Annotated in this window: 35 protein-coding genes; 10 read left to right on the plus strand and 25 right to left on the minus strand. The window is 39.8% G+C overall.

The window, feature by feature from the left end; all coding sequences use genetic code 11:
• The coding region (locus ABYD77_RS04750; protein WP_372767508.1) for a tRNA guanosine transglycosylase at positions 1 to 501 on the minus strand (501 nt) is incomplete at its 3' end.
• Positions 502 to 703: 202 nt separating this feature from the next.
• A complete protein-coding gene (queA, locus tag ABYD77_RS04755; RefSeq protein ID WP_372767510.1) occupies positions 704 to 1,741 on the minus strand; it encodes a tRNA preQ1(34) S-adenosylmethionine ribosyltransferase-isomerase QueA in 1,038 nt (345 codons plus the stop codon).
• A 253-nt stretch (positions 1,742 to 1,994) separates the two neighbouring features.
• On the opposite strand from queA, the gene ABYD77_RS04760 reads away from it, so the two are divergent.
• Together ABYD77_RS04760 and ABYD77_RS04765 are read left to right on the plus strand one after the other, a co-directional pair.
• The gene (locus tag ABYD77_RS04760; protein ID WP_372767512.1) at positions 1,995 to 4,514 is read left to right on the plus strand and encodes an EAL domain-containing protein; all 2,520 of its coding nucleotides are present in this window, start codon (positions 1,995 to 1,997) and stop codon (positions 4,512 to 4,514) included.
• A 107-nt stretch (positions 4,515 to 4,621) separates the two neighbouring features.
• The gene (locus tag ABYD77_RS04765) at positions 4,622 to 4,828 is read left to right on the plus strand and encodes a hypothetical protein (RefSeq protein ID WP_372767514.1); all 207 of its coding nucleotides are present in this window, start codon (positions 4,622 to 4,624) and stop codon (positions 4,826 to 4,828) included.
• A 53-nt stretch (positions 4,829 to 4,881) separates the two neighbouring features.
• On the opposite strand, the gene ABYD77_RS04770 is transcribed toward ABYD77_RS04765, so the two are convergent.
• From ABYD77_RS04770 to ABYD77_RS04820, 11 genes are all read right to left on the minus strand, one after another.
• The gene (locus ABYD77_RS04770) at positions 4,882 to 5,340 is read right to left on the minus strand and encodes a YccF domain-containing protein (protein ID WP_372767516.1); all 459 of its coding nucleotides are present in this window, start codon (positions 5,338 to 5,340) and stop codon (positions 4,882 to 4,884) included.
• A gap of 32 nt (positions 5,341 to 5,372) precedes the next feature.
• A complete protein-coding gene (locus tag ABYD77_RS04775) occupies positions 5,373 to 6,248 on the minus strand; it encodes a hypothetical protein (RefSeq protein ID WP_372767518.1) in 876 nt (291 codons plus the stop codon).
• Between the two features lie 15 nt (positions 6,249 to 6,263).
• Entirely contained in the window at positions 6,264 to 6,863 is a 600-nt protein-coding gene (locus tag ABYD77_RS04780; protein ID WP_372767520.1) for a hypothetical protein, read from the minus strand.
• Positions 6,856 to 7,404 carry an RNA polymerase sigma factor gene (locus tag ABYD77_RS04785; RefSeq protein WP_372767522.1) on the minus strand — a complete coding sequence of 183 codons (549 nt, stop codon included), beginning with the start codon at positions 7,402 to 7,404 and terminating at the stop codon, positions 6,856 to 6,858. Before ABYD77_RS04785 ends, ABYD77_RS04780 begins: the two co-directional genes overlap by 8 nt.
• A gap of 79 nt (positions 7,405 to 7,483) precedes the next feature.
• Positions 7,484 to 8,392, minus strand: a complete 909-nt coding sequence (locus ABYD77_RS04790; protein WP_372767524.1) for a hydrogen peroxide-inducible genes activator — start codon at positions 8,390 to 8,392, stop codon at positions 7,484 to 7,486.
• 166 nt (positions 8,393 to 8,558) lie between these two features.
• Entirely contained in the window at positions 8,559 to 9,833 is a 1,275-nt protein-coding gene (locus ABYD77_RS04795; RefSeq protein ID WP_372767526.1) for an inorganic phosphate transporter, read from the minus strand.
• 38 nt (positions 9,834 to 9,871) lie between these two features.
• A complete protein-coding gene (locus tag ABYD77_RS04800; RefSeq protein ID WP_372767528.1) occupies positions 9,872 to 10,549 on the minus strand; it encodes a TIGR00153 family protein in 678 nt (225 codons plus the stop codon).
• Between the two features lie 244 nt (positions 10,550 to 10,793).
• A complete protein-coding gene (gene phoU, locus ABYD77_RS04805) occupies positions 10,794 to 11,504 on the minus strand; it encodes a phosphate signaling complex protein PhoU (protein WP_372767530.1) in 711 nt (236 codons plus the stop codon).
• An 11-nt stretch (positions 11,505 to 11,515) separates the two neighbouring features.
• Positions 11,516 to 12,343: a phosphate ABC transporter ATP-binding protein PstB gene (gene pstB, locus ABYD77_RS04810; protein WP_372767532.1), complete on the minus strand. Its 828-nt coding sequence runs from the start codon at positions 12,341 to 12,343 to the stop codon at positions 11,516 to 11,518.
• A 39-nt stretch (positions 12,344 to 12,382) separates the two neighbouring features.
• Positions 12,383 to 14,032, minus strand: coding sequence for a phosphate ABC transporter permease PstA (gene pstA / locus ABYD77_RS04815; RefSeq protein WP_372767534.1), 1,650 nt, complete (start codon positions 14,030 to 14,032; stop codon positions 12,383 to 12,385).
• An 18-nt stretch (positions 14,033 to 14,050) separates the two neighbouring features.
• Positions 14,051 to 16,291, minus strand: coding sequence for an ABC transporter permease subunit (locus ABYD77_RS04820; protein ID WP_372767536.1), 2,241 nt, complete (start codon positions 16,289 to 16,291; stop codon positions 14,051 to 14,053).
• A gap of 277 nt (positions 16,292 to 16,568) precedes the next feature.
• Here ABYD77_RS04820 and ABYD77_RS04825 point away from each other — a divergent pair, with 277 nt between their 5' ends.
• On the plus strand, positions 16,569 to 17,075 hold the full coding sequence (locus ABYD77_RS04825) for a glycine cleavage system protein R (RefSeq protein ID WP_372767538.1): 507 nt from the start codon (positions 16,569 to 16,571) through the stop codon (positions 17,073 to 17,075).
• Between the two features lie 48 nt (positions 17,076 to 17,123).
• On the opposite strand, the gene panP is transcribed toward ABYD77_RS04825, so the two are convergent.
• Positions 17,124 to 18,764, minus strand: a complete 1,641-nt coding sequence (panP, locus tag ABYD77_RS04830) for a pyridoxal-dependent aspartate 1-decarboxylase PanP (RefSeq protein WP_372767540.1) — start codon at positions 18,762 to 18,764, stop codon at positions 17,124 to 17,126.
• A gap of 230 nt (positions 18,765 to 18,994) precedes the next feature.
• Between panP and ABYD77_RS04835 the strand changes: the two genes are divergently transcribed.
• Positions 18,995 to 20,875 carry an EAL domain-containing protein gene (locus ABYD77_RS04835; RefSeq protein WP_372767542.1) on the plus strand — a complete coding sequence of 627 codons (1,881 nt, stop codon included), beginning with the start codon at positions 18,995 to 18,997 and terminating at the stop codon, positions 20,873 to 20,875.
• On the opposite strand, the gene ABYD77_RS04840 is transcribed toward ABYD77_RS04835, so the two are convergent.
• The 6 genes from ABYD77_RS04840 to ABYD77_RS04865 all read right to left on the minus strand — a co-directional run bounded on the left by ABYD77_RS04840 (position 20,862) and on the right by ABYD77_RS04865 (position 27,762).
• Positions 20,862 to 21,536: a tRNA (guanosine(46)-N(7))-methyltransferase TrmB gene (locus ABYD77_RS04840; RefSeq protein ID WP_372767544.1), complete on the minus strand. Its 675-nt coding sequence runs from the start codon at positions 21,534 to 21,536 to the stop codon at positions 20,862 to 20,864. The two genes, ABYD77_RS04835 and ABYD77_RS04840, sit on opposite strands and share 14 nt — an antisense overlap.
• 7 nt (positions 21,537 to 21,543) lie before the next feature.
• Positions 21,544 to 22,311, minus strand: coding sequence for an ABC transporter permease (locus ABYD77_RS04845; protein WP_372767546.1), 768 nt, complete (start codon positions 22,309 to 22,311; stop codon positions 21,544 to 21,546).
• Complete coding sequence (locus ABYD77_RS04850; protein WP_372767548.1) at positions 22,311 to 23,231, minus strand: ABC transporter ATP-binding protein; 921 nt, start codon at positions 23,229 to 23,231, stop codon at positions 22,311 to 22,313. Before ABYD77_RS04850 ends, ABYD77_RS04845 begins: the two co-directional genes overlap by 1 nt.
• A gap of 32 nt (positions 23,232 to 23,263) precedes the next feature.
• Positions 23,264 to 23,890, minus strand: a complete 627-nt coding sequence (locus ABYD77_RS04855; RefSeq protein WP_372767550.1) for a flavin prenyltransferase UbiX — start codon at positions 23,888 to 23,890, stop codon at positions 23,264 to 23,266.
• A gap of 7 nt (positions 23,891 to 23,897) precedes the next feature.
• A complete protein-coding gene (mpl, locus tag ABYD77_RS04860; RefSeq protein ID WP_372767552.1) occupies positions 23,898 to 25,241 on the minus strand; it encodes a UDP-N-acetylmuramate:L-alanyl-gamma-D-glutamyl-meso-diaminopimelate ligase in 1,344 nt (447 codons plus the stop codon).
• A 118-nt stretch (positions 25,242 to 25,359) separates the two neighbouring features.
• Complete coding sequence (locus tag ABYD77_RS04865) at positions 25,360 to 27,762, minus strand: zinc-dependent metalloprotease (RefSeq protein ID WP_372767554.1); 2,403 nt, start codon at positions 27,760 to 27,762, stop codon at positions 25,360 to 25,362.
• A 156-nt stretch (positions 27,763 to 27,918) separates the two neighbouring features.
• On the opposite strand from ABYD77_RS04865, the gene ABYD77_RS04870 reads away from it, so the two are divergent.
• Positions 27,919 to 28,887: a class 1 fructose-bisphosphatase gene (locus ABYD77_RS04870; protein WP_372767556.1), complete on the plus strand. Its 969-nt coding sequence runs from the start codon at positions 27,919 to 27,921 to the stop codon at positions 28,885 to 28,887.
• Positions 28,888 to 28,959: 72 nt separating this feature from the next.
• On the opposite strand, the gene ABYD77_RS04875 is transcribed toward ABYD77_RS04870, so the two are convergent.
• The gene (locus ABYD77_RS04875; protein ID WP_372767558.1) at positions 28,960 to 29,175 is read right to left on the minus strand and encodes a bacterioferritin-associated ferredoxin; all 216 of its coding nucleotides are present in this window, start codon (positions 29,173 to 29,175) and stop codon (positions 28,960 to 28,962) included.
• Positions 29,176 to 29,304: 129 nt separating this feature from the next.
• The gene (gene radC, locus ABYD77_RS04880; RefSeq protein ID WP_372767560.1) at positions 29,305 to 29,979 is read right to left on the minus strand and encodes a DNA repair protein RadC; all 675 of its coding nucleotides are present in this window, start codon (positions 29,977 to 29,979) and stop codon (positions 29,305 to 29,307) included.
• A gap of 95 nt (positions 29,980 to 30,074) precedes the next feature.
• On the opposite strand from radC, the gene coaBC reads away from it, so the two are divergent.
• The 3 genes from coaBC (at position 30,075) to ABYD77_RS04895 (ending at position 34,855) form a co-directional block, all read left to right on the plus strand.
• Positions 30,075 to 31,283 carry a bifunctional phosphopantothenoylcysteine decarboxylase/phosphopantothenate--cysteine ligase CoaBC gene (coaBC, locus tag ABYD77_RS04885; RefSeq protein ID WP_372767562.1) on the plus strand — a complete coding sequence of 403 codons (1,209 nt, stop codon included), beginning with the start codon at positions 30,075 to 30,077 and terminating at the stop codon, positions 31,281 to 31,283.
• Positions 31,284 to 31,365: 82 nt separating this feature from the next.
• Entirely contained in the window at positions 31,366 to 31,953 is a 588-nt protein-coding gene (gene slmA / locus ABYD77_RS04890; RefSeq protein ID WP_372767564.1) for a nucleoid occlusion factor SlmA, read from the plus strand.
• Between the two features lie 121 nt (positions 31,954 to 32,074).
• Positions 32,075 to 34,855, plus strand: a complete 2,781-nt coding sequence (locus tag ABYD77_RS04895; protein WP_372767566.1) for a prolyl oligopeptidase family serine peptidase — start codon at positions 32,075 to 32,077, stop codon at positions 34,853 to 34,855.
• Between the two features lie 172 nt (positions 34,856 to 35,027).
• Here ABYD77_RS04895 and ABYD77_RS04900 read toward each other — a convergent pair whose 3' ends face one another.
• Together ABYD77_RS04900 and ABYD77_RS04905 are read right to left on the minus strand one after the other, a co-directional pair.
• Positions 35,028 to 37,244, minus strand: a complete 2,217-nt coding sequence (locus ABYD77_RS04900) for a YgiQ family radical SAM protein (RefSeq protein WP_372767568.1) — start codon at positions 37,242 to 37,244, stop codon at positions 35,028 to 35,030.
• 62 nt (positions 37,245 to 37,306) lie between these two features.
• Positions 37,307 to 39,493, minus strand: coding sequence for an EAL domain-containing protein (locus ABYD77_RS04905; protein ID WP_372767570.1), 2,187 nt, complete (start codon positions 39,491 to 39,493; stop codon positions 37,307 to 37,309).
• A 208-nt stretch (positions 39,494 to 39,701) separates the two neighbouring features.
• Between ABYD77_RS04905 and ABYD77_RS04910 the strand changes: the two genes are divergently transcribed.
• Both ABYD77_RS04910 and ABYD77_RS04915 read left to right on the plus strand, forming a co-directional pair.
• Positions 39,702 to 40,274: a hypothetical protein gene (locus tag ABYD77_RS04910; RefSeq protein WP_372767572.1), complete on the plus strand. Its 573-nt coding sequence runs from the start codon at positions 39,702 to 39,704 to the stop codon at positions 40,272 to 40,274.
• Positions 40,225 to 41,106, plus strand: a complete 882-nt coding sequence (locus ABYD77_RS04915; RefSeq protein ID WP_372767574.1) for a TIGR03899 family protein — start codon at positions 40,225 to 40,227, stop codon at positions 41,104 to 41,106. Before ABYD77_RS04910 ends, ABYD77_RS04915 begins: the two co-directional genes overlap by 50 nt.
• Before the next feature lie 27 nt (positions 41,107 to 41,133).
• Here ABYD77_RS04915 and ABYD77_RS04920 read toward each other — a convergent pair.
• The coding region (locus ABYD77_RS04920) for a TIGR04219 family outer membrane beta-barrel protein (protein ID WP_372767576.1) at positions 41,134 to 41,506 on the minus strand (373 nt) is incomplete at its 5' end.

Below are 41,506 nucleotides of genomic sequence, written 5' to 3' on the forward strand. Positions count from 1 at the left end.
CTTTGCCCAGCGCAGCGATAATTCCATTGAATCACGTGCTTCTTTTTCAGTTGCTGGGTACGGCGTACATTCGTCAAAAATCATCACGATATCTGAACCTAAATCACGCTGTACTTGCATTGCTTTTTCTGGTGAAAGCATAATTTTTTCACCGTTTACTGGTGAACGGAACATTACGCCTTCTTCAGAAATTTTGCGCATTTCACCTAAACTAAATACTTGGAAACCGCCTGAATCGGTAAGAATTGGTTTATCCCAGCCCATAAAATCATGTAAATCACCATGTTGTTTAATGATTTCAGTACCTGGACGAAGCATTAAGTGAAAGGTATTACCCAAGCAGATTTCAGCACCTGTGCCTTTTAGCTCTTCAGGTGTCATGCCCTTAACGGTACCGTAAGTACCCACAGGCATAAATGCAGGTGTTTCAACAACACCGCGTTCAAAAATCAAACGGCCGCGACGCGCCTTGCCATCTGTATTGTCTAATTCAAATTTCATAAAAACCTCAAATGCCGGAAAAACAGTCCAACTTTTACTCAACTTCATCAATTGAGCGTAAAATAATCGGTCGATTTTACCTGCTTTGACAGCACAATACTATGGATATAGGGATGAGATAACAGAAATAAAAGTGGAAAGTGAGATTTACGTGTAAAGCGATGTAACTGAGTTACATCGCCAGTATTTTTTAAACCAAGTGTTAAAGGTCTTTTTTCGTTAAGAACATCGCGTCACCGTATGAGAAAAAGCGGTATTTTTCTGCAATTGCGGTGTTATAGGCGTTCATAATATTCTCTTGTCCTGCAAAGGCACTTACCAACATAATCAGCGTAGATTCTGGTAAGTGGAAGTTTGTGATCATTGCATCAACCACCTGAAACTCGTAACCTGGATAAATGAAAATATCAGTATCGCCGTAGAATGGCGCAAGTTCACCTTCAGATTTCATCGCTGCTGACTCAAGTGAGCGCATTGACGTTGTACCAACGGCAACAACGTGGCCACCACGTTCACGACACGCTATAATTTGCGCAACGACTTGCTCTGGCACTTCAATGTATTCTGAGTGCATATGGTGATCTTCAATTTTATCAACGCGAACAGGCTGGAACGTCCCTGCACCCACATGTAACGTTACAAACCCTAAATCAACACCCTTTGCCTTTAATTTTTCAAGCAGGGCATCGTCAAAGTGAAGGCCTGCTGTTGGTGCGGCAACTGCGCCTGGTTTTTCACCATAAACAGTTTGATAGCGATTGCGGTCTTTTTCATTATCAGGGCGGTCAATATAAGGCGGTAACGGCATATGACCAATGCGCTCTAAAATATTAAGCACGCCCTCTTCACCTTCAAACTTGAGCTCAAACAATTCACCCTGACGGCCTTGCATTACAGCGGTTGCGCTCCCTTCTAAAATAAGTTCATTACCTATTTTAGGTGATTTATTTGCACGCACATGAGCAAGTACCGTGTGTTTGTCGACGACACGTTCAACTAACACTTCAACCTTACCCCCTGATGTTTTTTGGCCAAACATACGTGCTGGAATAACCTTCGTATTATTAAAGATAACCAGGTCGTTAGGCTTCACAAATTCAAGCACATCAGCAAACGTATGATGCGTAATTTCACCGCTATTACCTTCCAGCTTTAACAAGCGACTCGCAGTACGTTCTTCCATTGGATAACGGGCAATTAGTTCATCGGGTAATTCAAAGTTAAAATCAGCAACACGCATTTCGTATTCTCACTTGGTTGTCAGTACTCAGGGTGTACTTGGTTAAAGTGGCGCAGATTCTAGTGTTAGTACTGATTTAAATCAAGGAAAACAGCCCGAGCAAGACATAACCTACTGTATTAGAAGAGATAGATTTTTGACCAGATTGAAATTACCATTTTTACTTGAGTTAACATCTTAAACTAGGTATCTTTTTGCATTTGAAAATCAACGTTACCAAGGAGTGGTAGACTGATTTAGAGGTACAGTTTCAATGTCGAATAAGCTTAAATTACTGGTGGTTACACCAGACGTTAAGCTATCAACTCAACTTGTTGATGCGTTAAAAAATGTCGATGTATTTGATATTGAGCTTAAAAGTAATAGCTTAGAAGCCCTCGATTTACTTAAGAAACAATCTGTAAAATTAATTATCACAGATCTTGCGATTGGTGAAATTGACGGTTGGCGTTTTTCGCGTATGGTTCGCTCCGGTTTGCTCGCCACAGCTAAAAACACCCCAATCGTATTAATCCCACCAACTTACTGTGAACGTATCGCAGAGACCACAGCCCGCGCTTATGGTATTGATGCTATTTTACAACACGATAATATCTCAACACTACCGCATTTGCTCGCCAATATTTTATCAGAACATATGGTCAAAAGTAGTCGCTTACCGTTATTGCTAGTTGAATCAAATGAAGAGCGTGCGACACAGATTAGACAAGATCTAGAGTTAGGCTTCGCAATTACTAACATTGATAACTCAGCCGCTGCACAGACCCTGATTCAGCAATACAAGTATGCCATCGTATTAATAGATGCCACCCACGGCAGTTTTGAGCGCGTGAATAACTTTTTAAAACAGTTAAGAATTCACCGCCCAAATCAAGCCGTCGTGACGATAATCGATAGCCAAGATGCTAACTTTGCGGAAAAATTACTTTTACTTGGCGTAACTGACTTTATTCGCCTGCCATTTAATCACAACATCATCAACAAAGTATGCGAGCAGGCAGCTCGACGCGAAGATTTTATGGTGAGCTATGATGAGTTTGCCGAAAAAGTGGAGCTACTCAGTAAAAGCCAACAAGGATACAAAGATCTCTTCTCAGCGCATCAGCGCATATTGATGCACCTAAATACTGCGGTCATCGAAATAGACGCAGCTTACAATATTTGTTTCTTAAACCCTGCCTGGGAAGCTTTAACCGGAAATGGTTTACAATCAAGCATTGGTAAACCGCTAACAAGCTTTTTCCCGAACAAAGATGCGACTAAACTAAATGAACTTATTTCCTCCATCCAAATGATTCCTGGTAGCAAAGACAAAGTTGAACTACAAATAAAACACAAACATGGTCATCAGATCTGGATTGAATGTAAACTGCAATCAATTAAAGAAGCTCATGTAAAAAGTAATATTACATTAAGTATTGATAACATAGATGAGCGTAAACAAGCAGAGTTTAGCTTACAGTACTTAGCTCATCACGACACCTTAACCAATTTACACAATCGCTACTTTTTCGATCAGCAACTCAATCATTTTTGTAAAAAAACAACCGATAAACAAGAACATGCTTTGCTTTACATTGATTTAGATCACTTTAAAATTATTAACGATTCACAAGGCCACCAACAAGGTGACAAAGTATTGCAAAAAGTTGCTGAGCTGTTTGAGCAATGTGTTTCAGGTGATGCATTAGTATGTCGTTTAGGTGGCGATGAATTTGCCATTATTTTGGAGAATATTGACTTACTTGACGCTCATATGATTGGCGAAAGTTTATGCCAAACCATTGAGAGTGAAAGCTTTCGATTTGGTGAACAAAACTTCTCTATCAGTTGTTCAATTGGTTTAACTCAGATAAATGAAAATAACTGTGATGCGAGTGAATGTTTGAAACAGGCTGATATTGCGCTTTACGTTGCAAAAAGCCGCGGTCGGAATATTGTACATTGTTACTCAGAATCCGACGCTAACACCAAACAGATGTTGTCAGGGATCACTTGGGCGCACACTATTAAAGAAGCACTTAAAGCAAAATGTCTAACGATGCACTTTCAACCAATTTGGTGCTATAAAGAACAAAAAATCAGCTATTATGAAGCTCTGGTCCGTTTAATTGTAAATGATGAAATAATTTACCCAAACCAATTTATTCCATCACTTGAACTCGTTACCGATATCGATTTACTTGATCAAAACGTGATTGAAAAAACAATTGCGCTTTTGGGAGAATATCCTGAACTTAATCGTGTTGCGATCAACTTATCGCCACAAGCGTTTAATAACACCAGCCTGTTAAATATCATTGTGGTCAATTTGAAACAATATAATGTTAATCCTGATAGACTCACGTTCGAAATCACGGAATCCGCAAGTATTAGTAACCTTATAGCAACTACTACAATGATCACCCAACTTCAAAAAATCGGCTGTCAGTTTTCGATCGATGACTTTGGTACTGGTTTTAGTACCTTTAGTTACCTAAAACAACTGCCTGCAAATCAAGTAAAAATAGACGGCTCTTTTGTTAAAGATATGACCCAAGACAGTATCGATAAAGCCTTAGTAAATGCAATAAAAGACATTAGTCATTCGCTTGGAAAAACCTGTGTCGCTGAGTATGTAGAAGATAAAGAAACATTTGAATTACTTAGGGAAATTGGTGTTGATTATGCACAGGGTTATTATGTTGGCAAACCTGTTTCAGCGTCCGAAATTCGCAAACAAAAAACATTTCAACGAACTCAATCGCTTAACAAATTTTATAAATTATTTTAACAAAACGATAGGAAAGCGAACAAAAAATAGGCTAGACTATTCCCATACGGAAATATAAAAAACCATTCAAATGAGCTGAAGGATTGACGCTAAGAACGGGAGGGACTATGGCACTATTTATTTTTTTACTGCTTATTGCAAATGTCCTTATTTGCTACTTTTGCTACTTAAAAGCCTCTGAAAAAGGCTACCCAAAAGCTGTATTTATGGGGTTGGGAGTGATCCCTTATTTCAACTTAGTTGTACTTGTTTATTTACTCTTTTTACCAAACGTTAAAACAGAAAGTTTATTAAATTCAAAAGCCGCAAGTTAAGCGGCTTTTTATTATACCAATCTGCACAAGTAATTAGCCTATTCAGGTTGGTATTAGCTTTGTTGTTGTGATGCAACAAATGCATCAGCATTTCGCCTTTTCATCGCTTCAGCAACATCGATATCCACAATCATTTGACCAATTGGCATTAAAGAAATCTTAGCCAGCTTAAAATGCTGCAGGCCAAACGGAATACCGATAATGGTGATAATGCACATTAATGCACATAGCAAGTGTATAATCGCAAGCCAAAAACCAGCCATAAAAAACCAAATAATATTACCTAAGGTTCCAAAAGCTCCTGTTCCTATATCATGTTGCAATGTCATTTCATCACGCATCACAGCTTCTTTGCCAAATGGAAAAAATGAGAACTGACCAATAACAAAACATGCACGTCCCCATGGAATGCCAATAATGCTCACAAAAGCAATCAATGACACCATCCACCAGACGAGCCCTATTACGATACCGCCAAGAAAAAACCAAATTATATTGCCTAGTAGTCTCAATTTAAATTCCTTTCAATATGAGGTGACAGACTCTAAAAACTATAGCTTGTGACAGAGGCAAGCAATGCTTTTGCATCAATTTCACCTAAGACACACTTATTGATTTGCGTTTTATTAAAAATCAGCACTAAGTCTTCATTGTTACCTGTCACATTATCAATAATAAAGTTTACATACTGATTCTTGTTTAAACTTTTAAGCCCTGCACCGTAATCACATAAGGTTTGTGCAAGCGTATTGCTTACTACACGAACCTTTTGCTTACGAGCTTCGGCTGCCTGTTGCTGCTTTTCCCTAGCGGTTGATTTTATTTTACCTTTCGCTTCATCACGTTTATCTCGTACTTCCGCTTTTTCTTTTTCAAGCTTCTCAATTTTAGCTTCGAGCTTGGCTATTTCTTTTTCTAACGACTTTTCTTCGTTTTCTTTTTGCGCATGTCTACGTTCAAGGTTTAAATCACGACGCTCACGCTCAACTTCACGTAATTGAAATTCAATTTCCCGCTCTTGCTCAGCAAACTCTCGCATTTTATCAGAAGATTCTCGCAACACATCCATTGCATGTTGATAAGCTTCATTCGCCAACTCTACGGTCATTTCTGAAGCGCGTATAACAACTTCTTCATCTTCAAAGTCTAAATCCGGCTCGGTAAAAAACTGTCGCCATCCGCCAAAACTACCAGAAACACCTTTAGCACTAACGTTAAATACATAGCCTTGCTCAGCTAAATAAGCACCATTAAGCTGGCGAACCTTAATACCTTGCTCAGCATTTAGTGATGCTCTTAAAATATTATTCATTATTTGAATTTCACGCTGGCTTTTGTTCAGCAGCTCAGCTGAAGGTGCCGCCGCTAGCACCTGACTTGAAATTAATGCGATTGATATCGCTAAATAAGATAATTTCATAACCTATCTCCAATATTAATTTTTGGCAATTGATGACTGAGGCTGATTTTCAACCTGTTGTGCCAGTTCATTAAGTTGCAGACGAATTAGCGCCTGATCTTGTTTTCTTATTTGGTTTAAATCGGCAACTAACGCGCCAATATCTTCTTTTCGCTCAAGTCGCCCTTGATCGATAGCTTCTTTAACCAAAGCATAAGTCGCTTCTGCATTACTTTTTTGTTGCTCAGCAAGCAAAGTTTGCAGCTGTTCAAAGGTAACTGTCGGAGCTGCTGCTGGTTTATCAAAACTTATCGCAAAGCCAGAATCACTATAATTAATTTCAGCACGCACTAAGACTAAAGAGCACATTAGCACTGAGCACGCCAGTGCTGCAGATGCAAACCAACCTGCAAGTCGGTTGCCAATAGGTGTAGGCTTTGGCTTTTCAAACCAAGTCGCTTCCCTTTGCCAGTATGGTACAGGTGTTTCTTGATATTCACTTGCGAGCGTTTGCCATTGCTGACTGTTTTCGAGTAACTCTGAATAAACTGAATCTTGTTCTAACAAACTTTTCTCTTCTGCCGAAAGCTCTCCACTTTCTAGCCATTTTTGGAAAATAATATCTAAATTAGCCATTTAGCACCTCCAAATCTTGACGCAGTTTCGACAATGCCGAATATAAACGGGATTTTACTGTATTCGTTGACACCCCAAGCTGCTCAGCTATTTGATCAAAAGTAAAGTGTTGGAAAAACTTTAATTCAACCACTTCTTTTTGCACCCAAGGTAAGTCATTTAATAACTTTAAAACTTGTTTGTTTTGCTCAATCATAAACACCATAAAGTCAGCCGGTTCAGCTGTTTTGCTCTCTGCAATCAGCATTTCTTGTTGTTCCTCATCAAGCACTTTTCGTGCGCGATAAAACTCAACACAACGCCGATTGCTAATCGCAATGGCCCAGGTTTTAAAGCTCGACTCAAAACGATATTTATCCAGTGAGCGATAGATGCTCATAAAACTTTCTTGCATGATTTCGAGTGCATCATCTGGGTTGCTCACCATGCGCAAACAGCTATGATAAATCGGCTTTTCATATTGCTTAACTAATGTAAGCCACGCCCGTTTATCACCTTGCTGCGCTTTTTTTATTAACCCTTTTTCGCTTTGAAAGAACACATATTCCCCAGCTAATTGTTTCTCTGTTTATGTAGTCGAGCATAGTTCAAAAAAAGTTTTAAATTTTTTAATCTTTTTTTTAGCGAGCGCATTTTTCAGTAAAGAAAGGTTTTAGTTTGTCGCATAACAAACGGAAATCACGAATGCGACCTGAGGTTTTACGCCACAGAATACCAATATCACGGTAGGCCGTGTCTTGCGCGGCATTAAACACCATAGGTTTATGTGCAAGAATACCTGCATTAATTGCCATTTGCGGTAAGAAGGTAACACCAAGTTGTTTTTCAACCATGCTAAGTAAAGTGTGCAAGCTTGCCGCTTCAAAAGGGTTTATACATTCACTTTTACTGAGGTGGCAGGCACTCAGTGCATGATCTGTTAGACAGTGCTCGCGCTCTAACAAAAACACAGAGGAAGGTGGCAATAAATTAAAATCAGCAATACCTTTAGCCGCTTCATAATCTTTGTGCATCACCATATTAAATGTGTCTTGTGCCAAAATATGGGTATGGAACTTTTTAGTGTTATAAGGCAATGCGAGTAACGCCACATCAACCTGTCCTTTTTCTAATTTATCGAGTAAGTTGTCACTGGTATCTTCAATTAAAACTAATTCAAGTTCTGGGAATTCTGTGGCACATAAATGATAAAGGTCGGCGGCAATAAAGCTTGCAACGGTTGGAATAATGCCAATTGTAAGCTGCCCTTGTAGCGGATTTAAAAAGCTTTTAGTAAGCTCTTTTACACTGATTGTGTCGTCAATAATCTTACGCGCACGCTCAACGACTTCTTCACCAATCGCGGTAAACATAATGCTACGATTTTCGCGCTCAATCAGCTGACAGCCTAATGTTTCTTCAAGGTTTTGAATCGCACTGCTGAGAGTCGATTGACCGATAAAACACGCTTCAGCAGCACGGCCAAAATGTTGATGTTGGTGTACAGCAAGTAAGTACTGTAGTTGTTTAATACTTGGAAGGTTTTTCATCGTTATAACCGATTAAATTCTAATTAATAACGATAAAAACAAATTAATACGTGAAAATCAAATATGGCTTAGAAAATTTACTATTTAATTCTCTAAGCCATAAATTTAAGACAAAAAAAGACCCCATTGCGTGTTCACATATGGGGTCTTTTCAAGCTAAAAGTCGTTACACTTGAAGGCCAAAAATAGCCGCCAATAGATAGTAGATAACAATAGCTAATACTGCGCCTACTGGCAAGGTAATAACCCAAGAAACAACAATATTTCTTACAACACTTAAGTTAAGCGCAGCAATACCACGCGCCATACCAACACCTAGTACTGCACCTACTAGCGTTTGTGTTGTTGAAATAGGTAAACCTGTACCCGATGCAATAACAACGGTTGATGCAGCAGCAAGTTCAGCAGCAAAACCACGGCTAGGTGTTAAGTGTGTAATACCTTCACCAATGGTTTTAATTACTTTCTTACCAAGGACAGCTAAACCAATAACAATACCTAAACCACCAAGTGGTAAAATCCACCATACAAGCGCTGATTTCTTAACAATTTCACCATCATGTTGAACAATACTTACTACCGCAGCTAGTGGGCCAATCGCGTTAGCAACGTCATTTGAACCGTGCGCAAATGCCATACAACATGCAGTTACAATCATTAATATTGCGAATACTTTTTCAACGTTGTTAAATTGCATTTCTTTGTCTGCTGCTGGATCCATTTTAAGACGCGCGATAAGCACTTTACCTAAGATAGCAACAGCAACAGCAGCAGCAATGGCAATACTGTAACCTTCAACAGCACCAAGCTCTAAACCTACGTGCTTTAAACCTTTTTTGATAGTAACTAGCGCCATAACAAATGCAGCAAGGCCCATATAAATAGGTACATAGCGTTTTGCATTGTTAAGTGGTGCATCTGTATCAAAAATCAGTTTTTGTGCACTCATAAAGATAAGGTAAGCAATAAAACCTGAAATCGCAGGGGTAACAATCCAACTACCTACGATACCTGCTACTTTGCCCCATTGAATCGCTTCAGTTCCTACTGCAACTAGCGCAAAACCAACGATTGCACCAATAATTGAGTGTGTAGTAGATACTGGCCAACCAAGGTAAGAAGCAACTAATAACCATACACCTGCAGCAAGTAGTGCTGAAATCATACCAATTACAAGTGATTCTGGTATAGCAACGAAGGCCGATGAGTCGATGATACCTTTACGAATGGTTGATGTTACTTCACCACCAGCAAGGTAAGCACCCGCAAACTCAAAAATCATAGCGATAATAATCGCTTGCTTAATAGTTAGCGCTTTAGAGCCAACCGATGTACCCATAGCATTGGCAACGTCGTTTGCACCAATACCATAAGCCATTATAAATCCCACTACGGCCGCAATGATCACCAAAGTGGAGCCGTAATTTGCAATAATATCCATCAAGTAACCTTTAACTTAACTTTTTTAATTTAGTTTAATTAACGTGCTAGCATCAGTTCTAAACGTGAACCAACACGCTCAGCGATATCTGCTAAATCACCCACCCACTCAAGGATCTTATATAAGAACATCACATCGATCGGGTTTAATTCGTTTTCGATTTCACGTAACTGACGACGCAAAGTAATTTGCATCTCGTCGGTATCGCGCTCAATTGCGTCGAGTTCTTCTAGCATGTTTTCAACTAACGTTACTTCACGACCACGGAAACCCGTTTCTAAAAGTTCATCCAATTCATTGATGGCTTTAGAAGCTTGTTTTGTCGCGTCGATACAGCGGTTAAGGTAAGTGATAAAATCAGCTTGAATTTGCTCAGGGATTTCCATTTCACGACCAAGTACACGGCCTGCTATGTCCTTAGCTTTATTTGCAATTTTGTCTTGTTGAGTGATCAGCTCAAGAAGATCTGTACGCTCAACTGGCAGGAATAATCCGCGAGGCAATTGCAAACGAATATCACGTTTAAGCACATCCGCTTTGCGTTCTAAATCGCGAATATTTATGCGGATCTCAGATGCTTGTTCCCACTCTTTATTAAACGCATGTTGAAAAAAACTCGTTAATAAAGCACTGGCTTGATGAACTATTTTGATATGTTCTTCAATAGGTTTGATAGGAGATTTCGCAAAAACCCCTAAAAATGCATTACTAGCCATAATTGACCCTTAAATTTTAAAAGCGCGCAAATTTTACCGTAATCAGTGACAGGTGGAAAGGCTTTACCACATAACTATTACAGTTGATTTACGCAACACAATAAAAACACCAACGAAATGTATTCTCATCAATCCTTTGTTTAGCCTATCAAACAAATCAGATTACGCTAGTTAAAAAAATTAAGATCAATAAAAAAGGGGCTAAACCTAATGGTTTAGCCCCTTTCTATGAATCGACTTGGGGTTAGTTACCGATAATGTCGCGCTCAATATCATCTTGTGCGATATGACGAATATCTTTACCTTTTACGAAGTAAATTACGTACTCAGCAATATTTTGACAACGGTCACCAATGCGCTCTAGCGAGCGAACGGACCAAATTAAATCCATTACTTTTGGAATTGAGCGCGGATCTTCCATCATGTAAGTCATAATCTGACGCGTTAACGCTTCATATTCGCGGTCAACTTTTGCATCTTCTTTGTGTACACGGAATGCCGCTTCTGCATCCATTCGGGCGAAAGCGTCAAGCACATCGTGCAACATTTGCGATACATGGCGACCCATATTATCGATATTACCCAATAGCCCCTGTTGATCTTTCGCTGTAGACTCTAGCGCTACTTTTGCAATGCGGCGAGCTTCATCACCAATGCGCTCTAAATCCGCAATGGTTTTTGCAATCGCAACAACTAAACGTAAATCGCTTGCTGCTGGTTGGCGTTTTGCAATAATACGTGTGCACTCTTCATCAATACTCACTTCCATTGCATTTACTTTGTAATCACCAATCTCTACTTTTTTTGCCAGTTCAGCATTGCTATCGTTAACTGCATCAAGGGCTGAGTTAAGCTGTTGCTCAACTAAGCCGCCCATAGCTAAAACATGATTGCGAACGTTTTCAAGCTCTTGGTTAAAGTTACCTGAAATATGCTTTGAAATATTATGATCCATAACTTTAATCCTTACCCGTAACGACCAGTAATGTAGTCTTCAGTTTTCTTTTTCTTCGGCGTGGTAAACAAAGTATTAGTATCTGAGTATTCAATAAGTTCACCCATATACATAAACGCTGTTTGATCAGATACACGCGCCGCTTGTTGCATGTTATGCGTTACAATAACAACCGTGTACTTATTTTTTAAGTCGTTGATTAACTCTTCAATAACCAAAGTCGAAATTGGGTCAAGTGCGGACGTTGGCTCATCGAGTAACAGTACTTCAGGCTCAATCGCGATTGCACGGGCAATTACTAGACGCTGTTGCTGACCACCCGACAGGCCAAATGCGCTGTCATGTAAACGGTCTTTAACTTCGTCCCATAATGCAGCGCCACGTAATGAAGCTTCAACCACTTCATCTAATTTACGCTTATCTTTAATACCTTGCAGGCGCAAACCATAAACCACATTCTCATAAATTGATTTTGGGAATGGATTTGGGCGCTGGAATACCATCCCTACGTTACGACGCAGCGCAGCTACATCAACGCTTTTATCATAAATATTTTGGTTATGAAGTAAGATTTGACCATCAATACGACATGTGTCAACTAAGTCATTCATACGGTTAATACAACGTAGTAATGTTGATTTACCGCAACCAGATGGACCGATAAACGCGGTTACTTGGCCCTTTGGAATTTTCATGCTGATATTGCTCAGCGCTTGCTTATCACCGTAGTAAAGGTCTAAATCTTTAATTTCAAGAGCAGTTTGTTCTGCCGATAAGTTTTCTAAATCAAGCTGTAAGCTAGTTGCAGATTGATTAATTTCTGGAGCAACAGTAATCATTTTTACTAAACCTATTAAACTTTTATCACCGCAGAACAATTAGTGTTCTAACGACCTGAATTTTTCACGTAAGTGGTTACGAATACCAATTGCTGTGATATTCAGTGCCACAATAACTGCCACAAGTAAGAATGCTGTGGCATATACTAGCGGACGTGCCGCTTCAACATTAGGGCTTTGGAAACCAACATCATAGATGTGGAAACCTAAGTGCATAAACTTTCTATCTAAGTGTACAAACGGGAAGTTCATATCAACAGGTAGTGTTGGCGCCATTTTAACTACACCCACTAACATTAGTGGTGCAACTTCACCTGCTGCTCGTGCAACCGCAAGAATTAAACCTGTCATAATCGCAGGGCTTGCCATTGGTACAATAATACGCCAAATGGTCTCAGCTTTAGTTGCACCGAGAGCCAGCGAGCCTTGACGCACTGAACTTGGAATACGCGATAAACCTTCTTCTGTTGATACGATAACTACCGGTAGAGTTAAAATCGCAAGTGTTAATGCTGACCAAATTACACCAGGTGTACCAAATGTTGGGCCTGGTAATGCTTCAGGATAAAACAATTGGTCAATGCTGCCACCTAACATGTAAACAAAGAAACCTAATCCAAATACACCGTAAACAATCGATGGTACACCCGCAAGGTTAATTACCGCGATACGGATCATTTTAGTAATTGAGTTTTTGGCTGCATATTCGTGTAAGTAAATCGCGGCGATTACACCAAACGGCGTTACGATTACCGCCATTAACATAACCATAAATACGGTACCGAAAATCGCTGGGAATACACCACCTTCAGTGTTCGCTTCACGTGGATCATCACTTACAAACTTACCAATCTGCTTGAAGTAATGGCCCACTTTAGCAAGTAACCCCATATCGTTAGGTAGTGTTACATCAAGTACTTGATAAAGCGGAATAGTTACTAACTCACCCCGCATATCTTTTACAATTACTTGGTCACGTTTAGCAGCATCACGGAACTTGAACAGCTCTTTTTCAAGCACTAAATATTGTTCACGGTACGCTTTACGCTCGGCTTCAAATTCAGCTACTTTTTCGTGTGTTAGCTCGCCTTTTAAATCAAGCGCTTTTTCTTTTAAACGCAGACGCTCTAAGTCATAGTTAATATGACCAATTGGGCCATTTTGTAAATCAAGCGCTGATTCATTAAGGTCAACTGCACGCTCAACAAGCTGTTCTAATTCAATTAGCTTTTGCTCTTCAGAAACAGCTTTACCATCTTTAATTACACTTTCAATGTAACCATAAAAGTTACCGTTTTTGCTTCGCTCAAACACCGCAAGCTGACTTGGAGTTGATTGCTCAACAATGTCCGTTGCTAAAATCCAACGGAAGTCCAAGTCTACATATTCACGGTTACCCGTTTTTATTAGTAAACGCTCAACTTCTTCACCTGTAAAACCGTGTAACTCAACGTTTGCTGCTTTTAAACGCTCTACCGGGACCATTTCACGGTCATATATTTCACCGATAACGGTTTCTTTTGCATCGCCACGATGTAGTTCAAATTGGGTAACTTCTGCTGGCCAAAAGAAACCTAAACCACGACCGGCAATCATCGCAAGTAAGCCGATTACCGAGATTAAGCTGATACTTACAGCGCCACCTGTCATCCAAATCCAAGGTGAGCCAGATTTAAACCACTGCTTCATTTATTAAATCTCCTAACCTTACAGTGAACTATACTTTTCACGTAAACGCTGACGAACAAACTCAGCAATCGTGTTAAAGACAAAGGTGAAAATAAACAACACAAATGCCGCTAAGAACAGAATACGATAGTGAGTACTTCCCACCTCAGACTCTGGCATTTCTACAGCAATATTAGCCGCAAGCGTACGCATCCCTTGGAAAATACTCCAATCCATTATTGGTGTATTACCTGTTGCCATAAGTACAATCATGGTTTCACCAACTGCACGACCTAAGCCCATCATTACAGCAGAAAAAATACCCGGGCTAGCAGTGAGCAATACAACACGAACAAGTGTTTGCCATTGTGTTGCACCAAGTGCAAGCGAGCCGTTAGATAAATGCTTAGGCACACTAAATACAGCATCTTCCGCAATTGAGAAGATAGTTGGGATTACTGCAAAACCCATTGCAATACCCACAACCAGCGAGTTACGTTGGTCAAAATCGATACCAAGTTCATTAGTTATATAGCGACGCACATCACCATCAAATACCCAAAGCTCTACCGCAGGGCTTAGTGCAAATGCAATGTAGCCTGCTAATAATACAACTGGTATTAATAGCACTGCGTGGCTGCCATCAGGAATTCTGTGACGAATTGATTCTGGTAAGTTTTGCCAGAAGAACGCCGTTAATAAGATAGCTATTGGCGTTAACAGCAAAATAAGCATAATCGCAGGCAAGTGGGATTCAATTAATGGTGCTAACCAAAGACCCGCTAAGAAACCTAGAATTACTGTTGGTAATGCTTCCATAATTTCAACAGTTGGCTTTACAAAGCGACGTAGCTCTGGCGACATAAAATACGCTGTGTAAATTGCCGCAGAAAGTGCGATTGGTACTGCAAAGAGCATTGCATACAGTGCAGCTTTAATTGTACCGAATGATATTGGCACTAATGATAATTTTGATTCGAAGTCATCGCTTGCAGAAGTTGATTGCCAAATATAAGCAGGTTCAGGATAACCTTCATACCACACCTCTTGCCAAAGCGCAGACCACGACACCTCTGGATGCTCATTTTCAATATCAACAACAACAAGTTGATTACCCGCAAGCATTAAAGCGGCATTTGAACGCGGTGAAATTGAGAAGAAATCAATCCCAGCATCACTTACTTTGCCTGACCATAACTTGCTTTCACTGGTTGTATAATAAAGTGATAGTTCGCCTTCACTATTGGTACTAAAGAAAGTACGACGATAAAACTCACTGTATAAACCAGAAATGTTACTATCATTGCTTGCAAATGAACGGATTTTGGCAAATTTGCGGCCTTGATCACCGTTAATTTCAAACCATTGTGAAATTTCACCGTTATCATTTACTAACATCAAAGAGTTAGCGCCTGAAAGTAGCTGCATTTTAACTAAACTCGCGTTTTCTTGATTTGCTGCAAGCACCTGAATTTGAGTGATATCTTCAATATCGCGTGTGTTATAAATGTAGATTTTATTGGCTACACGGACAAATGCACGACTAAAATCCGGAGAGATTAGCAATTCATCAATCTTGCCTTCTACCGGGATCTCTGTTACTTCGCTTGACCATTCCATTTCACCAGAAAACATATTTTCTTCAGCTGATAACATGCTAAACAATAAACGTTTGTCTCCAGTAACGGCCAACACACCAAGACGGCTTTCTTCAACATCATAGCTAAAAGCAAACTGACGAATAGATGCACCTTCGTCATCTATCATCACTTCATTTTCACCTAATGGATAAGCGATACTTGGTTTAATAGTACGGCTATTGTTGGCAAAGCCTACTTCAAACTTTGGCTCAACAACTTTAATTGCACCATTTTCCAAACCGTATGCATACATACCTTGGTGAGGAGCGGTACGAGCAAAACTGGTTACAGAGGCATCAAACTCAGCATTAAAGCTAGTCAGCTTGTTGCCAAAGTTTTCACCTTTAATAGTGTAGTAACTTAATTCACCTGTGGGTGTAAATAGGTAAGCTATTTCACCTTGCTCTTCCATGCCACCGGCAATGTATTCTTGCGATGCTGGCAGTGTGAATTGGTTTCTCACTTCAACATGTGCTGAAGCAAAAATTGGCTGAACTACATACAAGAGATAAAAGAAGATCAACAGCAGTGCAATCAGTACCATTGTACCGCCTGCTGTAATACTGTACTTAGCTAATTTATCTTTGATCAGTCTGTTTCTATTAGTATTGAAATCAACACTTGGCTGATTGGAACTCATCCACTTGCCCTTTAAAAATAGAATTAAGATTTAGTTGCCGTGCATTATATTTTGTCAAGATGACAGAAATGTTACAAGTGCTGTTATATTTCGTTTTTATTACCGAAAAGTTACACTCGATACGTTAACAAAGTTTGACAAAATAAATTGGACAAAAGGCTGACAATAAACAATACTTAAACGACACCATACATCACTTTAACCCTATGAATTAGCTAAAAATTATTTCCTAAATCGTATGGTGCGGGTTGCGCTAATTAGATTAAGAGACAAGTATATGAAGCAGTTAGTATTAACAATTATTGGTCCTGACCGCTCGGGTCTAGTCGATGAACTATCCTCAGCAGTTCTGGCAAACCATGGTAACTGGCTTGCCAGTAATTTAAGTCACTTATGCGGGCATTTTGCCGGTATCTTACAGTTAGAGGTTGCAGAAGAACACTTATCAGAACTTGAAAGTGCAATCCATGCGATTCCTGATTTAGAAGTTAAGATTGAAGCGGGTAAAGAAGAGGTAACCGATTCAAATCAACTTCTTAATTTCATAATAACCAGTAATGATAGGCCGGGCATAGTACAAGAGCTTTCAAGTGTACTTCGCCATAAGGGTGCATCAATTGTGCACTTCACCTCCAAACAACAAAGTGCTCCCAATTGGGGAGTCCCTTTATTTAATGCCGAAGCTCGTGTTGAACTGCCTTCCGGCTTAAGTAAAGATGACGTGATAGAAGCACTTGAATCTATCACTTCCGATTTAATCGTGGATATTGAAACCGAAGCTTAAATAAATGGGGGCATTCGCTCCCATTACTTTATAAAAGCAAGGTTCTTGTTATAAATATTTTGCTAGATATTTCTTAAAAATAGGATCTTTCTCAGCTAATTGACGCTGTTCTGCTAATATATCGTGCAAAATTTGATTTGATGTCAGTGGATTTGCAAGCACCACACGAAATACTACGGTTGGTAAATTATCGTATTGATATGGCGTTAAACGGGTACGAGAAACAAACGAACGGCCCGCTTCACGCTGACGTTTTTGCATACTTGCTGTAAATCGGTTTAAAGCAGCATATATATCCAACTTAGTTTGTTCATCCGCAACATTAAGTACTTCTTTAATCTTTTCAGGTACATAACGGTAAGTTAATAAACAAAGCTCTGGTTCGGTAACCAGCTCAAAATCATCTGTTTGCTTAATAAGTTCTGCAAAGTAGCGTGCTTTTTCTAAGCTTTTATCAATTAACATTTCGTAGCCTTTACGGCCAATAATTGATAAACATGCGTGCACTAACATCGCCATGCCTGGACGACTGCCCTCAAGGGTATGTGAACCTAAATCCTTTGAACCTTTACGCAATATATATTCAGCATGATGTTCGACTACATTTACGGTATCAGGCTCTTTGAAAAGCACAATGCCGGCCCCCATTGGTACATACATTTGTTTATGTGCATCAATAGTAATTGAATCTGCTCGTTCACAACCTGCGAGCAAGGTACGGGCATTGTTTGATAGTAATGTTGCACCGCCCCAAGCAGCATCGATATGGAAATGACAATCAACCTCTTTAGCTAAATCAGCCATTTCATTTAGTGGGTCAATATTGCCAGTCTCAGTTGTACCAGCAACACCAACAATTGCCATTACCTTAATACCCTTTTCAGCTAATTCTTTAGCTTTTTCACGCATTTTAGCAACATCAACACGGTTATTTTGGTCTGTTTCAATAGAGATGATATTACTGCGACCAATACCAAGCACGTCAGCAGCTTTTCCTAATGAGTAATGTCCACGCTCTGAAACCAAAATAGCTAACCCTTTGTAACCATAATGCATCATAGCAGCGACTAACCCATCGCTGTTTATGCCATTAAAGTCACCATCAGGTTTAAGCAGTTTATTACGTGCAACCCAAAGAGCAGAAATATTAGCTACGGTACCACCTGAACAAAATGCACCAAGTGCATTTTTCGCATTGTGCATCCATTTACGGTAGAAGGCTTCATCTTTGCCATAAACCATATGGTGCATCATGCCTAATACTTGACGTTCTAATGGTGTAAAAGCTTTTGATGTTTCAATCTTTACCAGATTTTGGTTTAACCCCACCATCAATTTAGACAGAGGTAAAACAAAATGCGGTAACGCTGAGGTCATATGACCAATAAAACTCGGTGCAGAAGTATGGACTGAATGGGCAACCAGTTTTTCCATCAATTCTTGCGCATGCTCAGAAACAAACCTTGGCTCTTCAGGGATAATAGCTGATTGAAAGTCTTTTTCGATTTCGTGCAATGGTTTTTCAACAGCTGCTATATTTTCGTTAAGAAAACCAGCCAAATTACTCGAAATTTCTTGCTCAATTTTAGCCAAAGTCGAGCCCGGCGCTTCTGGCACCGTAAAAATCCGCATTAAGCTTTCTTCAGACGCTATTGCTGGGCGCACTGTTTGACGTGTTTCATCAACCATACTACTCACTTTACCCAAAAAGTGTTCAAACATATTCATAAAAAAAGGTGGTCAACTCTACTTCAATTACAAGAAAAAGTCTCGCAATTTGCACAATATCTCAAACTTCTGCTGTAAAAAAATAGGTATATTTACTAAAATTAGGTACAAAATAACATACCCCTTTGCTCGCTATACAGTAAAGCAGTATTTTTCAATTGCGGCAAAAATTAGTTAAAGCAAGGATTTGCATGTATTATTCGAATAAAGGAATTCGCTGGATATTATTAGTCAGTTTTCTTTTTGTAGCCAGTCTCTGTGGCTATATCTACTACATTTACTCACACACCTACAATGACATTATAAACAATGTCGATGCTAGGCTTTTAAATGCTGCACAAAGTGTGAAATTTATCCTTGGTGAAGATTATCATAATAACATCACGGGTCCTAAACATATCGATGCAAAAAGCTACTTGAAAAAAAGTAAACAACTCTCTGAGTTTGCAATGCAGTTAGAGCTTGAATATGTTTACGCTATGATACTCGAAGGGGATCAAGTTTATTTTTCAGCATCGAGTTATACCAACAACGATATCAAAAACGATAAACTAACTTATTTTTATGACTTATACCCTGAGGCGACTGAATCAAATATAAAAGCGTTTTACTCAACAGGCCCCGTATTTGAACACAGTGAGGACCAATGGGGACACTTTCGTAGCATTTTTTTACCATTCCAATCTGCTGATGGCCGCACTTATTTAACTGGTGCAGATATCACTGTAACCGATTTAAACGAGCAACTCACAGCCAGTGTAACGCAAGCAGTTATCACTGCTTGTTTTTTCTTTTTTATCGCCATATTAGTGGGTGCGCTTTATATTTACCTGCTAAAACAAAATTTAACGCGTGACCCAGCTACAGGCTTTGCTAACCATATTGCCTTGGAGCGTAAACTTCATCAAACACCACAACTGCACATGCAACTTGCAATTATTCTGGTTAGTGACTTAGAAGAAATTATCGGTTTTTATGGCTCGCATATCGGCGATACTGTAATGCATAAACTACTGACCAGATTAGATAAGCTAAAAAGTAATGAGTGTTCATTGTATCGTTTATCAAGTAATAAAATTGCACTGTTAACAACTCATATTAATAATCACGAGTTTGTTAGGCAGATTGAAAATTTAAATAAAAATACACCTATTTTATGCGATCCATTTATTTACGTGACACTGTGTGCTGGCATTGCTTCAGGTAATAAAACATTGTTAATTGAAAATGCACGCATTGCCGTAGAGCAAGCCAAGCGCTCTCGAGAGCTGATTGTATTTTATTCCGATGCGATGAACACCATTAAACATCAATATCAACACAATATTAAAATTGCTAAAGATGTACGTGAAGCATTCAAAACAGCACAAGTTCATGCTTATTTTCAACCAATTTTTTCAACCGATGGCAATGAAATTCTAATGTACGAGGGGCTTGCTCGCATTAAGATGAAGGACACTCTCTATGAACCTAACTATTTTCTTTCTGTAGTTAATCGCAGTCGCATGGATGGACAACTAACTCGCATGATATTCCTCGACTGTGTTATGCGTTTTCGCAAAACCGATTTATGTTGGAGTATGAATCTTACCGCACAAGATATGCTAGACCCGAGCCTTGCAGCCTTTTTTGATGATGAGTTAAAACGCTACCCAACGCCACAAAAAATCACATTTGAGCTAATAGAAACCGAAGCTGTTGCTAACTTTAATGAAGTCAAAAGCTTTATCTCTATGGTAAAACGCCATGGCGCCAAAGTATTTATCGACGACTTTGGAACAGGCTACTCAAATATTTCGAATATTCTTAAGCTGGAAGTAGATGGTATTAAAATTGATAGTTCATTGGTATCGCAAATAGTGAAAGATGAAGAAATCTTCTTGTTTATACAACATATTGCCAGCTTTGCTAAAAAAGTAGGTTTAACGCTAATTGCAGAAGGCGTTGAAAACAAATTAGTAGTAGATAAGTTAGCCCAAGCAGGCATAAATTATATGCAGGGCTATTATTTTGCTGAGCCAGCTCAAGCACTGGCTCAAGTGGAACAAGAGTTATCAGCTAAAGCGAGTTAAGATCGATTTGCAGCCGGTGGCTTTGTTGGCCACTGGCCCAATATTTACGCTCAAATGGGGTAATTGCAGTATCTGCACTGTAAGGCGCAACAGACACATCCACGCCAGCTAAGCCTAAAGCAAAGGCGAACTCATCTACATACGTTTGCCAATTACTCCTCACTTCAAGTTGACCGCCAATTTTCACTATATAAGGAAATACGGGAGCACCATGCCAGCGCCTACCGAGATGCTTCGCTTTCGGCCAAGGGTTTGGATACAGCAAATAATGGTGTGTCACTTGCCATTGATGTTCAACTACCAAGCGCCAAAAGTCATTTAAATCAGCGCGCACTAACAAGTACTGGCCATTTTCAGTTTGTTTGTATTCGACATCGTGTTTTTCAATACGGTGCGCCGACTTATCAATACCTATTACTAATGCTTCAGGGTGCTGTCGTGCAAGATTAGCCGTGCTCTCGCCCACACCACAGCACGAATCGAGAATAATCGGCCCGTTAAAACTTTGTACCTTTTCGTTTACTTCATCAAAAGCAGCTTGCGTATGTGCAGCAATCGGCTTTTTAAATTCAGTACTTAGATGCTTGCGCACCACTTCTTCTAACTTTTCATTTAGCCCGTGTTGATTCGAGCTAATACTTCTTGAATTTGCGTCAGACATATTTCTATCAGTGGCGAATGCCAACTCCTTTATCAATTAACCGATAAGCAATTGCAAATAAAATGCTAATAAACGCCACTATCACCGCAAATGCCACTGTAATATCCACATCCGAAACACCTAAGAAACCGTAACGGAAAGCATTCACCATATAAATAATCGGATTAAATTGAGATACACCTTGCCAAAAATCAGGGAGTAAAGTAATTGAATAGAATACACCACCCAAATAAGTTAACGGCGTTAAAACAAAGGTGGGGATAATGCTGATGTCATCAAAACTATTTGCGTAAACAGCATTAATTAAACCGCCAAGAGCAAATACAGCTGCGGTGAGTAATACAGTAGCAAAAATAACGGCAATATTGTGAATTTGAATATCAACAAAAAATAGCGACAAAATCGTAACAATAATACCAACACATAGGCCGCGCGCCATACCGCCGCCCATGTAACCGAGTACAATAATGTAAGTTGGCACAGGCGAAACCAACAACTCTTCTATGCTCTTCTGGAATTTTGTTGAGTAAAAACTCGACGCCACATTTGAATAAGAGTTAGTAATCACCGACATCATGATCAGACCCGGTACAATAAACTCCATATAGTTAAAGCCAGCCATATCACCAATGCGCGAACCAATTAAATTACCAAAAATAACAAAGTACAGTGACATGGTAATTGCAGGCGGCACAAGTGTTTGCACCCAGATACGGGTAAAACGAATACACTCTTTGATCCAGATGGTTTTTAAAGCGGTAAATTGATTACTCATTATTGTTCGCGCCCCTTTTCTACAATTGCAACAAACAGCTCTTCTAATCGATTCGCTTTATTACGCATACTTAATACCGTATTACCGGATGTACTTAATGCATCAAATACACCATTTAACCCTTGTGATTTTTCCACATCTACTTCGATGGTATGGTCGTCAATTTGACGAGTTGTGTAACCATCAAGTGAGAATGCCGATGTTGGCTGCTTTAAATCAAGAATAAAGGTTTCTTTATCAAGCTTTGCCAATAGTGACTTCATATTGGTGTTTTCAATAATTTGACCTTTATCGATAATCGCAATGTTTTTACACAACATTTCCGCTTCTTCAAGGTAATGAGTAGTGAGAATAATGGTAACGCCTTGCAAGTTTATCTCTTTTAAGAATTCCCACATCGAACGGCGCAGCTCAATATCTACACCGGCGGTAGGTTCATCTAAAATCAGCAACTGTGGTTTATGCATTAACGCACGTGCAATCATTAAACGGCGTTTCATACCACCTGATAAGGTACGAGCTTGCTTATCTTTTTTATCAGCAAGACCAAGCTGTGCCAGTAATTCATCAGCACGCTTGTGCGCCTCTGTGCGTGGCACGCCATAGTAACCCGCTTGGTTAACAAGAATTTGGTTAAGTGTTTCAAACTGGCTAAAGTTAAATTCCTGTGGTACTAACCCTAAATTAGTTTTAGCCTTACCAAGGTCAGTATCAATATCATGACCAAATACTTTTACAGTGCCTTTGGTTTTATTTACAAGCGAAGAAATCACGCCAATTGTGGTCGATTTGCCAGCACCATTAGCACCTAACAGCGCAAAAAAGTCGCCTTTTTCGACCGTTAAATCAATTCCTTTAACAGCTTGAACACCGTTACTGTAGGTTTTTTCTAAACCAACAATTTCGAGAGCTTTTGTCATTGTGTTTTGCGTTCCAATTTTGGATGGATTAATTAGCAGCCGTAGCCCCAACGTTTAGCTAACGTATGCTCAATAGATAAATGATCTAAAATGCGCGCCACCATAAAGTTAACCAAGTCATCAATTGAGCTTGGATTATGATAAAACCCAGGTGCCGCAGGCATAATGGTTACACCTAGTTGCGCTAGCTTATGCATATTTTCAAGGTGAATTGCGCTAAGCGGTGTTTCGCGCACCACCAGCATTAATTGACCTTTCTCTTTAATCACTACATCTGCTGCACGCTCTAATAAGTTGTCAGATGCGCCATGACTAATCGCCGATATTGTACCTGCGCTACACGGGCAGACAATCATCTTTTTAGGTGCAGCACTACCCGACGCTACAGGGCTAAACCAGTTATCTTTGCCAAATGCTTTAAGCTGATTTGGCTTGGCATTGAATAAGCTAGATAGTTGCTCCGTTGCCTTTTCTTCGTTGCCCGACAGTTTTACGTCTGATTCCGTATCAAGCACCACGCGGGCTGCGCTTGATACCAAAACAAATACTTGGTGATTTAACGAAATTAGCGTTTCAATTAATTTTAAACCATACGGCATGCCTGAAGCACCGCTAAGTGCAACGGTAATGGTTTCATTAAATTCATGGTTTTGCGTCATAAAAAGCCTATTTGTTGGCGAGCGCATCTAAAATACGATTATGAATATTTTCAAAGCCACCGTTACTCATTACCAATATATGGTCGCCGGCCGTTGCTTTTTCAAGTAGCGTTTTAATGATCTCGTCTGTGCTGTTAAAACATAGAGCGCCAGCCTTATTGGCAGCGTCTTTGAGTGACCAGCTTAGGTTCTCTGGCTCAAATAAAATCACATCGTCGGCATTTTCGAGTGACGCTAATAATGTATTTTGATGCACGCCCATTTTCATTGTATTGGAACGTGGTTCTAATACGGCAAAAATACGCGCTTGGCCCACTTTTGCTCTGAGCCCTGCTAAGGTTGTTTTAATAGCAGTAGGATGATGGGCAAAATCATCGTAGAGCTTAATGCCCGCAACCTCGCCTTTTAATTCCATACGGCGCTTTGGTGAAATAAACTCAGCCAGCGCCGCAATTGATGTTTCAACAGGAATACCCACATGACGCGCGGCTGCAATCGTCATTAAAGCGTTTTTAACGTTGTGCTCGCCAATTGCTTGCCAACTCACGCGCCCAACGATATCGCCACCAAGCAGTACATCAAACTCACTACCATCTGCATTTATAAGTTGATAATCCCAGTAATTGCCAAGTTGCTCTTGCTCACTCCAACAACCTTTTTCGATAACTTGCTGAATATTCACATCATCGCTTGGCCAAATCACTTTACCTTGCCCAGGTACGATACGTAATAAGTGATGGAACTGCTTTTGAATTGCCGCTAAATTTTCAAATATATCAGCGTGGTCAAATTCAAGGTTATTGAGAATTAAAGTACGTGGTAAGTAGTGTACAAACTTACTGCGCTTATCAAAAAACGCGGTGTCATATTCATCAGCTTCAATAACAAAAAACGGTGTTTTACCTATGCGCGCCGACAGGCCAAAGTTTTGTACTACACCACCAATTAAAAAACTTGGATCAAGACCTGCGTATTCTAATACCCATGCAAGCATACTTGCAGTGGTAGTTTTACCATGGGTGCCCGACACCGCTAGTACCCACGCATCTTGCAGTACATTGTGCTTTAACCATTCTGGGCCCGACGTATAAGGAATACGATTTTCAAGCACATATTCAACGCATGGATTACCACGGCTCATAGCATTGCCAATCACCACAATATCTGGTTGTGGTTTTAACTGAGCAACATCGTAACCTTGAATTAGCTCAATGCCTAAAGACTCAAGTTGAGTACTCATGGGCGGATAAACGTTTTGATCTGAACCAGTAACTTTATGGCCCAGCGATTTTGCAATAGCTGCGATACCACCCATAAAGGTGCCGCAAATACCTAAAATATGAATATGCATTGTTGTTAATTCTTGTCGTATAAATTCGATATGAGCTTTAAATAGATTAACAGTTCAATAAAAAAGCCCATTAGATTTTGCTAATGGGCTTAGTATGCCATAACTTACCAATTAGGTGTTAAATAGGTGAGCCCGGTGGTATAGGTAATGGTTTGAAGTTACCCTGCCAGCTTCCATTTTCAAGTGACTTGGTTAATACACTCGCGATGTGTTTTTTGAAGTTATCGTTAGTACGTGCATATTTACTAGCAATAAAGGTAATTTGACCAACTAACTCAGCTTGTACCTCTGGGTCGGTTTTATCACTAAGCGCTACATTTACTAAATAATATGCCGTCACCATTTGAATACGTTGAGATACTTGGTGCGCCATACCTTGTTTTTGGCTATCAAAAAATACTTGCTCACAAAGTTGAAATAACACATTGCGCGCACTTAACTGTTTATTATCTCGCATCGCTTGGAAATGAAGACGATTTAGACGCTGTGAATTTAACAATAAAGACAGTGAATGATTTGCAGAAACTTCCGGTAATGCTAGCGGATCAAGCGTAAGACCAGTGCGGCCAGTAAGACTTTCGCGGGTTTTGTACTCTCCGTAGGCTTTTGGTGTAATCACATCAAGTACGTGCTCAGGCACTACTAACTGCTCCGCTTCTAAGGTTGTTAATAGCGCACTTAGTGCTTCTTTTTGCTTAACTACAGCAACAAGCTTGTTGCCTTTAAAAGTATCACCACTACGTAATTCATAATCGTAATCAATGCCTGCAATCAATTTAACCGCAGCTTCTGTTTGATAACGATGGAATAAATAAAGTGGAATAAACACTTCTTCTAGCTGCGATAGCGCCGTACCATTTTTAATATTATGAAGGCCAAACTTCGCCATCGCTTTTTCGCGAATAGAAAGCACTCGGTGGAGCTCTTGGCTTGGGTTTTCGCCGTTATCCCACAAATGTGCTGTTGGGTGTGCGCCGCCTTTAGCGCGTGCATCGCTATCGGAAATAAACTCAAGGCCAAGGCGTTTGTTTTCCGCTAAGATTTTTTCAAGCTCTTTTGCTTCAGTCAAAATCGGAAAATCAGAGTAACCATATTTCACAACTTGAATATCCCACACACCTAAGCCTTTGCCATAGCCATTTTCAGTGTTAAAGCTACCGTCGTCATTAAAACTCACTAAAGGATGCGGATAATCCATCACCGATGCGCGGTCTTTTACTGACGCAGAAAAGTTATGCGCAATGCCTAGGGTGTGACCTACTTCATGAGCACTTAACTGGCGAATACGGTCAAGCGCCATCGCATGCAGCTTTTCGACGCTTTCATCACCTTTTAAATAAGGTGCTGCCAGTGCTTCTGCAATCAAAATATCTTGGCGTACACGCAGTGAACCTAGGGTTACATGACCTTTAATAATTTCACCTGTGCGCGGGTCGATAACACTTGAACCATATGACCAACCACGAGTTGCACGGTGCACCCATTGGATCACGTTATAACGAATATCCATTGGGTCGGCTTTTTCAGGTAGAATTTTTACTTGATACGCATTTTTATAACCCGCTGCTTCAAAGGCTGCTTGCCACCATTTTGCACCATCGAGTAAAGCTGTTTTTACCGGATCTGGCACACCTGGGTCGAGGTAGTAAACAATTGGTTTAACGGCTTCGGAAATTTCAGCTGTTGGATCTTTTTTCGCTAAGCGATGTTTTGGAATATAACGCACATACATCGACTCTGATAAAGGCGCCGCATAGTCTTTGTATTCTTCGCTCCAAAACCCCGATTGCGGATGGAATTTACGCGGTTTAAAACCATCATCCGGTAGTTCAATTAACGAATGATGTAAATGTACTGAAATAGCATATGGATCTGGCGCTACTTGTTTTATGTATTTACCCGGCTTTGTACCATTAAAACTAACAATCGCTTCTAACTCAGTATTTTTAGCAAACGACTTAGAACGCGGCATGTAAACAGCGCTTTTACTTTTATCAAGGCTAAAACTACCTTGTTGCTGGCTTGCAAGCGTGCGACTAACACCATGCACATCCGATAGTAAATAAGGTGTGTAATCAATTAACACACTATCGTTATTTGCTGCTTTAATTTCAAAACCGTGCAATACGCTAGAAGCAAATGCTTCACGAATACTTTGCTGTTCAGCTGCATTTGAGCTGTTAGCACGGTAGTAAGTATTATTTTGCTTTAATAAAAGCTTATTACCGTGTTTTTCGAACTGCACAATTTTGGTGTCGCCCAACTGACCTCGGTCAAGACCAATATCATTCGACCCTAAGCCGTAAGGCATGCTTAATTGTAGTAAAAACGCTTGGTTAAATTTATCTACTTCTAAATAAACTTTGCCCGAAGTATTGTCATAATAAAAGGTAAAATAACCCGGGTAACGATTCATTTCATTAGTAAATGCATCAATGGGTTTCAGGGTTGCCTGCGCTTTTGGTATACTTAACAGTAACAAAGCACAGATCAGCAGAAATGGTTGTACTAATCTTTGCATCTTTCTTTGTTATTTCATTATCAATGGTGCATGGTGCTTAAATGATACACAAGCTAATGTACAATTGTATACAAATTTAACTGAGCGCTACCGAAAGGTTGCCTGTTGCCACCCTCTCACTTTATGTGGCAATAAGCTAATAGTCAGGATTATATAATGCGTAGACTTCCACCAGTATTGATCGAAGACGGCTGTCCTCGTGATCTTTTATCATTGATCAGAACGATTCTTGCTGCTTGTAAGGAAATTTCATTCCGCGTAAGCCAAGGTGAATTATCAGGTGTTTTAGGTTCAACCTTAGATGAAAATATTCAAGGTGAAACGCAAAAGAAACTTGATGTTTTATCGAACCAGTTACTTAAAGATATTCTACTTGAGTCTGGCTACGTAAAAGCCATCGCATCTGAAGAAGAAGATTATACTGTTGCTGGCAACCCAGATGCTGAATATATCGTTGCATTCGACCCACTTGATGGTTCATCAAATACCGATATTAATTCGTTAGTTGGTACTATCTTCTCAATTATGAAAGCGCCAAAAGACAAAGCTGCTGACGATCAAAGCATTTTCATGCAAGCGGGCAAGCACCAAGTGGCTGCAGGTTATGTACTGTATGGTCCATCTACTATGTTGGCGCTCACCATTGGTAAAGGTACGCGTTTATTCACATTAGATAGAACGCACGGCAGTTTCTTACTTACTGAAGATAAAGTAGCTATTCCTGAAGACACTAAAGAATTCGCAATTAATGCATCAAATCAGCGCCATTGGATAACACCAATGCAAAACTATATTGCTGATTGCCTTGCTGGCGAAGAAGGTCCACGCAAGAAAAACTTCAATATGCGCTGGATTGCCTGCATGGTAGGTGATGTTCACCGTTTATTATGTCGCGGCGGTTTATTTACTTACCCAGAAGACACAAAAAATCCAGAAAAACCATTTAAGCTGCGCTTACTTTATGAAGCAAACCCAATGGCAATGCTAGTAGAGCAAGCTGGCGGTGTTGCATATGCAGGACTTGACCGTATTTTAGATATTGAACCGCAAGAAATTCACCAGCGTGTTGCTGTTACCATGGGTTCAAAAAATGAAGTAGAGATTTGCTTGGATTATCACAAGTAAGCACTCTTTATTTTGAGTATTAAAAAACCGCGATTTACGCGGTTTTTTATTTGGGAATCTTATAAGTTTGAATCAAGCTACTTTTTGGCAGCTGGTGTAATCAACACTTACTTTAATAGTTAATTCTTGCTGTGATTGTGTGATTACATCTTTTGCATGACATACACATTTACCACATTGACTGCCTACACCTAAACAGCCACGCACATCTCGCATAGAATCCATACCATCGGTTACGGCCTGTTTAATCTGTTTTTCAGTAACTGCATGACAAATACAAACGTACATAATAAGTGAGTGCTTTTAAAGTTAATTACACTACAAATTTTAATGCTATTGAGAATAATTTTCAATAATATTAATAACTGTAAAAACAGCTATTTACAAAAAAGCATTAATAACCCCATTTTTGTCCCTTCAAATTTGTCCATGCTCGGCAAACGAATGAGTATTACCTGCAGCGATTATGATGTGATCTAAAATACTCACATCAATCAAACCAAGCGCGTCTGAAAGTCGCTTTGTAATTAATTTATCTGCCTCTGAAGGCTCAGCAATACCACTTGGATGGTTATGCGCTAAAATCACATTAGCCGCATTGTATTTAAGCACTGTGGTAACAACCTCTCTTGGGTAAACCGATGCCGCATTGATAGTACCTTGAAATAAATTAATCGATTTAATGAGTCGGTTTTGGCTATCGAGTAACAGCAAGTAAAAACATTCTTTGTGCTCTTTTTGTAATTCACACTTTAAATAATTGATTACCGAATAAGGCGAATCAAATACGGCTTCTCGCTTAAGTTGCTCAGCAAAGAATCGTTTACTCAATTCAAGCACAGCTTGCAACTGTACATATTTTGCAGGCCCCAGTCCCAATTGTTGGCAGAATGAATCACACTCTAGAGAAAAAAGTTGACCAAGCGAGCCTTGTTGTTTGAGTAATGTATCAGCTAACTCAATGGCATTAAGCCCTTTAATACCGGTACGTAAAAAAATCGCCAGTAGCTCGGCATCGGTTAAGCTTGATGCACCTTTATTTAATAACTTTTCTCTTGGCCTTGCCTCGAGGGGCATTTGGTTTATTTGCATTTAACAGTCCTTGTTAAGCTATTTGTGTTCATTTAATAGTATAGCCAGCCTCGCCAAAAATTATGGAAAATGGTATGGTTTAGCTAATTTAAAAAATGTCATTAATTATTATGTCGAAGAAAATAGTATTGGGAATTACAGGCGGAATTGCTGCTTATAAATGTGCTGAATTAACAAGGCGTTTAACCGAAAATGGCGCGCAAGTTAAGGTGGTAATGACCGACTCTGCGCAACAGTTTATAACCCCGCTTACCATGCAAGCCGTATCAGGAAACCCCGTTTCGACATCCTTGCTTGACCCAGCTGCAGAAGCAGCAATGGGCCATATTGAATTTGCTAAATGGGCTGATCTTATTTTAATTGCACCAGCCAGCGCTAACACCATCGCCAAAATGGCACATGGTATGGCCGACGATCTATTAACCACCTTGGTACTCGCGACACCGGCTAAAGTAGCGATTGCACCGGCGATGAATCAGCAAATGTACGCCCACCCTGCAACCCAGCAAAACTTACAAAAATTAAGTGATTATGGAGTTTCCATTTGGGGACCTGCCAGTGGCGAACAAGCCTGTGGCGATGTAGGTAAAGGCCGTATGTTAGAGCCAAACGAGCTAGTTGAGTTGTGTTTAATGCGCGAAGATACTCCACTGCTTGCAGGTAAAACCGTTACTATCACAGCGGGTCCAACTCGTGAAGCGCTTGATCCTGTGCGTTTTATCTCTAATCATAGTTCAGGGAAAATGGGGTTTTCACTGGCGCGTGCAGCAAAAGCGCTAGGAGCTAATGTAAACCTAATTAGTGGCCCAGTGAATTTAACCACACCGAGTGAAGTAAATCGTTTTGATGTAGAAAGCGCACAGCAAATGCATGATGCTGCGATGGAGTTAGCTGTTAATTCAGATGTATTTATTGGCTGCGCTGCTGTTGCCGATTACAAGGCAACGACAACTGCAAATAATAAAATAAAAAAACAGGGCGATACCATGACTATTGAGCTCAGCAAAAACCCTGACATTATCGCCTCAGTTGCAGCGCTTGAAGCAAATCGCCCGTTTACAGTAGGCTTTGCTGCCGAAACAAATGATGTTGCAAACTATGCCAAAGGCAAACTAAAAAATAAAAATCTCGATATGATTTGCGCTAATGATGTGTCCGATTCTAGCATTGGTTTTAATAGTGAAAACAATGCGATGACGCTCTTTTGGCCGGAGGGTGAACGCCATTTATCACTGCAATCAAAACAACAAATTAGTCATTTAATATTGAAAGAAATCGCGTCAAAACTCGCAGCTAAAAAGTAAAAAAACTGGCATCTAAAATCAGAAGTAATTAAGATAAGCGCCTCTTGAGGTTGATAATAATGATAAGAAGTAAGGGATAAAAATGCCTGCCACAAAACGTAGTAATCGCAAGGAAGAAATCTTACAAGCACTTGCGCAAATGCTTGAAACCAGTCCAGGACAGCGTATCACCACGGCAAAACTAGCATCTGAGGTAGGTGTTTCAGAAGCGGCGCTTTACCGCCATTTTCCTAGCAAAGCACGTATGTTTGAAGGCTTAATCGAGTTTATTGAAAATGCACTGCTTTCTAATATCAATATTATCTTAGAAAAAGAAAAAGACACCCACAGCCGTATTCATAATATTTTATTGCTTCTTCTTAGTTTTGCTGAGAAAAATCCGGGTATTACACGTATTCTTACTGGTGATGCATTGCAAGGTGAACAAGAGCGTTTACGTGAGCGCATTCAAAGCTTATTTGAAAAGTTAGAAACGCAACTAAAGCAAGTATTACGCGAACGCAAATTACGCGAAGGTAAAACCTTTACCCTTGCTGAAGAGCAACTTGCTAACCTTTTACTTGCTTACGTAGAAGGTAAAATGAACCAATTTGTGCGTTCTGATTTTAAAGCAAAACCAACCGCGCAATTTGATGCTCAGTGGTCACTTTTCACCTTAGCTTGGCACTAATCCCCTCGCGTTGAAGTAAACGATTTACTTCAACGTACAATTTTGCGACTTATCGCATTCTCTTTCTTCTTTTTGGTTTCTGTTTACACTAGAGCTAATAATTAGCACTAGGTAATCATTAATGAAACTCGCGTTTACACTTTCAAGCTTAGCGTTAGCAACTAGTTTTGCATTAAGCGCCAGCGAATCTCTTCAATTTAAAGACGTGTTTGATTTTAAATACGCAAAATCTACCCAACTTTCAGAACAGGGAAATTTACTCGCATTTAGCGCAAGCCCTTATCGCGGTAACAGCGAAGGACAGGTTTACACGCTAAATAACAAGGCGCTACTTGCAAGCGTTGAGCGAGGTACATCACCGATTATTAATAAAAATGAGAAATGGGTCGCGTTTACCGTTAAACCTGACTTACTAGCCAGTGAAAGTGCATCAAAAGATAAAAAGAAAAAGCTAAAAAATGATTTATCTTTAGTAAATACCAGTTCAGGTGAGATCATCACTTTTGAACGTGTTGAAGACTTTGCCATTTCAAATGATGGAAACTGGCTGGCTTACCGCACTGAAGTTAAGAAAAAAGACGAAACAGAAAGTGATAAAAAAGCAGATAAAAAATCAAAAGACAAAGACGATAACGACGCGAAATTAAAAGCGGATAAAAAAGATAAAGTTTACACCCTTAACATTGTGAACTTAACAAACGAGCAAAAACATTCGATTGAAAACGTACTTTCTTACGCCATTGCACCAAGTAGCACGCAGCTTGTTGTGAGCCAAGTAAGCAAAGAAGGCGATAAAAACGCCATTAGCCAAATTGCCCTACCAAATTTTGAATCGAGCAGCTTATTTACCGAGCCCGGCGTTGTAGCTAACAAACTCGTATGGCACCCAGTTAATGATGTTCTAGCGCTTTCGGTAGGTAATTACGTTAATGATGATTCACGCCGTCGTGAGCATTCACTTTACTTATGGCAAAGTGAAAGCAATCAGTTAAAGCAAATCGATACACCTATCGAAAATTGGTTTATTGGTAAAACAGCTCAACTGAAATGGTCTGAAACTGGTGAGCGCCTTTATTTTGAGACTCGCCCTTTACTCTCAGCAAAAATTGAACAAAAAAAATATAAAGAGCAAAACGACCTTTATGATTACGATGTGATTCGTGACCAAAAAGGTTTAAAAGTATGGCATCACAAAGATGCTGAAATTAAGCCGCGCGAAATTCAACAATGGAATGAAAAGAATAAAAATCGCCATTACCAAGCAGTATTCCATTTAAATAGTGGTAAAGCCGTACAGCTCGAAACTGAACTGGTAACGGATGTAAGCCTGCACACTGAAAAACAATTTTTACTTGGTTATAGTAATAAGCCGCATCTTCAAAAAATTATGTATGATGGTTTCTTTGCTGATTACTATGCGGTAGATACTAAAACAGGTAGCAGCGTTAAAATTAGCGAAAACACCCGCGAGCGACCTACCCTTTCACCAAATGGTAAATTTGCCGCATACTTTGATAAAGGCCAAGTTCAGCTTAAATCTCTTAAAGACGCCAAGCTTAACGCTATCACCAAAGGCATTCGAGCCACTTTTGGCGACGACCAACACGATTATCCAAGTGAACAACCTGGCTATGGTTTTGCAGGCTGGAGCAGCGATAGTAATACCCTTTATGTATATGACAAATATGACATTTGGGCATTTGATGTAAACACGCAGCAAGGCGCGCGTTTAACTCATGGTTATAAGAGCGAAACACGTTATCGCGTTAAAAACTTAGATAAAAACAAACTATCTTTTGATTTAAACGATACCTTATTACTTTCAAGCTTTAACCTAGAGAATAAACAAACCGGCGTTGTAAAACTTAATTTAGCAAACAATCAGCTAGAACAGGTTTTGGCTGGCGAAGCGCGTTTTGACCTAGTAAAGAAAGCCAAAAATGCCGATGCGCTAATTTATACACGCCAGAGCTACCATGAATTTCCTGATTTTTGGTTAAGCGACACATCGCTTTCTACCGCTACAAAATTAACTAACCTGAACCCACAAAAAGAGAATTTTGCATGGGCAAGTAAACCTGAACTGGTAAAATACAAAGGCTTTGACGGTGAAGATTTACAAGGCGTATTAATTAAACCTGCAGGCTATAAAAAAGGCGATAAAGTGCCTGTGGTAATTTATTTCTACCGCTATATGAGCCAACGCATGTATGACTTCCCGAAAATGGAGTTAAACCACAGACCAAATTTCCCAATGTTTACATCAAATGGTTACGCTATCTTCTTACCTGATATCCGTTTTGAAGTTGGTCACCCAGGTAAATCATCTACTCAGACTATGATTAACGCAGCACAAAAACTGATTGATATGGGTGTGGCTGACAAAGACAAAATTGGTTTACAAGGTCACTCATGGGCAGGTTACCAAAGTGCCTTTATGGTAACGCAAACTGACATGTTTAAAGCGGTTGTATCGGGTGCACCAGTATCAAACATGACCAGTGCTTACAGCGGCATTCGTTTAAAATCAGGCCTTGCACGTCAATTCCAGTACGAAACTGGACAAAGCCGCATTGGCAAAGACTTGTTTGAAGGCTTAGATTTATATATTGAAAACTCACCGGTATTCTTCGCCGATAAAGTCAATACACCAATTATGATTATGTTTGGTGATGAAGATGGCGCTGTGCCTTGGCAGGAAGGCATTCAATATTACTTAGCGCTTCGCCGTGCAGGTAAAGATGTGATTTTCTTACAATACGAAGGTGAACCACATCACCTGAAGAAATTTCCTAACCAAGTGGATTTCTCAATTCGTATGATGGAATATTTTGATCACCACCTTAAAGGTAAGCCAGCACCAAAATGGATACAAAATGGCGTGCCGTTTGAGAAAGAGTAATCTAATTTAAATACTAAAATGGCGAGCTATTAGCTCGCCATTTTTTGTTTAAGCTGAACTTGAGTTATTTAACCTAAGCTTAAGTTATTCAGTTTAGCTTAAGCTAAAAACCGTATAGTTGTTTTCAGGAAGGGAATTCCGATTGAGTAAAGTAACATTCAAAAGCCAACTCTTATGAGCTGGCTTTTTTTCTACCTTTACTAAAGTTAGCTGATTTACCACCACGCGACTTATTACCACCCACCTTAGGTTTTGTATTTGCTTTATTAAACTGACCAAAACCCGTATGGCGAGAAAGTGCAGGCCTACCACCTTTACTCTGACCAGACTTACGCTGCTCATCTCTTGATTCTGAAGGCACTAAACAGTTAGGACCATTACCAATAAGGTTCGCCTTGCCCATTTTCTTTAATGCCTCACGGATCATTGGCCAACCGGCAGGATCGTGATAGCGTAAAATCGCTTTATGCAAGCGACGTTGACGCGCCCCTTTTGGCACACTAACAACTTCCGTGTTGTTCTTAATGTTCTTGAGCGAGTTCATCTCGGTATGGTAAATGGTAGTGGCATTTGCCATCGGCGACGGATAAAAGTTTTGCACTTGATCTAATTTGAAATCATGGCGTTTTAGCCATAATGCCATATTGACCATGTCCAAATCTGTTGTACCTGGGTGAGCAGAGATAAAATACGGTATTAAATACTGTTTTTTACCCGCTTCTTTTGAGTACTTTTCAAAAAGTTCTTTAAAGCGATCATACGTGCCCATGCCCGGCTTCATCATCTTAGATAATGGGCCATTTTCGGTATGTTCTGGGGCAATTTTTAAGTAGCCGCCAACGTGGTGTGTCACTAACTCTTTAACATAGTTAGGATCTTCAATGGCCAAGTCATAACGCACACCTGACGCAATAAGCACTTTTTTAATGCCTTTTACTTCACGCGCTTTACGATACAAGTTAACCGTTGGCGTTTGGTCAGTATCCATATGCTTACAAATATCAGGGTAAACACAGGATAAACGACGGCAAGTGCTCTCAGCTTTTTTGCTTTTACAGCGCAGTTTATACATATTGGCTGTTGGTCCGCCAAGATCAGAAATTACGCCAGTGAAACCTGGCACTTTGTCACGAATCTGTTCAATTTCATCAATAATTGATTGCTCAGAGCGACTTTGAATAATACGCCCTTCATGCTCAGTGATTGAACAGAACGAACAGCCACCAAAACAGCCTCGCATAATATTGACCGAGGTTTTGATCATATCGTAGGCAGGAATTTTCTCATCGCCATAACTTGGATGAGGAACACGCTGATACGGTAAACCAAACACGTCATCCATCTCTTGTGTTTCAAGTGGAAACGCCGGTGGATTGACCCAAACAGAACGGTCACCATGGCGCTGGAAAAGTGCGCGGGCACAACCTGGGTTAGTTTCTTGGTGTAAAATACGTGACGCATGCGCATACAAAGGCTTATTTACACTTACCTGCTCATAAGCTGGCAGCTTTACATACACTTTTTCCCACGGTTTTAAACGCGGCGGTTGAATGGTAATAGGTTGAGCTTCAGCGCCAAGATCAATACCCGCTTGCTTAAATTCTGATTTACTACAACCTACGTCATCTGCGCCATAAGGATTTGGAATTGGGTCTATCTTACCAATTTTATCAATAGCCGTGGAATCTGAACCGCGCCAGCCGGGTAATGGCTCTTTACGAATAACCGCAGTACCACGAATGTCATGCATTTCATCCAAGCTTTTACCCGCAGCAATACCGTGTGCCACTTCAACTAAAGGCCTTTCTGCATTACCGTAAATGAGGATATCTGCTTTGGCGTCGAAAATAACACTTCGGCGCACCTTTTCAGACCAATAATCGAAGTGGGCAATACGGCGCAAACTTGCTTCAATACCACCGATAACCACAGGCACATCTTTATAGGCTTCTTTACAACGCTGGCTATATACAATCACCGCGCGGTCAGGGCGTTTACCACCAACATTACCGGCCGTATAAGCATCATCATGGCGTAAACGCTTTTCTGCGGTATAACGGTTGATCATCGAGTCCATATTACCCGCAGTTACACCGTAAAATAAATTCGGCTTGCCTAGCGACATAAATGCTTCTTTTGATGACCAATCTGGTTGGGCAATAATACCTACACGAAAGCCCTGTGCTTCAAGTACTCGGCCTATCACCGCCATACCAAAACTTGGGTGATCAACATAGGCATCACCCGTAACAATAATGATGTCGCAAGAATCCCAACCAAGGGCATCCATTTCTTCTCTGCAGGTTGGTAAGAAAGGTGCTGGGCCAAAACACTCAGCCCAATATTTTGGATATGAAAAAAGACTACGCTCTGCTGATAAAGCAGCCATAAAATGCCCCTAGAATAAAATGGCCGCAAATTATAGCTGAGTTTAACGCCCGCCTCTAGTGTTTATTTTTTAGGCAGCAAGAATTGTTTCAGCTCTTCAAATGGCATTGGCTTTGCAAACATAAAGCCCTGCGCCTCTTCACATCCCATAAGCTGCAAGCAACTGGCTTGTTCTTCGCTTTCTATTCCTTCAGCTATTGTGTTTAAACCAAGCTTTTTACCTAGTGATACAATCAGCTCAGCAATGGCACCACTATCTTCAGGAATATCTTTTACAAAGGCGCGGTCTATTTTAATGCGGTTAAGCGGAAGTTTTTTAAGGTAAGACAATGACGAAAATCCTGTACCAAAATCATCAATTGCAATCTCTAACCCGTGCTCTTTTAGCTCTGTGAGCGCCTCAACAACAATTTCAGGCTCATCCATCACAATGCTTTCGGTTACTTCAAGCTCTATTCTATTAGGCGAAATATGATAGTTTGCTAAAGTCTCTTTAACTTTTGATACAAATAGAGGGTCACGAAATTGTGGCACAGATACATTTACTGCCACACGCATATCAAATCCCAAGGTTTGTAACTCTTTTTGAGTTTTACAGGCTTGTTCTAACACCCACTGACCTATAGGTAAAATCAGCCCAGATTGTTCAGCTAAAGGCACAAAAATCGCTGGAGAAATAAAGCTCCCCTGCTCATTTGGCCAGCGTAGTAACGCCTCACAGCCAATCACTTTTCGTGTATTTAAACAGATTTGAGGCTGATACCACACTTCTAACTTATGCTCACTAAAATCGTGGCGAAGCTCTTTTAAAACGCCAAGTTGCCATGCCATTTTTTCTTCCATTTCAGGAAGGTAATATTCGTAATTAAACCTAGAATGTTTTTTGCCTAAATTTAGGGCGATATAGCATGACTTAAGAGTATCTTTGCCAACCTTATAAAAGTATTGCTGCTCACATACCCCCAAATGAAAATTCACAGGGAGCAAATGTTCACCGGCAAGGAAAGGAAGCGATAAAATATGATTTAATGAATCTGGAGTTACTTTTTCCGACTCAACTAACGCTGCAAACACATCTGCACCAATGCGCGCAAAATAACGAATACCAATCACATCTTCTTGAATACGTGTAGCAACGGCTTGTAATAGCAGGTCTCCAACATCTTGGCCTAGTCCGCTATTTATCGATGAAAAATCAGCAATATCAATAAAGTAAAGCGTAAAATGGTTTGCATTCTCTGAGTAAAAACGCTCTATTTGATTTATAAAATCATTACGGTTTGGTAATTTTGTGAGTTTATCTTTATAGGCTGCATCACGTAACTCACTGAGCATACGCACATTTTTAAACGCAACTGAAACGTTTTGTAAAAAGATTTCAATTAACTTAATTTGTTGGTCATGCACCATTTCTTTGGTTTCAAGATAAATGGCAAATTGTGATTTATCATCTTCCACAAAAAAGCAACTGTCATGCTCTGAAATTTGATGTATTTTACTCGATAATGCTTGTTGTAAAACGCCAAGTGCACGACTATTGTCAATTTGTTCAATACCTTGCCAAACTGTGCTTTTATACTCTTCACTGCCGCCAAGTACAGCTGAACGCCCCCCTTCAGCACTAACAATCACGCCATTACCAGTACTAGCAAGCAACTTTGAAATTTGTTCTATAACTTGTAAGGCAAACGCGCTTAGATCTTCTAAACCATTTATCGACTTTGCTGCATCAAGTACTTTTTCAAGCCCCGTGTTATGTTCTGACAACTCACATAGTTGCTGATAAGAGCGAAGTGCACTGACAAGTGAAGTAACTAACTTTGCCCGAGTGAGTTCAGTTTTAGTTTTGTAATCATTGATATCGTATTCACGAATTATATTTTCTTCAGGAGCATATCCTGGTTGCCCAGTACGCAGAATAATTCTAAGTTGCGAATTATTAAGCTCTTCTCGTATGCGTTTTACCGCGACAAGCCCTGCGTCATCCGTCTCCATTACAACATCGAGTAAAACAACAGATATATTGGGGATCTCAGCAAGTTTATTAACAGCTTCTTCACCACTGTAAGCATGGTGAAATCTAAGCTGCTTATTCCAAAAAGAAAGCCCTGACAATGCAAGTTGCGTCACCGAATGTACTTCTGGTTCATCATCTACAATTAAAACATCCCAAAAACCAGAGTATTGCTCGGGGGTCTCATTATCATCTTCATTCAAGAATAAAAACTGTTCTTCGGCTGGTTGTGTCATGAAACCTCTACGTTGTCACAAGACCTTTGAACTCTTTCTCTGGTCACAATTATTTTTTCTTATTAGTTAAACACTCGCCATAAGCTAGCTAGTTATATAGGTTACTAAAGCAACGTTAGCATCAGTCACTTACCTAGTATAGACTATTAATAATAATCTTTAAAAATACTATGACTTGTAAACTATTTTATGAAAATGACGGAGTGATATGCAGTATTTCTTTCGCACATTGTTTAGTGTTGCACTGCTTGTGGTGATCTCCAGTGCACTGCTGCCCAACCGCTATACAATTGCGAAAACAATTACCAGTCACTGTCAGCCGCCACAATTTGAAAAGTGGGTGCTAGATATTTCAAATTGGCATTTATGGGTCCCCTTTTCGACTTATCAAAAAACATGGCAAACTCTGGAGCTAGCAAACAGTAATAAGATTGGTGCATATTTAAAATGGCAAAGTGGTGAGAATATTGGCGAAATGACAGTTACTGCTATAACCAAACAAAGTATGTCTTATAGCAGTGTGATTGAACAACATACCAATATAGGACATATTAAAGCTGAACCTTTTGCCAAGCATTTGCAAATATCTTGGTCTATTGAAGGTGGTATTAATACGCCGATAATAGGTAGTATTGTTACACTATATTATAAATATAAAACTCAAGACGCTATTAACCTGGGCTTAAGAAACTTAAATTCCCTTTGTAAAAGTCAAAGAATGGATAAACAAAATGCCAATCAAGCCAATAACCGCGCAACAACATTTAGCGCAAATAATTAAAAATAAAGTAGGTGTAGATAAAACTAATTCAAACTCAGAACAGACACCTAAACCCTTAGCGAATGACACAATAACAAAAACAGTAACCCCAATACCGCATTACAACAGCACTGAAAGTACCCTGCAACGAGCTCAAAAACGTCGTAAACTCGCCTTAGTAAGAAAGCAAAACAATATCGAATCTATTTTAGAATTGGCACAGCATTACTGCCCCCCTGTAACATCTCAAGGTGAGCCAGATCCAGACTGGATAGAGCGTTTTCTAGAATTAGCAGAAGATACCAGCAACAGTAATATTCAAAAATTGTGGGCTAAAGTACTCGCTGGTGAAGTGATTAATCCCGGTTCTTTTTCGTATAAAAGTTTAATCACACTAAAACATATCACCCCCAAAGAAGTCGATATTTTTCAACTCGCAACAAGCTGTGCCGGAAAATCTTCAAGTGATGGCTTTCATCAAATTATTACCGGCAGCTACCTTACACCCAGCTTGTTTAATTTTTTTAACCCGCATAAAAAAAGCTATGTTAACCTCAGCAATGCAGGCCTTAATTACCCTGATATTTTGACATTAATTGATACTGAAATGATTTATATGCAAGAAATTGAATCAAAAGCGTTTGAAAGTGGAGAAAGCCAAAGCTTAAGTTTTGCCAATGGCACCTTAACACTTACTGCTAAATGTAAAGGATGTATTTTAACGTACTACAAATTTACGCAAACAGGTTTTTCCTTGGCTCGTTTAACAAGCAACAAGCTAAGTAATCAGTATTTGGAATGTTTAAGAAAGGCGTTAGAAAAGAGTTTTGAAGTCAATTTTGCCAACAAATAAAGTTGGCAAAATTGTCACTATTTTGAATTAGAAGTGAATTTGCAAACCAGCAAATAAACCATCAACTTCAATATCAGTATAGATATCATCAACATCATCAAGCTCTAACAACATTGAACGATAACCGGCTTTAATCGCTACATCCACCGCCATATTATCGATGAATTCCCACGCTACACCGATTTGGTAATCCTGAATTTTGCTATCACCAATTGATAATAGCTGACCTTCAGCAAATGCACTTAAGCCCGTAAATGGCAAGCCAAATTGCACTGCGCCATAAGCCATCGGAATAAAACCGTTGAAATCGACAGATTCCTCGCTCATACCTAGGCTTTGGTCATCACCTTTTACAGCTACGTAACCGTCAAACTGCTTTGCAGATAAGCCAAGATCAATA

Origin of the sequence: Pseudoalteromonas sp. (assembly GCF_041629635.1) — a bacterium.
Taxonomy (GTDB): domain Bacteria; phylum Pseudomonadota; class Gammaproteobacteria; order Enterobacterales; family Alteromonadaceae; genus Pseudoalteromonas.

Excerpts from the sequence above, each read along its gene's own strand:
- phoU (WP_372767530.1), bottom strand. The coding sequence starts at position 11,504 with ATGGATCATAATATTTCAAAGCATATTTCAGGTAACTTTAACCAAGAG.
- ABYD77_RS04775 (WP_372767518.1), bottom strand. The coding sequence starts at position 6,248 with ATGAAATTATCTTATTTAGCGATATCAATCGCATTAATTTCAAGTCAG.
- ABYD77_RS04900 (WP_372767568.1), bottom strand. The coding sequence starts at position 37,244 with ATGGCTGCTTTATCAGCAGAGCGTAGTCTTTTTTCATATCCAAAATAT.
- ABYD77_RS04895 (WP_372767566.1), top strand. The coding sequence starts at position 32,075 with ATGAAACTCGCGTTTACACTTTCAAGCTTAGCGTTAGCAACTAGTTTT.
- radC (WP_372767560.1), bottom strand. The coding sequence starts at position 29,979 with ATGCAAATAAACCAAATGCCCCTCGAGGCAAGGCCAAGAGAAAAGTTA.
- ABYD77_RS04825 (WP_372767538.1), top strand. The coding sequence starts at position 16,569 with ATGAAGCAGTTAGTATTAACAATTATTGGTCCTGACCGCTCGGGTCTA.
- ABYD77_RS04915 (WP_372767574.1), top strand. The coding sequence starts at position 40,225 with ATGCCAATCAAGCCAATAACCGCGCAACAACATTTAGCGCAAATAATT.
- ABYD77_RS04855 (WP_372767550.1), bottom strand. The coding sequence starts at position 23,890 with ATGACGCAAAACCATGAATTTAATGAAACCATTACCGTTGCACTTAGC.
- ABYD77_RS04800 (WP_372767528.1), bottom strand. The coding sequence starts at position 10,549 with ATGGCTAGTAATGCATTTTTAGGGGTTTTTGCGAAATCTCCTATCAAA.
- ABYD77_RS04780 (WP_372767520.1), bottom strand. The coding sequence starts at position 6,863 with ATGGCTAATTTAGATATTATTTTCCAAAAATGGCTAGAAAGTGGAGAG.
- ABYD77_RS04840 (WP_372767544.1), bottom strand. The coding sequence starts at position 21,536 with ATGTCTGACGCAAATTCAAGAAGTATTAGCTCGAATCAACACGGGCTA.
- ABYD77_RS04870 (WP_372767556.1), top strand. The coding sequence starts at position 27,919 with ATGCGTAGACTTCCACCAGTATTGATCGAAGACGGCTGTCCTCGTGAT.
- ABYD77_RS04760 (WP_372767512.1), top strand. The coding sequence starts at position 1,995 with ATGTCGAATAAGCTTAAATTACTGGTGGTTACACCAGACGTTAAGCTA.
- pstA (WP_372767534.1), bottom strand. The coding sequence starts at position 14,032 with ATGAAGCAGTGGTTTAAATCTGGCTCACCTTGGATTTGGATGACAGGT.
- ABYD77_RS04865 (WP_372767554.1), bottom strand. The coding sequence starts at position 27,762 with ATGCAAAGATTAGTACAACCATTTCTGCTGATCTGTGCTTTGTTACTG.
- panP (WP_372767540.1), bottom strand. The coding sequence starts at position 18,764 with ATGGTTGATGAAACACGTCAAACAGTGCGCCCAGCAATAGCGTCTGAA.
- ABYD77_RS04835 (WP_372767542.1), top strand. The coding sequence starts at position 18,995 with ATGTATTATTCGAATAAAGGAATTCGCTGGATATTATTAGTCAGTTTT.
- ABYD77_RS04850 (WP_372767548.1), bottom strand. The coding sequence starts at position 23,231 with ATGACAAAAGCTCTCGAAATTGTTGGTTTAGAAAAAACCTACAGTAAC.
- ABYD77_RS04910 (WP_372767572.1), top strand. The coding sequence starts at position 39,702 with ATGCAGTATTTCTTTCGCACATTGTTTAGTGTTGCACTGCTTGTGGTG.
- coaBC (WP_372767562.1), top strand. The coding sequence starts at position 30,075 with ATGTCATTAATTATTATGTCGAAGAAAATAGTATTGGGAATTACAGGC.
- ABYD77_RS04790 (WP_372767524.1), bottom strand. The coding sequence starts at position 8,392 with ATGAAAAACCTTCCAAGTATTAAACAACTACAGTACTTACTTGCTGTA.
- ABYD77_RS04845 (WP_372767546.1), bottom strand. The coding sequence starts at position 22,311 with ATGAGTAATCAATTTACCGCTTTAAAAACCATCTGGATCAAAGAGTGT.
- ABYD77_RS04875 (WP_372767558.1), bottom strand. The coding sequence starts at position 29,175 with ATGTACGTTTGTATTTGTCATGCAGTTACTGAAAAACAGATTAAACAG.
- pstB (WP_372767532.1), bottom strand. The coding sequence starts at position 12,343 with ATGATTACTGTTGCTCCAGAAATTAATCAATCTGCAACTAGCTTACAG.
- ABYD77_RS04765 (WP_372767514.1), top strand. The coding sequence starts at position 4,622 with ATGGCACTATTTATTTTTTTACTGCTTATTGCAAATGTCCTTATTTGC.
- mpl (WP_372767552.1), bottom strand. The coding sequence starts at position 25,241 with ATGCATATTCATATTTTAGGTATTTGCGGCACCTTTATGGGTGGTATC.
- queA (WP_372767510.1), bottom strand. The coding sequence starts at position 1,741 with ATGCGTGTTGCTGATTTTAACTTTGAATTACCCGATGAACTAATTGCC.
- slmA (WP_372767564.1), top strand. The coding sequence starts at position 31,366 with ATGCCTGCCACAAAACGTAGTAATCGCAAGGAAGAAATCTTACAAGCA.
- ABYD77_RS04905 (WP_372767570.1), bottom strand. The coding sequence starts at position 39,493 with ATGACACAACCAGCCGAAGAACAGTTTTTATTCTTGAATGAAGATGAT.
- ABYD77_RS04820 (WP_372767536.1), bottom strand. The coding sequence starts at position 16,291 with ATGAGTTCCAATCAGCCAAGTGTTGATTTCAATACTAATAGAAACAGA.
- ABYD77_RS04795 (WP_372767526.1), bottom strand. The coding sequence starts at position 9,833 with ATGGATATTATTGCAAATTACGGCTCCACTTTGGTGATCATTGCGGCC.